Raw genomic sequence first — 57,671 nt, 5'->3', positions numbered from 1 at the left:
GGCGCAGAGAGAAGTCGGTCTATCTGTCGGAGAACCTCCAACCGCAAAAGGTTATACACCATCGGTCTTCAGCCTTATGCCGAAGTTGCTGGAAAGAGCGGGGAACATAGAAGAAAGCGGAAGCATAACAAGCCTTTATACGGTTTTGGTGGAAGGCGACGATTTTAATGAACCGATCGCCGATGCGGCCAGGTCAATTCTGGATGGTCACATAACTCTTACCCGCAGCCTGGCTGCAAGTAATCACTATCCCGCAATAGATGTCCTGGAGAGCATCAGCAGGTTGATGATAGATATTGTAAATGATAAACATCGAAAGATGGCAAACGATGTTTTAAATATTGTATCAACCTACAGGAAGGCTGAAGATTTGATTAATATAGGCGCTTACGTGGAAGGAAGCAATCCGGAAATAGACAATGCAATAAGAATGATAGGCAAGGTAAATTCATTTTTAAGACAGGATATTAACGAAAAGATCAGTTTTAAAGAGAGCGAAGAACAACTTTTTGCTCTTTTTGACTAGAGAAGGGATCCCTGAACCCTGAACCTCTGAACGGTTACTATATGTTTAATTTCAGATTACAGCCGGTATTAAAACACAGAAAACTGGTAGAAGAACAGCTGATGCTTGAATTTGCAGATAGAAAAAGGAACCTCTATTCTGAGAAAGAAACATTGAAAAAGCTGAGAAGAGAGAGGGCGGATTTGATCTCCCGGTTGAAAAAGATGGGCGAGACAAAGCTGAGCGCGGCTGATGCTTCAATTTATCTTTCTTATATCAGTCACATTAAGGATGAGGAAAATCACAGGGAAGAGATTGTCTGTCAGATTGGAAAGGAGCTGGAAGAGAAAAGAATAAAGCTTGTTGATGCTTCAAGAAAGAGAAGAATCCTGGAAATTATTAAAGAAAAAAAACTGGGAGAATACAGGTTGTCTTTGATCGTCAGGGAACAGAAAGAGCTGGATGAGTCCTGGCTTTTAAAATTCGGCAGGAGCGTGAAAATTGAAGAAGTTGATAATTGCCTGTAACCTTTTGATATTGTTTATTGTTCTGCTAAAGATTGCAGCTGTCGTAGGAATAATAAAAAATTCAGAAACCGCAAACTCTCTTCTGACTGTAAACAAGGCAGCAGCGGATTCGCCGGTTAAGGCTGGTTTTGAACCTATGGCGAGGGACATAAACGAGGACAGCCTGTCAGGAGAAAGGAAGCTTCTATCTTCATTGTTAGAGAAGCAAAAGGCGCTTGATGACCGGGAAAACTTTTTACAGTCTGAAGAAAGAAGATTAAATTTGTTAAAAGATGAAATACTTTCCAAAATCAACAGCTTGCAGGAGTTAGAGAAGAGATTGACAGGGCTTCTTGAAATGGTTGAGGAAAGAAATAATATTAAATACAAGAATATAGCAAAGGTTTATGAATCTACTCCTCCTGCCCGGGCCGGTTCCATGTTGGAAAAACTGGATATCAAGACAGCCGCGGCTATAATTATGAACATGAAAAGCAAAAGCGCCGGAGCGATATTAGGGTATGTAAGTCCAGCCAGATCTGTAGAGATAACCAGAGCCATAACCATGCAGGCGAAACCGGCCGAGTAGTTAAGCAGGAAAGTATTTGAGAGTCGGCATTTTTTTCAAGTCAACGGGCAATATTTGCCCCGCCCCAAGTTTCCATCCCAAGCTATTTTCATAACACACCGATATTATACATAATCCTCAAGGCCCAAGGTGTGGCATGCCTTTTGCTCTTATACTTTTGTAAGGCATTGATTAATGCCATTAACTTAAGAAAACCCGGAGACGCACACTGCGAGGTTTTTACCACGAAGAGCATGAAGTGAGCGAAGATAAAGAAAAAAATCCTTAGTGTCCTTCGTGGTGATCAATAATAAAACAGTCTAACTTATAGAACTTATTGCAAGTTTAGCATTAAAGGGAATTGGTGATTCAATAATGACAGAATTAAATTTGGTGAATTTACAACAGGACGTCGGTCTTCCTGGTTCATCTGAAAAATTGCAGAAAGGGAAGGCCGGTAAGGAACCGGAGCAGATGATGCCGTTTGCCTGTGTAATGGGGAACGCATGCCGTACAACGACACAAAAGACGGAGAAAGCTCCACTTAATGTCCGCCCTGACAAAGGGAAGATTGGGGGGCGTTCCGATAAAGGTAATGCGACCAGGCGATGCAATACCTTTAATATAGATTCGGATAATAATATCATGGGCGCTGGGAAGGATAAGACCGAAAAAACGAATCGATCGCTACTGGTTAAAGGCAAGGGCATTGCGGAAAGTTCACACGGTGCCATTCTGAAGGGCGAAGCAACGATGGATATCAATCCCTTTATGAATGCGTCAAAAGGCAAGAGGACAAAAATAAACAGATCATTTTCCGGTAAGATTGATTTGCTGTCGAAGAGAGATGTCCAAAAGCAGACCCGGGGGAAAGTTAAAAATCTGCAGGTGAGCAGTGGCCCTAAGAAGAGCGAGGCCGGAATAAACCATGCCTTGACCGGAGATGCCAGGGGCTCGCTGAAATCTGGATTGAATAAGCAAAGCATTGAATCAGGGCTGCCGAAGTCAGGGATAATCGGAGTAGTTGCCGGAAAGGATGCGGCTTTTAAGAAAAGCATGGGAGCAAGAGTTGCTGATCCTGTTGGAGAAAATTTCAGGACAGTAAAGGGCGCGGTTGCTGTTTCTAAAGGTGTTGACTTTAAGGAGAGCGGAGGCGGAATAAACAACGCCCTGGTCAGCGGTCAGAGGACAAAGAATAAAGAACAGAGGGCAAAAATGGAGAATGCCCCCGGACTTTTGAAATCCGGTTTGAAGAATGCGGCTGTTGTGGAAGGAAAGAGCGTTGCAGAGCCTGACAAAACAGAAAAAAAATCTTTTACACTTGTAAAGAGCGGCCACAGAAATGACATCGGGAATTCACTGAAACATTTGGGCCTTAATGTTGAAGAGGCTGCTGCCGAGCATAAAAAAACAGGAGTTAAGGAATTCCCCGATCATAAAACAGAGATTCTTCACAAAGGAATTCCAATACCGGAGCGTTCATCCGGCAGTGGTTTTTCCGCCAATGGATATCATAATGCGACTTTTCATGCATCCGGCAGATCGTCGTCCGTTAATGAGAGCGTGAACAGTCGCGCCATAGAACCACGGGCTTTGATCAATCAGATTGCATCCAGCGTAAAAAGGCCTGGAAGGGTGAGACTTACGCTCAATCCACCCCGTCTGGGCACACTGAATGTGGATGTGCTTGTCAGGGATAATAAAGTGCATGTTATGCTTCAGCCGGAAAATAATGATGTTAGGCAGATATTGCAGTCAAATATGGAAAGTCTCAAAAGCTCTCTTCGTAATCACGGATTGATCGTTGATACCATAAATGTGTCTGTTCAGGAAAAATCGGATGGCGCTAATTATGGCGCTGATTATAGATCAGGGCAAAACGAAACATTATTTAGAGAAGGCGGAAAACGGGAAGGGAACCAGGAAGACCAGGGAGGTGGGCAAGATTTTGTGAATCATGACCCAACATTGCTTGAGGAAGAAAACCCGCGCTTCCGGAGTGGCGAGCGTATCAGTTTGTTTGCGTAAATGTAACCGTTCAGCCACAAAGGAACAACAGATGAATATGATTGACAAATTATACTATAACATTAGTGTCTTTGAGGCTGAATTATTGCAAAAAAAGTTAAGGAGGGTATGAAATGACAGGCATAGACGGTATAATCGGCAGCAGCGGAAGTTTGCAGATTCTTGAAAAGAGTACGAGCACGATGGGAAAGGATGATTTTCTGAAAATGATGATAGCCCAGCTTCAACATCAGGATCCTCTCAATCCGCTTGATGGCACGGATTTTACAGCGCAGCTTGCTCAGTTTTCCAGCCTTGAACAGTTGAGCAATATGAATACTCAGCTGGAAACCCTGGGTCTTTATCAGTCCTCGTTAAATAATTCCCAATCGGTAAGTTTTATAGGCAAGGAAATAACCGCGAGAGGCGATGCTGTTAAAGTAGATGGAGCCTCTGCCGACCTTGCTTATAATTTGTCGGAACCGGCTGAAGTTTCAATCAGAATTTATAATGAAAACGGCACACTTGTGGATACTCTCGAATTAGGAGCTCAACAAGAGGGGGAAAATTCAGTTGCCTGGGATTGCAGCGGTGTTGCGCCCGGCAATTATACATTCGAAGTGTCCGCAAATGATTCCAGCGGAGATGCTGTGACCTCTTATACAAGGATAAAAGGGAGGGTAACCGGTATTTCTTTTGAGGAAGGGTCTCCCGTTCTCTTTGTTAACGGGCAGGATATTTCTTTTGGGGATGTAATTTCTGTGAATGAACCAGAGGCTTAACAAAAGGTAACCATTCACGGTTTGTATTTATCGGTTCAGGGTTGAAAAAAACAGAAGGTAGAGGAGAATTATGGGGACCTCTTTTGAAGATTTAGAAGTTCGGGCAAAATCTTGCAGGTTATCGGTACGTCTTTATAAATTATTAAGAGATTGCCGTGATTATGCAATGAAAGATCAAATGTTGCGCTCATCTATATCTATTCCATCAAGTATCGCGGAAGGAAGCGAAAGAAAGAGTATTCCGGATTTCCAGCGGTTTATAAATATTGCACAAAAATCGGCTGTGGATCTGAGAGCGCAGATTTATATTTCACGAGAGCTTAATATATTTTCTGATTTAGATGCAAAGGAATTAATTCAAGACTTGAAATCAATATCCAAAACTCTTCAATCCTTGCATGGTTCATTGAAAAAACCGTTAACCGACAACCGTGAACGGTTACAACAAAAAGGGAGGTAAGAAAAATGGGAAGTTCATTATTTGCCGGTATTTCAGGCCTGGCATCAAGCAGCAAGCAGTTGGACGTTATCGGTAACAACATAGCCAATGTCAACACAACCGGGTTCAAGGCCGGGAAAATACATTTCGGCGATATTTTAAGTCAAAGCGTATCAGGTGGATCTGGAGGCGGTATGCAGGTTGGACGTGGCGTGGACGTAACTGGTATAACTACACAATTTTCTTCGGGATCATTCGAGACAACGTCAAATGCCACTGATCTTGCTGTTGACGGCGACGGTTTTTTCATAGTCCAGGATGCCGAAGGGGGAGAGTACTACACCAGGGCCGGCGCATTTCATCTCGATAATCAGGGTTATCTTGTTGACGTCAATGGTTATAAGGTGCAGGGTTATAACCTTACCGGAGCCGATCCTTATACGCCATTGGACATTTCTCTTGCCAACGTACAGTCCACCCCGGCCGCCACAACTTCAATCGGTGTCGGCGCAAATCTCAATGCTGAGGCGGTTGACGGGGAAACCTTTAACGCATCCCAGACGGCTTACGATTCTCTCGGCGGTATCCACGCACTCAAAGTGACTTTTCAAAAAACAGAAGAAGATGGATGCTGGGGTTTCAATGCCTATCTCGACAACGTTGTCGCTACAGGGCAGAACTATTCGGGCGTTAAATTTGATACAGATGGTGTTCTTGAGTATGTGTACAGCTCGACCGGCACTGATACTATTACCGATAATACGAGTAGCGGTGTTGTGACTGCGGATGTAACGGAAAATATTCCAGCCGCAATAACCGCTGACGGGTCAATTACACTGACAAGAGGTGCGGTTGCCGGCACATGGACAGCGGCAAATGTCTTGGGTTACGCTAACGTTGCGGTCGTTGCTTCCAGTGATGCTCAAATAACAGTTGATCTTGATGACACTGTTGGTTCTACTGATCTTACCGTGGCCCTTCCCAGTGGTACCTGGTATGAAGGCGACGTAATTACAGTAACACTCACTCTCGCAACCACTTCTGCTGCGGCTGCGGTAACCACTCACGCCACCATGAACGGCGCTGTGACAGATACGATAAATAATGAGGGCCAGTTGTATCAGGACGGCACTCTTGTATTGACGAGGGGAGCAACCGCCGGCACCTGGGCGGTAAGCGACAAGGACGGCTATACGAATGTAGCGGTACTCGCGTCTTCGGATACCTCGATTACGCTTGATTTTGATGGCGCCGGAGTCGCCGACGTCACACTTGCCCTGACAGGTACGTGGGCCGCGGGTAACACGATTGAGTATGCAATCGTCCAGACAGAGGTAGCCCCTGTCGACATCAGTCTGACGATGCCCATCATTCCAGGCGCGACCATTGGAACCGCAGGTGTGGTAGCATGGGATCTGGTCGGTACGACAGCGGAGGCCTTAACCGGATATGCGAGCACATCCGTGGTAAGGGCACTGGTTCATGACGGATATTCCTCCGGTTCATTGAAGAGCATTTCCGTGATAGCGGATGGCACAATCAGCGGTTTTTTTACCAATGGTCAGACATCCGATATCGCCCAGGTCGTTTTGGCAGACTTTCCCAATACATCAGGTCTGAAACGGATGGGGAAGAATCTTTTCGGCACAACCGTGGATTCGGGAACTGCCGTAGTCAATAAGGCCGGATCAGCGGGTATGGGAGATATCAGCCCGAACTCGCTTGAGATGTCAAATACCGATATCGCGACGGAATTCATCAATATGATTACAGCGCAAAGGGCATATCAGGCCAGCGCAAAGATCGTTACCGTAACCGACCAGATGATGGCCGAGCTGATGAACATCAAGAGATAAAAATTAATTAGATTCGAAGGGTTCACGGTTCAAGGTTAGAGAACCGTGAACCTGACAACCTGGGCGGTTATATGTCAAATTTCTGACGACCCGTCAAAAACCCTTTCTGTTCAGGGATCAGGGATCAGGGGCTATTACGTCTTTCACCCTCGACCTGAGACCTTTGCAAAACACCAATATTGTCATTGCGAGCGAAGCGAAGCAATCTTATAACATATTGATAATCCACGAGATTACTTCGTCGTGTCGCTCCTTGCAATGACTAAAACAGCAGTTATGCAAAGGTCTCGACCTTTGACCACACGGTTTACGGTTTACACTATTTCCTTTAATCAACTGTTAACTGTAAACCGATAACCGTAAACTGTTAACCCCGACCCCCGACCCCCGACCCCCGACCCCCGACCCCCGATCCCTAATCCCTGATCCCTGATCCCTGATCCCTGATCCTCTTGGCACACTCTTTGCTTTTCCAAAGTCCCATATGGATATATCAACTATTTTAGGAATTATAGTAGGGTTTGGCCTTGTGGGCGGCGCCGTAATGATGGGTGGCGGAGCGTCTTGGTTTGTAAATCTTCCTTCCATAATGATTGTTGCAGGCGGGACTTTCGGCGCCGTACTTATCAACTATCCCATCGCAGATATACTTGGGGTGGCAAAGGTGGCAAAGCGTGTATTTTTCCGGCAGAAACTGAAAACAGAGAAAATGATAGAAATGCTGCTGGATATGTCAAAGATTGCCAGACGCGACGGGATACTGGGCCTTGAGGACAAAATGGCAGATATTAAAGATCCCTTCTTTGCCAAAGGGGTAACGTTGATGATAGATGGCGTTGAACCGGTTACCCTTTCCAGAATTCTTAATACGGAACTTGAATACATTTCCGAGAGGCACAGCCTGGGAGCGGAGATGTTTACAACCATGGGGAATTTTGCGCCTGCCATGGGAATGGTGGGAACCCTGATAGGATTGATAAAGATGCTGGTGCAGATGGATGATCCCTCCTCCATAGGACCGGCCATGGCTGTTGCCCTTGTAACCACCTTTTATGGCGTAATCCTGGCAAATCTGGTTTTCCTGCCTGCCGCCGGCAAACTGAAGAGGCGAAGCAACAGTGAACTTATGCAAAAGCAGCTGATGATAAGCGGCATCCTCTCTATCCAGGCGGGAGACAATCCAAGGGTTCTGGAAGATAAGCTCCATTCGTTCATAGCGCCTGGGCAGAGAAAATCTGTGTTTTAGGTGGCAGTTTGGCCAGTAAGACACAAAGGGACAAAGGCACAAAGGGTGGATATGATTGACAAATTATATTATAAACTTAGTGTCTTAGTGGCGAAATTATTAATATTTTAGATATGGAAGAGGAACCAGGAAAGAGCAATAAGAAAAAAGAGACTCAGGCTGCGGGCTGGGAGATGATATACTGTTCTCTTGTGCTGATTATAGTGGCTCTTTTTGCCATGCTTGTGTCGTATTCAAGTGTCAGGCATGATAAAATAAAAAACTTTCTAAAACAAGATGTGTCGTCCCCGGAAAACGCTGAGTCCTATAAAGGCAGTGACACCCTGAATCTCTCGCCGGATATTTTGGGAGATCAAAATGAATTTGCCATGCCGGCCATGAAATCCCTGGAAGTATATTTTCGACAGACAGGCCTGGATAAATCGATCAGCATAGAAAAAACCAGGAAAGGGTTCAGGATTATTTTTGGAAGCAATGTATTGTTTTCATCAGGAGCTGCTGAAATAAATAAAGAGGCTTATTCCTATTTTGATGAGATAATAAAGATAGTGAGAAACAACCCTTTTACCGTAAGGGTGGAAGGCCATACTGATAGCGTTCCGATAAACACCCCCGAGTTCCCGTCGAACTGGGAACTGTCAACAACCCGTGCTGTTAATATCCTGCGGTATCTTCTTGAGAAAGGAGAATTTTCAGAGGATAGACTGTCCGCAGTCGGGTTCAGTCAATATCATCCTGTTGAATCAAATGATACATCTGAAGGCAGACAGAAAAACCGGAGGGTTGAATTTTATTTTGAAAAGCAGATCTAAAAAACCGGAAGATAAAGGAGGGGCGTGGCTTTTAACCTTTAATGATATGGTGACACTGCTGCTTACATTTCTGGTTTTAGTGCTTTCGCTTTCAGAAATGGATAAATCTAAACTGGCAGCCTTATCTGGTTCCATGAATGCTGTATTTGATACGCCGAAACTAAAAAAAGAGGATGTGAAGGTTTTTACCCCATTTGTTATTCCTATAAGAAATAAGGCCATGATGTTTGAGAAAAAAAAGAGAGAATTGGCCGAGCGTGTAAACAAAGCAGCCGGAATGACCGCAGGAACGACCGGAGAGGGAGCTTCTGCTGTTCCTGAAGGCATGGCTATGGCAAAGGTGATAAAAGAGGGGGTTCGCGTTACCCTGGTTGAAAAGCTGTTATTTGAGGCAGGTACGGCCGAAATTGAAGAAAAAAATCGGCCTGCCCTTAAATCACTTTGTTCTATTTTTCAAAAAACCGACAGCCTGATAAGGGTAGAGGGACATACGGATGATATTCCGATAAACACTCCTGGGTTTCCGTCGAACTGGGAACTGTCAACCGCCCGGGCCGTGAATGTTATCAAATATTTCATTTCCCAGGGCGGCATTCTCCCGGAAAGACTCTCTGCAGCAGGCTATGGTGATTCAAAACCTCTTTTACCGAATGTGAGCGATCACAACAGGGATATCAACAGGAGGGTGGAGGTTATTTTAGCATTAAAGGAAGAGTAACAGGTCAGCCACAATTTTAGCGTCTTTGTGGCTGAACTACTGCAAAAAAGGTTGAGGAGGGTGTGCTAATGGTTGAAGAAGAAAAGGAAGAAGCGGAGCTCGAAGAAAAAGAACCAAAAAAAGGCAAGAAATCGATTATTAAATGGATTGTAGTGTTTTTGGGGGTAGTGATTTTAGCGGCAGCAGGTTTTGCCGGGTGGACATACTATAAGACCCATCTTTCCGGTTCAGAAAAAGCAAGTGTCGGACAGACCGTTCAGGAACCGGGTGTTTGGTCAATGGGCAGTCTGGTCATAAATTTAATGGATGATAACGGTGAAAGGTACTTAAAGGCTGTGATCCAGATCGAGGTGTCTAATCAGGATGCTGTGTTGGAGCTGGACCTGTTAAAACCAAAAATTACAGACAGCATTCTTGGTCTCCTTTCATCAAAAAGCTATAAGGAGATCGCAGGCTTTGAGGGGAAACAGCGTCTTAAAGACGAGATCGCCATGCGTCTGAATAGTCATCTTACTAAAGGTCAGGTCAGAAGGGTCTATTTTACCGAATTTCTTATACAATAGATGGATTAAGAAGGATTAAGGAGTAAGGAGACAACTTAGATGTCCCAGATACTGTCACAGGAAGAGGTGGATGCCCTTTTAAAGGGGGTATCAGAAGGTGAGGTTGAGACAAAGCAGCAAGAAGAAGACCATGATCCGTCAAAAGTCCATCCATATGATTTAACCGGCCAGGAAAGAATTGTAAAAGGAAGGATGCCGGCCCTGGAGACGACAGCTGAAAGATTTGCCAGAATGTTCAGAACAACCCTGTCGTCGGTGTTGAAAAAGATTGTCACTGTTAACACTTTATCGGTGCATATGGCCAAGTATGAAGAATTTATGAAAACAATTCCAGTGCCTGCGAGTCTTAATCTCTTTAAAATGAATCCATTAAAAGGGGTTTCACTTTTTATTATTGAATCGCGAGTTATATTTGCTCTGGTTGATATTATCTTCGGTGGATCCGGACGGGAAACGGTTAAAATTGAGGGAAGGGAGTTTACAATCATAGAAAACAATCTGATAAAGAAGATTGTATTAAACGCACTGTCTGATTTTAAAGAGGTGTGGAAAACAATTATACAACTTGATGTCGTCTATCAGAGAGCGGAAACAAATCCACAGTTTGTACAGCTTGTAGCGGCTACTGACGTTGTGCTTGTTATGCAATTTGAAGTTGACCTGGGTTTTTCTTCGGGCAAAATTAATTTTTGCATACCTTATTTAATGATAGAGCCGATCAGTAAAAAATTACAGGCAGGTTATCAGGAAGAAACATTTGTGGCTGATAAAGAATGGACGAACAGCTTTGAGAAGGGTCTTAGACGCGTAAATGTAAACCTCACTGTTGAGCTGGGCAGAACGGAGCTGAGCGGAAGAGAAGTTGTAAGCCTGAAAAAGGGGGATGTTATATCTCTGGATCAATATTGCAGCGATAGTCTGGATGTTTATGTGGAAAATATCCTTAAGTTTAAGGGACAGCCAGGGCTTTATAAAGGTAACCGTGCGATAGAGGTGACAAAACTTATGATTGGGGAAGAGGTGTATTGATATGGAACAGAATGAGTCGGCGGAAGAAGTAAAAGAAACAAAAAACGATAAAGAAATCGGCGGGGACGATGTTCAGGAGGAGATGAAGGCATCTGTCAAGCCGGTTGAAGAAAAGCCGGTTGAAGAAAAGCCAGTTGAAGAAAAGCCAGTTGAAGAAAAGCCGGTTGAAGAAAAGCCGGTTAAGAAAAAACCGGTTGAGAAAAAAGAGGTTAGTAACGTCAGGTTCGAGGAAATAAAACAGGGTAAAACAAAAAAATCAGAGCTGGATCTGGATTTTATTCTGGATATACCCCTCACAGTGACTGTTGAGCTGGGCAGAGGAAGGATGTTGATAAGTGAGCTTCTTCAGTTAGGCCAGAGTTCGGTTATAGAGTTGACGAAATTTGCAGGAGAGCCGATGGATGTTTTTATCAACAATCGATTGGTTGCCATGGGTGAAGTGGTTGTGGTTAATGAGAAGTTCGGGGTTAGATTGACGGACATCGTTTCCCCTGCCGAGAGACTTAATACCTTGAAGTAATTATTTGAGGAGCGCCATGAATTCACTGGAATTGTTTCCCTCTCTTTTGAAAATAATATCTGCCCTTGCCGTTACGGTGGGGATTATGATTGTTGCCGCGTATCTGTTTAAAAAAATCATGAAAAAGGGAGAAGGGGGGATCAATGGCAGAGAATTGATAAAGATTTTATCTGCTAAATACCTGGGGACCAAGAGCAGTATAATGCTTATTGATGTGCTGGGCAACATTATGGTGATCGGCGTTTCGAGCAGCAAGATATCCCTGTTGACGGAGATTGTGGATTCTGAATCGCTTGAACAACTGAAAGATATTCAAGAGCAGAAAGGCAAAAGCGCCTCTTTTTCTGATTATTTGAAGAGATTGTTGAAGTGACGGATAAACCACATAACCGTAAACAGTTACTTAACGACTCAACGAGGTCATAAATTGACACTTTTTACGAGACCATCAAGATTTGATACCCGGAAATATCTTATATGCATCCTGGTAATTTTGGGACTTGTTTTTTTTGCAGGCTCTTCGTTGGGACAATCATTTTCCGTTCCCTCGATAAGTTTGAATGTCGGGGACGGTGGTGATGAACCAGGCAGGGTAGCGGTAGTTATTCAACTGCTGCTTCTTCTTACAATACTTTCTCTTGCCCCGGCAATACTTGTAATGTTGACTTCGTTCACTCGAATTGTTGTCGTCCTTTCCCTTCTAAGACATGCTCTTGGCACGCAGCAGATGCCTGCAAACCAGATTATCATTGGATTAGCTCTTTTCCTGACCTTTTTTATCATGACACCGGTCTGGAATGATATAAATTCGCGGGCGCTGCAGCCGTATATTAATGAAGAGATATCGGCAGAAAGGGCCTTTGACCTGGCAACGCAGCCCATAAAGGAATTTATGTTAAAACAGGCCAGAGAAAAAGATATTGCCCTTTTTGTCAAGATTTCAAGAGAGGAAAGGCCTAAAAACCCCGATGAGATCAAACTTCCCGTATTAATGCCGGCCTTTGTAATCAGTGAATTAAAGACGGCTTTTCAAATCGGGTTTATGATCTATCTTCCTTTTTTGATACTGGACATGGTCATTGCCAGCGTGCTTTTATCAATGGGAATGATGATGCTTCCACCTGTAATGATAAGCCTGCCGTTCAAACTACTCCTTTTTGTGCTGGTTGACGGGTGGAATTTAGTAATCGGTTCACTGGTTCAAAGTTTTGTTTAGGAGAGGTGCGCATGACTGTTGATATGATTATTGGGCTGGCCGCCGAAGCCATAAAGGTTACCTTGCTGCTTGCAGCCCCCATGCTTACAGTGGGCCTTGCTGTAGGCCTTATTGTCAGCATCTTTCAGGCAGTAACTCAGATTCAGGAAATGACATTGACATTTGTTCCTAAAATAGTTGCCGTTATGGTGGGCCTCATTATTGCGCTCCCATGGATGATCAACCTTATGGTTACTTATACACAGAAACTCTTTCAATCCATACCGATGTATATAAAGTGAGGGATTAAGGGATTAGGAGGTGAGAGGGTGAGAGGGTGAGAGGGTGAGAGGGTAGGAGGGTAGGAAGAGCAGAAAGGAAGAGGGTGAGAAGTTTTGTTTTTGAGCTCTTTACTAATTTTTTCATCTTCTTACCTTCTGCTTTTGAATCATGAATATGCCGCAAATAACCGCAGAACAGGTTGAGACGTTTATTTTTATACTTCTCAGGGTGACTTCGATTATAGCAACCATGCCTATTTTAGGGAACACGACTGTCCCTGTCAGGGTAAAAGGCGGGCTGTCTCTGATGATAGTATTTCTCCTCTTCCCCTTTGTTAAACTCCATATCTTGTCTCCTGATATTCTATCGTTGGCATTGGGAATGGCCGGGGAAGTTATGATTGGCGTTACTATAGGGTTGGTGGGCAGACTGGTCTTTGCCGGAGTGCAGCTTGCAGGACAGCTTGCAGGCTTTCAAATGGGTTTTGCCATTGTAAATGTGTTTGATCCAATAACCAGCGCGCAGGTTTCAATTATAGCTGAACTTCAATATCTGCTTGCCATGCTGGTATTTCTTGCTGTTGATGGTCACCATCTCTTTTTATACGCTATTGCTGAAAGTTACAGAATTGTTCCTGTCCTGGGTTTTCATTTTTCAGGAAAATTAATGCAGGCAATGGTTGAGTTTTCAAAAGATATTTTTATCGTTGCGATTAAGACAGGAGCTCCGGTTATCGCCATGCTTTTGATGATAAGTATCGGTTTTGGATTGATTGCCAGGACCGTTCCCCAGATTAATATACTTATCGTTGGATTTCCTTTGAAAATAGCTGTGGGGCTTATATGTATCGGACTTGCTCTTCCCGTTTTTGCAAGAATGGTGGGCAGTATTTTCCTGGATTTTGGAGACAAGCTGAACCTGCTTTTCCATTTAATGTGAGGATTTTTTGACACAAGCGTCAGGGAATGGTCGGGGGTCAGGGATCGGGGGAGCGCGGGAACGAGTTACCCGTGAAACCTGATCCCCGACCCCTGACAACTAAAAATTATGGCTGAACAGAATAAAGATCAGGAAAGGACAGAGCGGGCTACTCCCAAGAAACGGGAAAAGGCGAGAAAGCAGGGCCAGGTTGCAAAAAGCCGGGAGGTTGCATCTGTGGCGGTTCTGCTGGCGTGTCTGGTCTTCTTCTGGTTTGGTTCTTCCGCTTTAGTCGAAAAAATGATGGCTTTTACAAGGTGGTCGCTCGCCCAGGCAGGTGAATTCCATGTTAATTGCGATAATATTCAGCATCTTTCAACCAACCTTGTGTATAAGATTTTTGCCATGCTTTTCCCTCTTCTTACGACTGCATTTTCCATGGCGTTGCTTGCCAATTACATGCAGGTGGGTTTTGTGCTTTCCGCAGAATCGGTGCAGCCGAAACTGTCAAAGATTGATCCGATTAAGGGATTCCAGAAACTGTTTTCAATCAGGTCCCTTGTGGAACTGGCAAAAAGTATATTTAAGATTTCAATAGTCGGTTTTGTTGCTTATGTGACTATCAAGGGGGAAATAGAGAATTTTATTCCGTTGCCGGACCAGAGCGTGTGGGGAATATTGATTTACATCGGCTGGGTTGCCTTCAAGATTATTCTCAGAGTTTGCCTTGTGCTTATAATTCTTGCTGTTTTAGATTATATTTATCAGAAGTGGGAATATGAAAAAAATCTTAAAATGTCAAAACAGGAGGTAAAAGATGAATTCAGGCAGGCAGAAGGAGATCCCCTCGTAAAGGCAAAAATAAAGCGTCTTCAGAGAGATGCGGCCAGAAAAAGAATGATGGCAAGCGTTCCTGAAGCGGATGTGGTTATAACCAATCCCACCCATCTTGCCGTGGCGCTTAGCTATGATCAGACAAGCACGTCTGCGCCGAAGGTGGTTGCTAAAGGGGCTGGTTTCATAGCTGAGAATATAAAAGATATTGCCAGGAAAAACAATGTGCCCATTGTTGATAACAAGCCTCTGGCACGAGTATTGTATAAGAAGGTGGAGGTGGATGAGATGATACCGGCAAATTTGTACAGGGCGGTTGCTGAAGTACTGGCATTTGTTTACAGCATGAAGAGTCGTTGAGGTTAGAGGTCGGAGGGTGAGAAGGTGAGAAGATTAGATATCAGAGAACCAACAACCAGTAACCCTGAACCTTGAACCCTAAACCCTGAACCTTGAACCGTAAATGTGGATTAAAAATGGCTGATTCTTACGTTAAAACCGATAATTTTGCCGATATGTTTAAAGGTGGTACTACCGCGATGGCCATAGGGATAGCAGGTATCCTTCTGATCATGATGATACCCGTACATCCCTTTATTCTTGATATTCTCCTCTCCTTCAGCATCACTTTTTCTCTAACCATACTGCTGGTTTCCGTTTATACACTGAAACCTATTGATTTTTCAGTTTTTCCATCCATTCTTTTAATCGCTACTTTGCTTCGTTTGTCCCTTAATGTGGCTTCCACGCGTCTTATACTTCTCCACGGCAATGAGGGCACAGGGGCTGCAGGGCAGGTCATCAAGGCATTCGGCGCCTTTGTTGTCGGCGGTAATTATGTGGTTGGGTTTATAGTATTTCTGGTGCTTGTCCTGATTAATTTTATTGTTATAACCAAGGGCGCTACAAGGATAGCCGAAGTGGCGGCAAGATTTACCCTGGATGCGATGCCCGGAAAACAGATGAGCATCGACGCGGATCTTAATGCAGGGCTGATTACAGATTCAGAGGCGAGAAGCAGGCGGCGTGAAATTGGGCTGGAATCAAATTTTTATGGCGCAATGGATGGGGCCGGCAAGTTCGTCAGGGGAGATGCAATCGCGGGAATTCTTATCACCATGATAAATATTTTTGGTGGTTTGGTTGTCGGCGTACTGCAGCGGGGCATGTCTATAGCGGATGCTGCTCGCATCTATACGCTTCTTACAGTGGGTGATGGGCTGGTAACGCAGATTCCGGCGCTGATTGTATCGACTGCCGCCGGCATGCTTGTCTCCAGGTCTACAGCCTCATCTGATTTGGGCAGTGAGGTAGGAGGACAGCTCTTTGCCAAGCCAAAGGTGATTGCCACGGCTTCTGCTATCATATTGATATTTGGTCTGATTCCAGGCATGCCCAAGATATCTTTTCTGGCCATTTCTCTTGTTTTTGGAGTTATTGCATATAGAACCTTTAAATCGTCAAAGAAAATCAAGGAAACGAAGGAAAAGCAGCCGGCTAAAGCGGTGGAGGAATCCATAGAAGCTCTTTTGCCCCTTGATGCCCTTGAACTTGAGATGGGATACAGTTTGATACCTCTTGTTGACGCGGGACAGGGCGGTGAATTGCTTGAGAGAATCAAGGCGTTGAGAAGGCAGATGGCCATTGAAATGGGCTTTGTCATGCCTCCCGTGCATATAAGAGACAATCTGCAGATAAAGCCCGATGAATATGTTTTTAAACTGAAAGGGGTTGAAGCAGCCAGAGGAGAAATACATATAGGTAAGTACCTGGCAATAACTGCAGGAAATGAAGGTGTAAAAATAACGGGAATTAAGGCAAGGGAACCTGCTTTCGGCCTGCCTGCCGTCTGGATAGATGAAAAAGAAAAAGAATCGGTTCAAGCAAAGGGTTTTGTTGTTGTCGATCCGGCCTCTGTTATTACGACCCATTTGACTGAAATTGTAAAAACACATGCAGATGAACTGTTAGGCAGACAGGAAGTTCAGTCTTTGCTGGATAGTCTGGCAGTGAGCCATCCCAGAGTCGTAGAGGAGCTTATTCCGAAAATCGTTCCGCTCGGCATGCTTCAGAAAGTATTGCAAAGGCTCCTGAAGGAGAGGATTTCTATCCGCGACTTTCTTACAATACTGGAAACACTGGCGGATTATGCGCCTTTGACAAAAAATGTCGACACGTTAACAGGATATGCACGGCAGGCCCTGGCCAGGAGGATAACAGAAGAATATAAGGACGCGGATGGGAATATAACCGTTATTATGGTTTCTCCCGATATTGAGGACAGAATTAATAAGTCTGTTCAGCATACGGAATATGAATCATTTGTTGCGGCTGATCCGACCCTGATACAAGAGCTTGCATTCAATCTCAAGAAGTTTATCAAAAACTTTAGCGACAAAGGCCTGCCGCCGATTATTCTCTGCTCGCCAAATGTCAGGGGATATTTAAGCAAGATACTGGAAAATTTTTTCCCCAATATCGTTGTTCTTTCCCACAACGAAATTATTCGTGATGTAAATATCAAATCTCTGGGTATGCTGGCGGCAAAAGATGCAGATTAAAAGATACGATGCGCTGAGTATAAATGAGGCTATGAAGAAGATAAAGGCGGATATGGGCCAGGACGCCATAGTGCTTTCCAGCAGAAGATTGAAGGGCAGACTCGAGGTGATTGCCGCCAGGGATAATAATTCTGAAGTTTCGAAAGAAAGTGAAGCTGAAAAATGCGAAAAAGAGGGACCGGATACGTTCTCAATAATCAGATCGGATGTTAATGAGTTAAAGTCCTTTATTATGGATTTCAAAAAACAGGGGGGCGTTTATGCCGAGTTGACTGAGATAAAGGAGACAATGGGTCTTCTGTTCGATGTTCTTGGCATTCAAAACAATGGAAGAGTTTCGTCTTCTCTGTCAAAAGTTTATTATTACCTGATTTCGACAGGCGTATCAAAACAATGCGCCTGCGCATTAATAGAAGAGTTAAATAACGATGGCTCGACGGAAGCTCCGGAAAACCATCATTATACTCTGGCTGCTGTTGAGAATATTATGAAACGATCTATTGCTTCTTCTTATAAGAATACGAGGAATACGGGGAAAAAGAGGATTTCCGCCTTTGTCGGTCCTGCGGGTGATGGAAAAACAACAACCCTGGCAAAGCTGGCGGCACGCTCTTTATTTAAAGAAAAACTAAGCGTGGGCATCATAACCACGGATACATATCGGATAGGCGCGGTGGAACAACTGAAAAAATATGCGGATATCATGGGTGTCCCCATGGAGGTTGCTTCTGAAAAGAATGGCTTAGAGAGAGTTTTGAATAAGTTTGCCGACAAAGATACCATACTTATAGATACACCGGGGAAGAGTCGTGGTGATGAAAGTTATTTATTGAAATTAAAGGAATATCTGACGATGGGTCTCCCTCTGGAAACGAATCTTGTTTTAAGCATGACATCAAGCCAGGAGAGCATGATGGATGCCGCGGCACGATTTGATATTATAGATTATAACAACATTATATTTACAAAACTGGATGATTCAAAAAAATTTGGTTCAATCTACAATGTTATTGATCATGTCGGCAAACCGGTGTTCTACACCGCAAATGGCCAGAACGTTCCCCATGATTTAAATAAAATGGATCCTGCAAAGCTTGCAAGGCTGATAGTGGGTCATGGATCAGGGAGGTAGTTTTAGTGGATCAGGCTGGAGTGTTGAGAGAAATGAAGAGAAAGGGGAGTTCCCCGATAATTGAACAAAAAAGATATAATCGCAATACTCGCGTTATCTCTATTACCAGCGGCAAAGGGGGCGTTGGGAAAACAAATATAACCGTGAACCTTGCATATATTTTTTCGAAGATGGGGAAAAGAATCTTGCTGCTCGATGCTGATACAGGGTTGGCCAACATAGATGTGATCCTTGGAATTACCCCGAAATATAATTTATACCACGTCCTTAACGGCGAAAAAACCCTGTCTGAGGCTGTTATCGAAGGCCCCGGAGGCATCAAGATTCTGCCGGCGTCTTCAGGAATTCCCGGGATGGCTGAGCTGTCAAAAGGGCAAAAGTTCACCCTTCTGGAGGAGATGGATGGACTGGCTGAAGACTTCGATTTTATGCTTATTGATACAGCTGCCGGAATTGCCGACAATGTCATGTATTTTAATATGGCAGCCAGGGAAATTATTGTAGTTGTTTCACCTGAACCCACTTCATTGACGGATGCTTACGCCTTAATCAAAATACTTTATCAAACCTATAAAGCAAAGTGCTTTAAGCTGATTGTCAACATGGTTAGGGATTCAAATGAAGCCACAGAGGTTTATACGAGGTTGAGCAATGCAGCGAATCATTTCCTTGATCTTCCAATCGAGTATCTGGGATATATACCTTATGATCAAAATGTTTCAAAAGCGGTGAGGAGACAAAGACTGCTGACAGAGATTTTTTCTGATTCAAAGGCGAGTAAAAGCATGTATAAAATTATCGAGAAGTTGTGCTTGAAACCGCCGGAAGATTATGAAAACGGGACTATTAAATTTTTTGGAAGGTCATAACTAAAAAGGTTGTTTAGGCTGTAGGCTGTTAGGTTGAAGTATCGCCAAGCATACGCTTGAGATAGAGCCTTTCTACTAAAAGCCTACAGCCTTCAGCCTATCTACCTGAGGATCTTTTCTTGACAAAAATGACTGATAAAAAAAAGCGTGAAAAACTGATAATTAAATATGTGCCTCTTGTTAAGAACATTGTCGGGAGGATTGCCATGAGACTCCCCGATCATGTGAGTAAAGACGATTTAATCAGCGCCGGCATAATTGGATTGATGTCGGCGCTGGAAAAATTTGACGAAACAAAGAATGTGCGGTTTGAAACATACGCACAGTTCAGGATTAGGGGGGCTGTATTAGATGAGTTAAGATCAAGAGATGATGTGCCAAGATCGGTTAGAAGCAAAGAAACAATGCTTGAAGATGCGCTTGAGGTGTTGCGGAAAAAGTTCGGATGTCATCCATCTGATGAAGAGATTTCGCATTATCTCGGCATATCACTTGAAAATTATTATAAACTTCTTGATGAAGCAAGAGGTGTCTGTATTCTGAGCAAGGATGATTTGCCGCCGAGCTACTGTGAAAAATACGGCAGGCATGATGTTTTGGAAAAAATTGATCAAAACAATCCTTTTTCCATTCTTGCCGACATGGAACTTAAAAACATATTGAAGAATGCGATAGATTCACTTCCCGAAAAAGAGAAACTGGTGTTGTCCCTCTATTATTATGAGGAGTTAACATTAAAGGAAATAGGTCTGACCTTGGAATTAACGGAATCAAGAGTCTGTCAGATCCACTCCCAGGCAATACTGAGACTAAAGGGCGTCTTGAACCGCAATAGAGAGCACATTCCCCGTAGTCCCGCTTCAGCGACGGGGTTAGCGATTCCGTCACCGAAATTATGAAACAGAATACTTAATCAAATGGTTATTACCGGATATTACAAAAAGGCGCTGATGGTCGTATGCCTGTGCATTGTGTTGTTTGCAGGCGGCGGTTCTGCCAATGGTCAGGGGGCGGAAGGGCAGAAGATCATAGGGTTAGATGGTCAGGGGCCGATAGACTCTGTGAAGAAAAGTTTGCCGGTGACTGCTTTCATGGAAGAAAGGTTCGAATATTTTAATGACTTTATTATTTATTTTAAAGATAATCAGAGGAAAGACAGGATTCTGGTTTGTGATGTGGTTGTTGAGCTGAATCAAGGGATGAAACTGCCGCAAGAGAGGATCGAGTTGAGAAAGATCATATATAACACATTAAAAGAGCTTTCCGATTTGTACGAAATCAGGAGAAGCTTAAAAGAAAAAATTAAAATTGCCTTGAATAGTTTTATGAGTGATGAAATAATAAAAAATGTGTACTTTACCAAGTTTATTTTATTGTAACCACAAAGCTGAAAGCTCAAAGTTGATAAACTCATAAAAAGTTATTTTTGCACCTCTTAGCCCACAGAGAACATGTTGATATGTTAAATAGTTATCTCATGGAGCTTATTCCCGGCATTCTTCACGACTTTTCCAACTCCTTAAATGGGATTTTGGGTCGTTCTGAGCTTTTGCAGAGGAGGGCAGAGCGTCTTAAACTTATTGTAAATAATAACGACAACATAGATGCTGAGATCCTGGAAGGCTGCAAAAAGATAATTTGTGATGCTGGTTTGATTGCAAAGGAAGCGGACAGATTTTTCAGCCTGTTTAATGATGTGGCAGGAAAATTTCAGAGGCTGGCCGACACTGTCTCCCAAAAAATCAATTTATCCGAGCTTGTAGAGGCTGAAATGAAATTCCTTCAGTTTTACCCGGATGTTAAGTATAATATTAAAAAGAAACTGGTATTGGACAGGGAAATTCCGGAAATATCAGGAGTAAAAGCCGATTATTCCATTTTTCTGTCCTCAATAATCAGACATTCGGTAAATGCCATGAAAGACAGCGAATTAAAGGAGCTGATTGTCTCTACAGGCCATGATGATTCACATGTATATGTCAAAATCGAGGATACCGGAGCTCCCATTCCCGAAATCCAAATAAAAGAACTAATCGAAAACTGGAGTTCAGACTGCTATCCCCTTAATGGCCCGGATAAAGATAAAAGATTATTACACACCCTATTTCTCCTGAGGAAGTATGATACTCTTTTTCATATTACATATGAGTCGGGCTTTAATGTTATTTTGATAAGGATACCTTATCGGGATTAGGATTAGGGGATTAAGGGATTGAGGGATTAAAATCACGCTGCAGGCGGATCAATTTCTAAATCTCTAAATTCGCAATCAGGTGTCTTTGTGGCTGACCTGTTAAGGTTAAAGATTATGATGGATTGTGACGATAAAACAGTTGGAGGATAACCAACAACCTTTACTTTTTGTAACCGTTTACGATGGTTAGGATTAAGGATTAAGGGGTAAGGATTAGTGCATTGGAAAGATTTGAAGCTTTGGCGAAAAGCCCATAAATTGGTTGTCAGGGTTTATCTGGTGTCAGCAAGGTTTCCAAAGGCATAATCGTGCGGAACAACTAATCCTCTAATCCTCTAATCCTCTAATCCTTAATCCTCTAATCCTTAATTCAGTTCCCAGTGAACTGTTACTACTCTTTAAGGGGGTGCGAAAGCCATGGTCAGATCGCTTGATGTGCAACAGGTATTATTGCAATCCAATGCAATTGAGCGTGTCCAGCAGGTTCAGCAGCATCAGGCTGATGTTCAGCAGAGACATTTTGAAGCTCAATTAGCCGAAGAGGCCAGGGAGCTGAGAGAAAAAGTTAAAGCCCCTGCAGAAGCTGAGCAGCTTGTGACCAGGGAGGAAGAGGAGCGTGGTAAGAGGGAAAAGAATCCTGGAGAAAACAGCGCAAAAAAAGAAAAAGATGGAGCTGTTGCTGACGATGAACCCGGGGGAAAGGTGGATATAAAGGTATAAGATGACCATAGAGTTTATGCTGGGGCTTCAGATCCTTGCAGACATAGCGCTGTGCCTTGCTATTGTATTTCTTATCAGGGTGGCAAACAGAGAAATAAAAAAGAGACCACAGGGAATAGGCTCAAAAAATTTTTCTGAATTCAATAAGGTGATCGAAAACTCCCGGCGTTCTACAGATCGCCTTTTTCAGGCTTTAAATGAAGTAAAGGATTTCATATATGTCCTGAATGAAAAAGAGAATCAATTGAGAACCCTTATAAAAAAATCAGATGCCATTTTTGAAGATCGAACGTCAGGAGATACGAGTTGCGGGGAAAAATATGAAGCTGTTATAAAAATGGCCGATCAAGGTCTGGCTGAAAAAGAGATAGCCGATATGTTGAATTTATCTGAAGGAGAGATATGTCTTATTTTAGACCTTCATCGAAAAAAGAATGAAAATTCTTCCCTCCATAATAGCATCCCATAAATTAAATCACCTTTTACAAATTCAAAAAAAGGCGGAACTTTTGCCTCCTCTTTCTGTCGGCGAAGTGGTGGAAGCGGAAATAGTGGAAACCCCTCGCTACGGGAAGGCGTTGATTTCGCTGAAAAACAGCATGGTTGTGGCAGATTCCGGGCTATTGCTCAAAAAAGGCGAAAAGATTGCGGTAAGGGTGATGCAACTGCATCCCGGGGTTGTCCTTCGTATTGTTGCCAATGAAATATCGCAAAATTCCAGGTTAATGGATTGTTTGAGATTTTACCGTTCAAACCCCAAAGCCCTTTTTGAATTTTTCAGAGACGGTATCGACAGGTTCAGCCCTGAAAATTTAGGAGACCTTGCAGCGCATCTTGGGAAGAAAAATGTCAAGAATATACAAGGCATATTAAAATCTCTGATATTCTCCAGGGAAAGTTTAAAAAACCCTCTCTTTTTTAGAGATTATGTCCGCAGGTTCGGTTACTCGATGGAGAATGTAAGGGATGCCTCTCAAAACCTGAAGCAACTCTTGATAAGGATGTCCGGCAGGCTTCAGCCGTTGGTGAAAACCGGAAATCTTCCTGCAGCGGAAAAACTTGCCGGATTTATCCGTTCCTCTTTGCAAACAATTGACTCCCATCGGGTAATAAATTATTTATTTCAGGAATATGATAGTAAATATATGTTTCAAGTTCCTCTGCTGTTCCCGGAGAATATGGGCCTGGCAAAGATATTTATAAAATTGGGAGATCGGGATTCAAAGGACAAAGGCCGCCGGAACGAGAAGAATGTGCTGTTTTTGCTGAACATGGATGTTTTGGGCGATGTTGTTGTCCAGGCAAAAATTAAAACAAAGAAAATAAGCTGTGTGTTGAAATGTAAGGATGAAAACATATGTAATTTTATTAGATTGTTTTTAGAGGAACTTGGAGAAAAGCTTACGGCTTTAGGCTATGATATAGATTATTTAACGTGTGTGACAGATAAGGATGATTTAAAAACAAGAGCTGAATCCAGCGAGTTTCAAAACCTGTTTGCCCTGGAAAGCGTAGATATTTTGGCATGAAATAAATTTGAAGTACCTAAAGTGAGCTAAAGTATTTAAAGCACTTATAACTTTAAAATTAGCCCGCTGGAGGCGTACATTAACTTTAGGCATTTTAGGCACTTTAGCTCACTTTAGGCACTTATAAGTCTTCAACCCATCAGGAGTAGAGACCCATATAAAAAATTGCGTCACTGTATTTACGAATCAAAGCACTTAGGTATTTTTATGAACAAAGACAAAAAAGAGACAACAATTGCCGCTGCCATAAAATATGACGGAAAAAAAGATCAGGCGCCGAGGGTTACCGCCAGGGGAAGGGGCGCCATTGCCGAAAAGATCATAGAACTCGCAAAAAAACATAGTGTGCCGATAAAGGAAGATCCTGCTCTGGCACAGATCCTGAGCCGGCTCGATATGGATGAACAGATTCCTGCCGAGCTTTACAAGGCTGTCGCGGAAATATTGGCCTTTGTTTATTCGCTCAATGAACGATACAGGGGGCAGGGGTTAGGGGATTAAAAAAGATGAACATCGAACATCTAACGTCCAACATCGAATGTTGAATGGGAAAAGATAAAGGTGACAGTTAACGGTTGTCGGTTTACGGTTCACAGTTTTTTCAATGAACTATGCAACGATTGAAGCATTTTGGATATTGATTTCAACCGTGAACCGATAACTGTAAACCGTAAACTGCTACCAATATAAAAGAGCCTGCCGAACAGGAAAAAATTTCCTGTTATAAACAAAATTGCCTGTCTCCTGATGCTGATTGCCTTGCCCAATAGAGCAGTTTTTGACATAGGTGAGCTCCACATTTGACATTCATTCCGATTTCCGTTCTCTGCTCCCTGCTCTCCGCTCCACGCTCTCCGCTCCTCCACGCTCTCCGCTCTCTGCTTTCCGCCTCCCGATCTCCGTCCATGTGGCACACAAATTGCTTTACTTCACATACAGAAGAGGAGGCAGGAAACATGATTAACGGTATCGATATACTGGCAAATGCGGCTATAATGCAGATTAGCCGGCTTGATTGTGTCGCGAACAATATTGCCAATGTTAACACCCCCGGTTTCAAGGCAGAGCGGTTCCTTTTTTTAAATCCAGGCCCCGAAGCGGAGGCGAATAAAGGCAGACCCGCGCAGACACAGGAAACAACGGCCGATTATTCCAGGGGAATTATGCAGAAAACCGGCAATGTTCTGGAACTGGCAATAGACGGGGATGGATTTTTTGCTGTTCAAACAAAAGCCGGTGTTGCTTATACAAAAGATGGAAGGTTTACGCTCAATAAGGATGGAGGGCTGGTTACACAGGCCGGAGATTATGTTCTTGGCGGAGGAGGAAAAATTGCCATTGAGGGGAACAACGTCCTGATAAGCGAAGACGGCGTAATAAGTGTGGACGGCAATGAAGTTGATACATTGAAGATCACCGGTTTTAGCGAACCATCTGCTCTTGTTAAGCTTAATCCCGGCCTCTATCTTAATCCTGATAATCTGGCGGGCGCAAAAAAGGAAGAAAATGCACGTGTTCAATCCGGATATCTTGAGCTTTCCAATGTCCAGGCTATAAGAGAAATGGTTGAAATGATCAATATACAGCGCACGTTTGAATCATACCAGAAAGCGATTCAGACTTTAGGCGAACAGGACAAATTGTCAACAAGCCGTATCGGGAGATTGTAATAAAAACAAAGGTTATTAACTTAAACCTGAAGGCGCACACTGCGATATTTTTACCACAAAGAGTACAAAGGGAACAAGGATAAAGAAAAAATTCTTCGTGGTGATTAATAATAAAAGGGAGGATTAACATGATAAGGGCTTTATGGACGGCCGCAACCGGCATGGAAGCGCAGCAGATAAGCCAGGACGTTGTTGCGAACAACCTGGCCAACATTAATACCGTAGGATTTAAAAAGGCAAGAGCCGATTTTCAGGATCTCATGTATCAGGTATATTCGAAATCAGGGGCCGAGACATCCGGCGGGAGTCAGTTGCCGGTGGGTATAGAGATCGGTATGGGTGTAAAACCGGTGGCTGTTCAAAAAATGTTTGGCCAGGGTGATTATATGCAGACGGACAATCCATTCGACTTTGCTATTGAAGGGGATGGCTTTTTCCAGATTGATGATAATGGGCGTACTGTTTACACACGGGCAGGCAATTTCAAGGTTGATAAGGATGGCTCTCTGTGTAATTCTGAAGGGCTTAAATTGATACCTGCAGTGGACGTACCCATGGAAATGGTACATTTTACCCTTGACAGCGGAGGCACATGGACGGCAAGCGATGAGCAAGGCAATTCCCTGGCGACAGGGAGAATAGAGCTTGCCAGGTTTACCAACCCCGCCGGACTTACCAGCCTGGGGAGAAATCTCTATGACAGAACAGATGCCTCCGGTGACGCTACTCTCGGAAATCCCGGAGAAGCGGGGAACGGCACCATTTCACAGCGTTTTTTAGAGATGTCAAATGTAAATGTTGTGGATGAGATGGTCAAGATGATTGTGGGCCAGAGATCATACGAGATAAATTCAAAGGCAATCCAGACAGCGGATGCGATGCTGCAGATGGCTAACGGCCTCAAGAGGTAAGGATTAGAGGATTAGAGGAGTGAGAATGTCAGGCAAAATACATAAGACAGTTTTCTTAATTGCGGGTGTTGTTTCCCTGTTTCTTTTTAACGGGCATCTGTTGTGCGCGGCTTCCGCAGCAGTGATAGGAGAGGAAACGATAAAGGCGGCTGTCAGAACATATATTGAAAAGAACATGTCCTTGCCGAAAAGCGTTGTGCGGGTGGAATTCCCAGCCGGCGTGCCTGATGATGTGAGACTGACAGGAAAAAAAATCACCTATCGGGTTCTGAGCAGAAGGAATGAGGATTTTATGGGGAATTCTTCCTTTACCGTCAGGTGTTATGAAAATGGCACATTTCTGAATGCAAAGACCGTCAAAGCAAGGATAGAGGTGCTGATGGATGTTGTGGTCAGCACAAAGTCTCTTAATAGAAATGTCAGGATTAACCATGATGATGTGAGAATAGTTAAAAGGTGGTTTGACCGCTTGCCATCAAATGTCATATCGAGCCTTGATGCTGTTGTAGGCATGAAACTTTGCACCAATGTTAAACCAAATACCGAAATGACAGGGAATATGGTGAGAAGCATGCCGATAGTAAAGAAGGGGAAGCCGGTAAGAATTGTTTTTGAGAAAGACACGATGAGAATAACTACAATTGGACTGTCGGATCAGGATGGAATGCACGGGGAATTGATAAAGGTCAGGAATGTATCATCTAAAAAGGTGATTTATGCCAGGGTTATGGGTAATTCTCTGGTGAAGGTGGAGTTTTAATCATGAAATGGAGAGCATATAATTTTATAGTCTTGATAAGTATCCTTATTTTGTTCGTGGTTGCCGGATGTTCTTCTAATATCAATGCAATAAAAAAAGATGAACCTGTTCCTGTTCCAAAGGAGAAAATACAGCTTCCGTCCACAGGATCCATCTGGCCCGGCGAAAATGCGAAAAATTCGCTCTTTGCCGATAATAAAGCAAAGCATGTCGATGATATTATTACAATAATCATAGACGAGTCTTCCTCGGGCAGCAATTCTGCCGACACAACTACCAGCAGGGACACGAGTACGACTGCTGGGTTAACGAGCCTTTTGGGATTGGAAAAAAAGATGATGGAACAGAACTCAAGGTTTGGCTCGTCAATCGGGCTGGGAGGTACCTCTTCCAATTCTCTTAAGGGCAAGGGCGCAACGACCCGTGATGGTACATTAGAGGCAAAAATAACAGCTAAGGTTGTCGAGGTGCTTTTCAATGGCAATCTGGCTATAGAGGGGAAACGGCGGTTGGCTATAAATGCCGAGGATCAGTACATTATTATTTCCGGCATTATCAGACCCGAGGATATTACCTCGGACAATGTTATATCATCACAGTATATTGCCGATGCAAAGATTGTTTATACAGGCAATGGCGTGATTAATGACAAAATGAGACCGGGCTGGCTGACGCGTATTGTGGATTGGGCATGGCCGTTCTGATCAGAAATAAGGATAGTTTCATGAAAAAAAGGAAAGTTTTCAAATATATTGCCATTTTTTTAATGGCTGGTCTGGTTATTGCGTCTCATGCTTATGCTGTACGTATCAAGGATATTTCCAGTATCGGCGGGGTCAGGGATAACCAGTTGGTAGGCTATGGCCTGGTAGTTGGTCTGGCTGGAACCGGCGATGATATTGAAAACGGATTCACAAAGGAAACTCTTGCCAATATGTTGAGCAGGCAGGGGCTTGGGATGAAAGAAGAGTCCAGAAATAACCTGACTTCAGATAATGTGGCATCAGTTATGATCAGCGCCGAGTTTCCCCCGTTCTCCAAGGTGGGGTCGAGAATAGATGTTGTGGTTTCATCCATCGGTGATGCAAACAGCCTGCGTGGAGGGACTCTCCTTATGACACCGCTTCGGGGGGCGGACGGCAATGTCTATGCAGTGGCGCAGGGCGCTGTATCTATCGGAGGTTTTGCCGCAGGCGGGGGGGGCGCGAACATTTCCAAGAATCACCCGACTGTCGGTCGGATTACAAACGGCGCCTTTGTCGAAAGGGAATTGGAGTACAATTTTGAAAACAGGAAGTCACTTTCCATAAATCTTTATCGACCTGATTTTACAACTGCGACAGGGGTGGCCACAGCCATAAATGGTGTGATAGCGGGCGTGGAGGCGAAGCTTGTTGATTCATCTACCGTTGCTGTAAATATAAAGGAATCTTTTAAAGGGAGTATGGTGAAGCTTGTCTCGATTGTTGAAAACATTAATGTTGCGGTTGACTCACCCGCGGTTGTGGTCATAGATGAGAAGACCGGCACGATTGTTATGGGAGAAAATGTAAGAATATCCACAGTTGCCGTTGCCCATGGGAATTTGTTCATCCAGATAAAAGAGGAAAAAGGGGTGTCTCAGCCGTCCCCCTTTGCCCCTGCTCCTCCTGCCGGCAGCGCTCCGGTTGATGCCGGAGACGGCACGCTGATCGCTCCGGGAGGACAGACGGTTGTAACAACTGAAACGGAAATCGGTGTTGAAGAAGAGAAGAATCGCCTGGTGGTGGTACCGGAGGGGGTTACTATTCAGGAGGTTGTAAGGGCGCTCAACGCAATAGGTGTTACGCCAGGAGATCTGATAACCATATTGCAGACAATCAAATCTGCAGGGGCGCTCCAGGCGGATTTAAAGGTAATATAGGATCAGGGATTATAGGGTAGAGGATTAAGGATTAGAGGTCAGGGATTAGGGGTCAGGGATCAGTAAATGAGGAGCCATTTGATGGAAGAAATAAGATTAAACGGGTTGCCAACAGGAGCGCTCAAAAGGCCTGACCGACAGCAACCGGAAATTAGTGAAAAGAAGCTGAAAAAAGCGTGCGCTGATTTTGAATCCATCTTCATCAATTACATGCTCAAGACCATGCGGCGCACGGTTCCGCAAGGCGGAACCAACTTTCCAGGCAAGGATATTTATTCCACAATGGTTGATCAGAAGGTAGCGGAAGACCTCGCAAAAAGAGGGGGGGGCATAGGCCTTCAGCAAATGCTTTTACGCCAGCTCAAATCAGGGATCGGGGGCCCGGAGTCAGGGAGCAGAACACCTAACACCTTTGAACCTGAATAGTTGCTAAAGTTTTATTGCAAACTTGCCGATATTTCTATAAATAGGAAGTAAAATAAAAAGGAGGTATTGCAGATGAAAATTTCTGAGACCGGAAATTCCATAATTGAGCTCATTTCACGGTATAAGATAAATGAGGAGAGTGTGAATTCCAAGCCTGATAAGCAGGCAACCGACGTGGTTCCGGAAGAGACGGTCAGTTTGTCATCCGAGGCAAGGGATATTCAGCAGGCAGAGAAGGCTATCGAAGAACTCCCGGATGTTCGCGAAGAAAAGGTTCGGGAATTGCAAGATCAGATAGAAACGGGAAAATACGATGTGGGCGGAGAAAAGATTGCCGGAAAAATGATAGGTGAATCAATTCTGGATATCGAGGCTTAAAGCAATGAATAATGAACTACATTTTCTTTATGACTCTCTTATTTCAGTGCTGAGAAACGAGTTGAATGTTTACGGTAAACTTTACAAATGTTTCCTGAATGAGAGAGAAATCCTGGCAGGATCTTCTGCGGATGAACTGTATGAAAGTAATTCCAGAAAAGAGACCTGTATTTTAAAGGCCAGGATGGTGGAAGAGGCAAGGACAAAATTGGTTGAGAGAATCATTAATGTCCTTAATCTTGACGGAAAAGCCCTCAATAAGGCCCTCAATAAGGATAGAAGCCTTTCAACGTTGCTGCTCTATGGAGATGACAGCCAGAAAAGGGATCTTGAGGAATGCCGGTCAGCGCTCAAATCTCTTTTGATGGACATTCACGGGTTGAACAAGAAGAATAAAACGTTGCTCGATTCCTCTATCTTTTATGTGCGAAAATCTATCGATTTTTTAGGCCGGCTTATCTACCCCGGCTCAACCTACATGAACACGGGAAGATTAAAAGCAAGCAATCTGAATGGAAGGATTGTAAGCAGGGAAGGATAGTCAAATGTCCGGTATCGACGCATTGAACACCGCGAAAGATAGTCTGTTGAGTCATCAGACAGCGATAAATATTACAGGGACCAATATTGCCAATGCAAACACCACTGGATATTCGAGGCAGCGGGCGGCATTCAGCGCCTTGGTTCAAAGTGTTGAGATAACAGGGATAGAAAGGATATATGATCGGTTTTTAGAGGCTCAGATAAATGAGCAGGCAAATGATCTCGGGGACAGTGAAGCTAAAAAGGACGCGCTGGACAGGATTGAAATGACATTTAACGAGACTGACGGCGGGGGTATTAATGAATTGTTGAATAAATTCTGGGGTGCCTGGGAGAATTTGTCGACAAATCCTTCCGGGCAGGCTGAAAGACAGGCGCTGGTGTCTGTTTCCCAGAGTCTGACGTCCATGTTTCGGTCATATAGCAATGAGCTGATTTCCGTGAAAGATGACGCAAATACACGGATACCGGTTCTGGTGGATAAGATCAACAGCTATGCATCTGATATTGCTGATATAAACGACAGGATTCTACAGTCTGGAACGGCGGTTGCGGAGGAGCCTGGTCTGAATAGTCTCAGAGACAAAAGGACAACCCTTTTATTAGAGATGGCCGAGGTTGCCAATTTCCATACTGTCACGGATTCAAGTGGTTCAATAAGCATCTTCCTGTCCAATGGCATGCCGCTGGTAGAAGGCGGTCAGACATGGGAACTTGATGTCGTGACCGAGAACCACCCCTCTGATCCTTCTTTTTATGACGTTGTTTTGAAAGATGACACAGATACCGTGATTAATAGTTCTATAACAAAGGGAAGCCTGGCGGCTTTCCTGGATATTCGCGACACCACGGCGGTAGGCTATATGGATAGCCTTGATGACCTGGCTAAAACCATAGTTGATCAGGTAAATGCCCAGCATATACTGGGTTATGATATTAATCAAAACCTGGGCGAAAATTTCTTTGCATTTGACACAGGAGTCGAAGAGGCCAGATATATAAAGGTTGCCGACGCTATTGTCGCGGATGTAAATAAGATAGCGGCATCATCGACGGTAAACGGCGATGGTGGAAATGCCGTAACCATGAGTCAGATAAAAGATGAACTGACTATGAACACTGGCAAATCAACGTTCAGTTCCTATTATTCTTCTTTCGTGGCGCAGATCGGTCAGGATGTTGCGTATGCAAACAGTCGTGTTGATCATCATACAAATCTTATGAACCAGTTTGCGAACAAGAGAGAAGAAATTTCCGGGGTGTCGATTGATGAGGAGATGATGAACCTTATCAAATATCAGACCGGTTATAATGCTTCGGCCAGGCTTTTCGTCACCACACAGGAACTGGCGGATACCCTGATGAGCCTGGTGCAGTAGAAGCTGAGAGCATAGAGCTAAGAGCTAGGGGAGGTCAGGGATCGGGGGTCAGGGATTAGAGGGTGAGAAGGCGTCTTTCCTTCGTCATTCCGGCGGAAGCCGGAATCCAGAATGTATAGGTTAGAGGATTAAGGGATTAGAGGATTAGGTTGAGGCAATTCTTTGTTTTATCAATTGCCTAACACCTAACACTTAACACGTCTATGAGGCAGTATTATGGTAATGCGTATATCAGAAAACATGAAATTTAATACAATGGTCAATAGTATGTTTCAGGCCCAGGAGGGTTATAATAAACTCGCTGAAAAAATTGCTTCACTAAAGGAAATTAACAGACCTTCGGATGATCCCATCGGCATGAGCAGGGTGCTGAATTTTCGAGAAACCAAGGCGTCTGTCGAACAGTACAGCAAGAACATTGATAGCCGTGGATCATGGATCACTATTACGGAATCAAAACTGTCGTTTGCGGGCGACCTTCTAATAAAGGCCAGAGAAGTGGCTGTTGCCCAGTCAACAGCAACCTCATCTGCCGAGGTGCGAAGCACCGAAGCCGAGACCGTGCAGCAGCTTATAGATGAAATGCTTTCCCTTGCCAATTCAAAGTATGAGGGCAAATATCTTTTTTCGGGCACGAAAACCGGAGAAACTCCTTTTTCATCTTCCGAAAGAACTGTTGCTGGGATAGGAACGGCTGCCGCGGCTGAAGGGAATACTTTTGACGGTAGCGTGACGTCCAGCGGCACATATACAGGCAGTGTAAACAAGACTTATGCGGTGAAGATTACCGCCTGGGATAATGTGACAGAAACCGCAACCTATGATGTGTCTGATGATGGAGGGGCAACCTGGACATCAACAGGGAAAACCTTTGTATTGCCGGATAGCGGTTCAGTAGATACCGGCGACATAGGTGACGGCATAGTCTTGACCTTTGATGATACCGGTGCGGCCGATCCTGAGCTGGCTGCGGGTGATATCTTTTATGTCCATGCCTTTGCTACAGGGTATTACAACGGCAACGGCGAGGAACTATCGGTTAATGTCGCAGAAGGGAGCTCCTTTGCTTACTCCATTTCAGGTGAAGCAGCCTTTACGGACAAGGGGAATGGGAGTGTTGATGTATTCGGGGTTCTCAATGATTTGAAGACGGCTCTGGAGAATAATGATCCGGACGGCATTGCGGCCTGCATAGACGGTCTTAAGGATTCATCTGATCAAATATCGGAAAATATTTCCAGGTGCGGCAACAGGATGATCAGATTAGAGATAGCGAAAAATACCATGGCTGATATGAATCTGAATCTGACCGAGCTGATGTCCAGCGTGGAAGATGCAGATATATCTGAAATAATCAGCAAGTTTGCCATGAAAGAGATTGCTTTGCAAGCGTCGTACAGTGTGGCCTCAAAGATAGGAAATTTAACAATACTCGATTTTCTTAGATAAATAATATGCTGATCCTGACAAGGAAGTTAGGCGAAACAATAAGAATTGGTAATGAAATCAAGGTTACTATCCTCGAGGCAAGGGGAAAGCAGCTAAGGATAGGGATAGATGCCCCCGCGGATGTAACCATTCATCGCGAGGAGGTTTATCAAATGATCAGGGAACAGAATATCCTGGCGGTAGAGACAGCGCGCGATAATTCAACAGGCAAGAGTCTGTCTAATATATGGAACAGACTGAAAAATCCAGAGGAGGAAGTTTAGTGAGAATTTCTACCACCCGTTTTGGAGACATAGGTATTGATGAATCCAGGGTTATTTGGATAAAGGGGGGAATGCTGGGGTTTGAACACCTGGGAAGATATGTACTCCTCATACAGGAGGAAAAGAATCCCTTCTGGTGGTTTCAGTCCGTTGAGGATGGTTCGGTCGCTTTTGTCGTTATCAACTCCCTTGTTGTAAAACAGGATTACGAGCCGTTAATATCTGACGATGAAGCGAGATTACTTGAAATCTCATCGCCTGAGGATGTGGTTTTATTTTCTGTCGTAACGATCCGTTCCGATCCTTTCAAGGTAACGGCAAACCTTAGAGCTCCCATCGTGGTAAATTCAAAAAAAATGCTGGCAAAACAGGTTATTCTTGTTGATCCTAATTATCCTGTTCAACATCCCATAACAGAAAATAAGGTATTTTCCGAAGAAAAGGCATGTGAAAAAGGAGAAATAATTTCTTCCGCTCTGGTAATGTGAAAAGTAACCTGCCCACTGCCGAAATAAAGGCCGTCGTTATTGTCTTGACGCAGTAAGCCATATTTAGTCTTTTTCTCTTGGCCATTTCCACCCATTAGATCCTTTGCCGCCCACTTAATTCCTAAGACATTTGCATTTTAAAAATAGATGCCCTTGATATGGCACATCTTGTGCGTATTTTTTTGTAGATGTCGTAAATAGAAGCATTTTTGACAATGGAAAATTGACAACAATCTTTTTTTAGTGTATTTATTAAATGGGTTAGTCAATGATGTTACGGATGAAACGACTCATTGACAGGGCCGGGGAGGCGGGTGAATGACTCATGATAAAATACTAATCGTCGATGATAGCGAAGCCAATCTGGCTGTCCTTGAGGCTTATCTTGTCACTCTTGGCTTTTCCCCCCAAAAAGCCGGGAGTGGATCAGAGGCATTGAAAAAGGTTGCCGGGTCTTTTCCTGATATTATCCTGCTCGACCTGATGATGCCCGGGATCGACGGATTCGAGGTAACCCGTAGGCTGAAATCCGATCCTAAGACATTCAAGATTCCGATTGTGGCAATTACCGCCTTAAATGACCGTGAGAGCAATATAAAAGCCATTAAGGCAGGTGTAGACGGTTTTTTGGCCAAACCGATTGATGTGGCCATACTAAAGGCCCATATTGACAGCCTGCTCAAGATGAGACGTTTACAAGGTGAGCTTGATGATTCGCTAAACTGCCTCGATAGTATGAGAGAGTATCACCGCAGGCTTACGCCGGGACGAAGCAGAACCAGAGAAATAACCGGCAGGAACAGCCTGATAAAAGAAGTTCGGGCCAGGATCGACATGTTTAAAAACCTGGAGCTGCCTGTACTGATTTCAGGAGAAAGCGGAACAGGTAAGCATTTGGCAGCAGAAGCAATGCACTGGGAAGGTAAGCGTGCATCAGAACCCTTTGTCCATATCAATTGCGCTGGTTTGCAGGAAAGCCTTCTGGAAAGCGAACTCTTTGGTTATGCAAAAGGGGCCTTTACCGGTGCTGACAGGCATAAAAAAGGCCTTGTTGAGGTCGCTGAAAGAGGCACTTTATTTGTGGATGAGATTGGCGATATGGCCGGCGCTGTGCAGGCCAAGGTCCTGACCGTGCTTGATTCCGGTCTATTCAGACGACTTGGAGAAACAACGGAAAGAAAGGCAAACGTCAGGATTATCGCAGCAACCAACCGCCATATTGAAAGAGAGATAAAAAAAGGCCGCTTCCGGTTGGACCTTTTTTACAGGCTAAATGTTTTCGAGATTAATATGCCGCCGCTCAGAAAGCGCAAAGAAGATATTCCAGAGCTTGTCGACTATTTTTTGTCTCACTCTTCTTTAACAAAGACCACGGAAAAGACTTTTTCCGCCCAGGCCATGGAAGCGTTTCAAAAATATGACTGGCCGGGCAATGTCAGAGAGCTGCGCAATGTGATTGAAAGGGCAATTCTGTTTTCCGGGCAGGATAATGAAATTACTCTTAGATACCTTCCTCCTGAATTAACCCGCCAAAATGGATCAGAGCGATTTTCAGCAGATCAACCTCACATATCCGACTTTCAGCTTTCCGATAACATGACACTGAAAAAGTTAGAGGCAGCTTATATTAAAAAGGTGCTCAAGAAAGAAAAAGGTAATCGAACCCGTTCTGCCAAGATACTGGGAATTTCAAGATCCACCATAAAAAAAAAGATAGCCGATTTGGGATTGGTTGAGTAGTTGAATGAATGGCCGTTTTTCAGCCGCCTTGGCTCAAAATAAGCCTGTTGGCCTTTATTCTTTGCAATAACAAATAGATATGAGCTGTATCAGGTTGATCGTCGGCCACCTGAACCATTTTTCCCTTCCTTTTTTGCTTCGGAATTCATTTTCTATTATAAATATTGATGACTTCGTAGAAGGTCGGTTCGCACCGCTGAGAACACAGAGGAAAACTTTGCAATTTTAAATAGTTATCTCTGCGCGCTCTGTGCCATCCGTGGTAAATTTTTCTTTTTTACGAGTCCATCAAAATTTGATCACCTCTAAAAGCACTATCCTGCCATATATTGTGTGCCGCATAATTCCTTTATGCCAGATGTTGCAATATTTAGCTGGTCGCCACAAATCCTCTCTTAAAAAAAATTAATTTTTCTCTCCACCTGGCCCTTTATTTGCTTTATCTATCGCTTTGACGAGACAATTAAGCTGAATTGAAGATTTATTCCTTTGATTTTCAATATTCAATCCAATGACCAATGATAAGTGACAAATGACAAGTATGAATAATCAACCTAAAATTCTAATCGTTGAGGATGATCCGGTTTCCGGTATGATTTTGGAAGGATATCTACAATCCGATAATTATTGCATATATCACGTTGACAACTGCGAAAAAGCGTTAAAATTGGTCAGAGATATCAAGCCGGATCTGGTTATTATAGATGTTATGATGCCGGGGATTTCAGGATTTGAGGTTTGCAAGACCTTAAAGAATGACACAGGTACCCAAGGTGTACCCGTGCTTTTTACTACAGTTCTTTCTGATCCTGATTTTCATAAAAAGGGGATTGAGTCCGGGGGAGAGGGATTTATAGTCAAGCCTTTTAATCAGAGTTTAATCCGGGCCTGCGTAAAGACATTTTTCAAGACAAAGAAAACTTTAGATTATTCCAGAGAGAAATTAGCTCTCAATAAAGACTTTGCGAGCATGATTATCCACGATTTAAGCAATTTGAGTATGGTTGTTTCAGGCTATCTCGAGATGGCTGTTATGGCATTTGATAAATCTGCAAGCGCGAAGAACTATGTGGAAAAAGCCTTATTTGTTCATAGAAGCGCAAGCGAACTGCTTAAAAAAGCTCAAGACATAACATGCCTTTAAGTCAACCGTGAATAACACAGATTTTACTTTTATCAACCTTGTTGACCTGACAAAGAAGGCTTTGTCACTATTTGAGACAGAAGTAGAGTCAAAAAATCTAAGATTTGAGTTGCAAGAATCTGGGTTGAGCCCCTTCTGCCCTTAGAGGGAAACGGTGTGGCGGTTCATTTCACGTTGCCAGGATGTTGTTGGGTGGGGGGGAGTCGTTGAGTAAATTATGTACAATATGCAACAGAAGAATAGAGCCGCAAACCAGGCGTTTTACTCTCCCACCATGTCAAATCAGGAGTTTAAGCGTTTCAGCGAGTTTATTTACGCCCAATGCGGCATCAAGATGTCGCCTGCCAAGAAGGCCATGCTCACAGCCAGGCTTCTCAAGCGATTGCGTGATCTTGGATTGACCTCTTACAGCGAGTACTATGACTATGTTAGCAGCCCCCATGGTCGCTCTAAAGAACTTGCCAGGATGATAGACGTAGTCACTACAAACAAGACTGAATTTTTTCGTGAGGCGGAGCATTTTGACTTTCTGACAAAGAATGTTTTGCCGTTGCTTGCCGGGTCAAAACAGACAGGAAATATGAGGAGGCTGAACATCTGGAGCGCCGGGTGTTCCAGCGGGGAAGAGGCTTACACCCTGGCCATGGTCCTGGCAGAGTTCTTTTTGACTACTCGGCCACTTGACAAGTTTGCCATACTTGCTACGGACATATCCACCCAGATGCTTGCCACGGCAAAAAAAGCGATCTATCTAAAAAAAACGGTTGAACAGGTTCCTGCCATGTGGCGAGAGAAATACCTGATGCGCGGTAAAAACTCTCAAAAGGAGCTCTGCCGCGTTGTTCCGGAATTGCGTAATTGTATTACCTTCCGCCATCTCAACTTTATGGACAAAGATTTTGGTATCAGGCCGAGCATGGACATAATATTCTGCCGCAATGTAGTCATATATTTTGACCAGCAGACTCAGAGAAAATTATTCGAAAAGTTTTACGACCAGCTCGTTCCAGGCGGATATCTCTTTATCGGTCATTCAGAATCATTGCACGGTATTAACGAAAGATTCCAGAACGTTGATAGAGCCATGTACAGGAAACCGGAGTGAAAATGTCGGGTTTGTCCTTGAGTTTTTGAAAATTGAAGGGATCAAGCTCATTAGCCGGAATCTCGGAGGTTATGATTCCCGAAGGATCTATTTTCACACAGACAAGGTGATCTGTTTCTGATTGGGGAGGGAGCGGAGAGCGGAGAGCATAGGGCATAGAGCATAGAGCGGAGAGTTAACCCTGTAATAAGAAGTTGAAAGCAACCGGAAACGAGTCAAGCTGAATGAACAAGATTAAAGTTTTTTTTGTTTTTTGCCGATTAATACAATTGTTACATTGGATGAAATTGTTGCATATTGCATAATTTTTGCTTGCAAAAGGTGGTTAAATGACGGAATCACTATATTCTACTTCAGAAGTAGCCATGTTGTTTAAAGTCAATCGGGTGACGATTTATCGGTGGATAAAAGAGGGGGAAATTAAGGCTTATAAGATAGGCAAATGCCATAAGATTTCTGCTTCCGAGGTAATGAGATTATTGAGAAAATTCGGCTTTTCAGAATCAGCGATCCATGATCTTTGTGGTGACGCAGATGACAGGTAGGGGGATTTAGGGATTGAGGAATTAAGCGAAAAAGGAGGATGGGTAGTGACGACAAAAACAAAAAAAACATATCAAGTATCAAGAATTTTATGCAACTATGTCCTGGTTTTATTCTGGCTGTTATCTTATGCCCCTTTCGGCAGGCTCGGATGTGAAGCAGCGGATAACACCTATGTTGGTTCGGATGCATGTGTGGAATGTCATGAAACAGAGTACAAAAATTTTAAAACATTTGCGCACAAAAGAAATTCATTCAAGTCTATCAAAACCATGAAAAATAGATTAACCGATGAAGAGTTTAAAGGATGCTTTAAATGTCATACCACAGGATATGGTGAACCAGGCGGGTTTAAATCAGAAACTGAAACACCTGATCTTAAAAACGCAGGATGTGAAGTTTGTCATGGTCCTGGAGGCATCCATGCGGAAACAGGCGCTCCCGAGGATATCAACGGGAAATTGACTCTGAAGGCGTGTGAAACATGCCATAATGCGGAACGTGTGGGAGCCTTTCGTTTTAAACCCTTAATCTATGGGGGAGCACACTAATGGAAAATAAAAAGACAAATAAAACGACAAAAAGTATGCCTTTAATGATCGGCGGGCTTGCGATTCTCTTTGCACTTATTCTTGGTTCTATAATTTATATTAATCTCTCAGACCAGCGGAAACATATTAAAGCAGAGGTCTTTCATGCAACAAACATACTTGCGGATACATTCTATAACGGCATGATCTATCCCATGGCTACAGGCGACTCCGAAGCTATCGGGCGCCAGATGGAAGGGCTTGAAGACCTTATGGGAGAAGGGGAAGAGGTTTTAATCTTCGGTTTTGACAAGCATATAACTTATGCCTCTGAAAAAATGAGGATCGGTAACAGTGTATCCGAACTGACCGATTCATCCGATCTGGAAAACGCTATCAATCAATTAATACAAAACGGCAAATCCGATAAAACAGAATATGAAGAAATCATAGGAGGAAAGCCTTATCTGACCACGATTCGCCCCATTCTAAACGAAAATCGCTGCTTTCACTGCCATGGTTCAAGTCAGGCCGTACTTGGGGGCATGATGGTAAGAGAGGGTCTCGAAGAGATGTATAAAGACCTTGGAAAGCTGCGGAATAAGAATATAGTTATAGGCCTTTCCGGAAGTTTAATCGTTATCCTAACCCTTTTTATATTGATCTCGAGAGTGGTTATCCGCCCCATTAAAAGAGTCGCAAACGCACTAAATGAAGTGATCGGCCAGGTAGCCTCATCATCCGGCCAGATTTCATCATCCAGCCAGTCTCTTGCCGAAGGAGCATCTGAGCAGGCAGCCTCAATCGAAGAGACATCATCATCCCTTGAAGAGATGTCATCCATGACCAAGCAGAATGCAGATAATGCAGAACAAGCAAACAGGCTGATGAACGAGACATCACGCGCAGTTGATCTGGCAAACAACTCAATGACCGAACTGACGGGATCAATGGAGGAGATTTCAAAATCAAGCGAAGAAACAAATAAGGTCGTCAAGACAATCGATGAGATAGCTTTTCTGACCAATCTGTTAGCCTTAAATGCAGCGGTAGAAGCAGCCCGCGCAGGTGAAGCCGGAGCAGGCTTTGCGGTGGTTGCGGAAGAGGTCAGAAATCTGGCGAGGCGTTCCGCTGATGCAGCCAAAAACACCGCTGGTTTAATAGATGATACCATCAAAAAGGTCAAACATGGTTCGGAAGTTGTAAAAAAGAGCAACGAGGCATTCTCGGAGGTGGCTGGCAGCGCAAAGAAAGCAGGAGAACTGGTGGGCGAGATAGCAGCGGCATCCAAGGAACAGGAGCAGGGGATCGATCAGATCAACAAGGCCGTGGCTGAGATGGATAAGGTAACCCAGCAGAATGCAGCCAATGCCGAAGAGAACGCGTCTGCATCCGAGGAGATGAGTTCTCAGGCGGAAAGCATGAAGGGTGTTGTCAGGGATTTAATATCTCTTGTTGGTGGAAGTGGGAAAGGAACAAGTAGTATGGACCATGGAGTAAGCAGTGAAGAGATAGCTTCAGGTAAAAAGATTGCTGTCGGAGTTCGAAAGGTCCTTGCAGCTCCTGTAAAAAAGACGAGGGGTAAAGAGGCAGGTGCTTATAGCGCAAAAGAAGTCAGGCCTTATGATGTTATTCCTATGGAAGAAGGGGATTTTAAGGATTTTTAAGGAGGATAAATTATGGGGACTGAATCGATGAAAATGACAAGAGACACAATATCTTCGATGAGCAGAGAGGGTAAGTATCTCACCTTTGAGCTTGATAGCGAAGAATACGGCCTGGAAATTCTTAAGGTAAAAGAGATTATCGGCATTATGAATATTACCCCTGTCCCACAGACGCCATCGTATGTAAAGGGGGTTATAAATCTCAGGGGGAAGGTTATTCCGGTAATCGATCTTCGCCTGAAATTCAAAATAGAACCGCTCGAATATAACGAGCGCACCTGTATAATTGTGGTTAATATTGCAGGTGAGTCGGGTAACGAAATCATGGTCGGCATTGTGGTGGATTCTGTTTCCGAGGTCTTGAATATCAATGCTGATGAGATAGAGGATACTCCGACATTCGGCACAAAACTGAATACCGAGTATATCCTGGGCATGGCCAAGATCAAGGGGGGGATAAAGATTATGCTTGATATTGATCGGGTGCTGACTGCTGAAGAAATTGCTGTTTTGGATGAAGCTGTTTAGTGCGGTGCTTGTTGGGAAAATGGCAGATTGCTATGGCAAAGGCAGAGAACTGTTCCGGCGCTGACGCGGGTCTTAAAAATTTAACGAGCCGGTTTCGGACATCCTTTTTCAGTGAGTCAAGAAGAGATTATTTCCATGGAAGAAGGGGATTTTAAAGATTTTTAACAGATGAGTTACGAATTAAAGGATACTGATTTTGAAAGGATAAGCCGCCTTGTTTATGAACAGAGCGGCATTAATTTGCATGCGGGTAAGAAGGAGCTGGTAAAGGCGAGATTGGGCAAACGTCTGAGGGAAGGAAAATTCGGGTCTTTCAGGGATTATTATCGTTATGTGACAACCGAAAAGGGGATTAATGAGCTGGTTGCCATGATCGATTCCATTTCCACCAACCTGACGAGCTTTTTCAGGGAAGAGAGCCATTTTAATAAACTTTACGAGATTGTGCCTGAAATGATAGAAGCGACTTATAATGAACGCCGTATGCCGAAATTGAGGATATGGAGCGCGGGTTGTTCGACCGGAGAGGAACCCTATTCGCTTGCTATTACGGCGAGAGAGATTATCGGCGGAAGAAATTGTGATCTCCGGATATTGGGTACCGATATTTCCACAAGGACGCTCAGAACAGCTATGGCTGGTATATACGCGAAGGAAAAGATAAAAAATATTCCTCCCTTGCTGTTAAGAAAATATTTTCAGATTGGTCAGGGTAGCTGGGATGGGTGCTATCGTGTGAAGAAGGAGCTTAGAGATATTATAAAATTCACGAGATTCAATCTTATGGACATCCCCTCTTTTAATGATCCCTTTGACATCATATTTTGTAGAAACGTTATGATATATTTTGATAAAGAAACACAAAAGAGTCTGGTTGACAGGTTTTATGGTTATTTAAAGGAAGGGGGTTATTTCTTTGCCGGTCATTCCGAAAGCCTGACGGGTTTAAGGCACGGATTTAAGTATATTGAGCCGAGTGTTTATCAGAAATGAGGTTCAAGGTTCAAGGGCTCAGGGTTAAATAATGGTCAATTCTGAACAGTGTGGTAACTTTATGAGTCGGATTGTAGTCGGGGTTTCAGACATAAGGGTAAGCGGAGACGTTGAGGATATATTGATTACCTACGCCCTTGGTTCATGCATCGGTATTGCTGTTTATGATCCCGTGGTAAAGGTGGGGGGACTTTTGCATTTTATGCTTCCTGATTCATCAATTGATTTAAACAAAGCCGTAAAGACACCGGCAATGTTTGCCGATACCGGCATACCTCTTTTGTTTAAATCATGTTACAGGTTGGGAGCTGAAAAAAGGCATATGATCGTAAAGGTTGCCGGCGGTTCCAATGTCATGGATAATGCAAACTACTTCCGGATCGGCCAGAAAAACATAATCGCTTTGAGAAAGATATTCTGGAGAAACAATGTCCTGATAGATGGCGAGGACATCGGCGGATATTACAACCGGACAGTTCTTCTGGATATTTCTACCGGCAAAGTTGTTGTTAAGGACTCCGGCAGGATTTTGCGGGAGCTGTAAAAGGGGGCATCATGTCTTTCAATGTGCTGATTGTGGATGATTCAAGCTCAATGCGCGCTGTTATAAAAAAGATCATCTTGATTTCAGGTTTCAAGATGAATCAGTGTTTTGAGGCTGGAAATGGTAAAGAAGCGCTGGCAGTGCTGGCAGACAATTGGGTGGATGTTATTATGTCGGATATAAATATGCCGGCAATGAATGGTTTTGAATTGTTGGTGAGGCTGCAGAAAGACAATCTTCTCAGGGATATCCCCGTCATAGTCGTAACCACGGAAAGCAGTGAGAAACGCAAGCAGGATGCTTTCAATCTGGGAGTAAAGGGTTTTATAAAAAAGCCTTTCCTGCCTGAAGAGGTTAAAAAAATTCTTTATGATGTCATAGGGGTGAGTGATGAAGGAGAGTATGAAGAAGATAGAGGAGATGACAAGGCTTTCGATTTTTGAGGTCTTTAAAAAGATGTTTTTTGTCTTTCTCGAGCCTCTGGATGATGAAGGCAATGGATATGATGTGGAGGCTGCCATAAGGTTTGAAGGCCCGGTGAGTGGGGAGATCAGGATATTCCTTTCCACGGATCTTGTGAAAACCATGGTTCAGAACATGCTGGGTTTGCAGGAAGATGAAATTACCATGCAGAGTATGGAGGATTGCTCAAAAGAAGCGGTTAATATGATCTGCGGAAATTTTCTCGGCAGATTTGACAGCACAAAGGTGTTTAATCTATCAGTGCCAACATTCAGCAAAGAAATCCGGAGTCTTGAATTAGGTAAAAATGCCTTTAGAACGGATTTTGACTCGGATGGTGGAAGGGTTGGCATGATGGCGACTCTGTCAAATCAATAAGACGAAATATTTCATGAAACAAAAAGATATTCAGCTATATAAATATTAACAGATAAAAAAAATATTAACGCCCAGATATTCGGCGGGGCAATTCGCAATTAAGCGAAGCAAATCCCGTGAGAGGAAAGCCTAACGTTGAAAAAAATAAGAGTACTTATAGTTGATGATTCCGCTATTGTGAGGAAGATATTTTCCGAAGAGCTTTCAAAATTTCCAGATATTGAAGTGGTGGGAACAGCCCCTGACCCATTTGTTGCCAGGGATAAGATTGTAAGGCTCAAGCCGGATGTGATAACCTTGGATATTGAAATGCCCAGGATGGACGGCCTTACCTTTCTCAAGAAACTGATGAGACATTATCCGATGCCGGTAATCATAGTCAGCTCCCTGACACCAAAGGGAGGGCGCTTGACGTTGGAGGCAATGGATATCGGCGCTGTTGAGGTTATTGGAAAACCAGGTGGTTCCTATACTGTTGGGGATATGAGCGCTCAACTGGCAGAGAAAATCAGGGCGGCATCAAATGTAAGGATGGTAAAGAAAGATTCGAGTGAAGAATCCGCGTCCGCAAGCTCTAAAATGATAAAAGCCCTTGCAAAGACTTCCGACAAGATCATTGCCATCGGCGCTTCTACGGGCGGGACCGAGGCATTAAAAACTATTCTGACCGGAATGCCTCCGAATTCACCCGGGATACTTATAGTTCAGCACATGCCGGCCAAGTTTACAACGGCTTTTGCGGAAAGGCTGAACGGCCTCTGTCGTATTAGGGTAAAAGAGGCCGAAAGCGATGATTTTGTAAGTTCGGGGACAGCATTGATTGCGCCTGGTAATTATCACATGATTTTGAGGAGGAGCGGCGCCAGGTATTATGTTGAGGTCAAGGATGGTCCAATGGTTCATCATCAGCGTCCCTCGGTTGATATTTTGTTTAAGTCAACTGCTCAATATGCAGGACCGAATTCGATCGGAGTTATACTTACAGGTATGGGGTCAGATGGTGCAGAAGGGCTTCTGGAGATGAAGCGTTCCGGCGCTAAAACGATCGCCCAGGATGAGAAATCGTGTGTTGTCTTTGGAATGCCTAAAGAGGCTATAAAATTAGGGGCTGTGGATATGGTAGTATCTTTGAATCAAATGACTGAAAAAATAATAGACATGGTGTAACTTATGGAAGACTATAATCCTTTGATAAGTTTGATTGACAATATGGCTTCCGACTTTTTATTTATTGACGGCAAAAAGATAGATGTGCCTGCAGCCGGGAAGTTTTTTAGCAAGTTGAATGCGTTGATAAAAGAAGCGGACAGCCGGAAGATATTTCAGTTAAAGAATGTTGCCGCCGGATTGAACTCGCTTTTAGAAAAAATTGTTCTTAATGAGATTGATGATGAAGAAGCAGGTTTTAATGCCTTTGAGAAAGGGATTATCCTGATGCAGAAAATCGGCGAGAGTTTCAAAAACACAGGCGGCTATGAGGGGGATATTGAAACTTTTGCGGAGTCGATTTCCGCGCTTACGGGAGAGCAGAGAGCAGAGAGCAACAAGCAACCAACAACCAGTGTTGTTGAGGTGCAGGATGAATCATTGTTAAGGGATTTTATTATTGAAGGCCTCGAATATATTGATGAGATCGAGGTGAACATATTGAATCTGGAACAGGACCCCGAGAACAAAGATTATATCAATAATATTTTCAGGCCGTTTCATTCTATAAAAGGGGTGGCAAGTTTTTTGAACCTGGATCAGATCCGCGAACTTGCCCACAGCCTGGAAACCCTTCTGGACAGGGCAAGGAACGGTGAATTGTCTGTGACTTCCGGGGTTATAGATGTAATCCTTGACGGAGCTGATGGACTGAAGGCAATGATAGTTAAGTTGAGAGACGATTTTGGAGGCAAGCCCGAGGAGCCTTTAAAGATTGATCTGCCTGCCCTGATGGCGCGAATAGAAAGCGTTAAAGTGGAAAATCCTGAGATTCAGGAAAGAAAAAAAGTGGGGGAGATACTGGTCGAAGAAGGCGTTATAACAAAGGAAGTACTGGAACAGGGGCTGAAGATTGCAAAGCAAACAGTTCCGCCAAAAAAGATAGGAGAAATCCTGATTGCCGAATGCAAGGCTACTCCTAAGCAAGTGTCCGGAGCCCTGAGGAATCAGGCGAATCCGGACATGGATACTGCCGCAACAAGGGTGAATATCAAGAAGCTGGATGATCTTATTGATATGGTTGGTGAGCTGGTTATTACACAGTCTATGATCAGGCAGAGCCCGATTATTCAAGCAAATGGCGACAGGAAACTGACTAAAAACATTGCCCAGCTGACCAGTATTACGTCGGAACTCCAGAGAACATCCACCAGATTGAGGATGGTGCCGATCAAGCAATCTTTTCAGAGGATGTCCCGTCTGATAAGAGATCTGTCTAAAAGCTCCGGTAAATTAATTGACATTGTTACTGAAGGTGAGGACACTGAGATAGACAGGAATATGGTGAATGAAATATATAGTCCCCTTGTCCATATGATAAGAAATGCCGTGGATCACGGCATAGAGCTTCCGGAAGAGCGGGTAAAACTGGGGAAAACTGAGAAAGGTATGATACAGCTTCGCGCATACCACGGAGGCGGCAATGTTGTCATTGAAATATCAGATAACGGCAAAGGGCTTGACAGAGACAGTATCCTGAAAAAAGCTGTTGAAAACGGGATTATTGACGATTCACACGGTCTCTCGGATCAGGATGTTTATAAGCTGATTTTTCTTCCGGGTTTTTCAACGGCCGCGAAGGTGACGGATATTTCCGGTCGGGGAGTAGGGATGGATGTTGTGAAACAGGCCGTTGAAAAATTGCGGGGGAAGATAGAAATTTATAATGTGTATGGCAAGGGCGTCACTGTTACAGCCAGATTTCCCCTTACCATGGCCATTATTAACGGCATGGTTGTGCGTATAGGAGATGAAAAGTATATTATTCCCATTACTGCGATCAGGAAATTATTACGCCCTGCACGAGAAGCATACAATAAGGTGGTGGGTAAGGGTGAAATGATAAATGTAATGGGCAATCTTCTGCCGCTGGTAAGGTTGTATAAGCTTTTTGGCATAGAACCTGAACATAAAAACCCCTGGGAGGCTGTAACAGTGGTGGTAGAGGGTGAAAACAGGTCCAAGTGCTTGCTGGTAGATGAAATTATTGGTGGAGAGGAAGTGGTGATCAAGAGTCTTGGCGAAGGGTTGAAAAGCGCCAGGGGGGTTTCCGGCGGCGCTATCATGGGGGACGGCAATGTAGGGTTGATACTGGATACTGAAAGTTTGTTTGAATTGAGTGAGAGTTTAGGCTGAAGGTGTTTAGGCTGAGGTGATCTCACAGACTTCAGCTTACAGCCCAAATAACCTTAATAAAGGGAGCGCGGTCATGGAGATTGACAAGAATATGGAAATACTGGTGGTTGACGATTTTGCCACTATGAGAAAGGTTATTAAAAATCTTTTAAAACAGGCCGGGTATAAAAACATTACCGAGGCCGAAGATGGTGTGGCGGCTTTGACGGTATTAAAATCGCAAAAGATAAATTTTATCATTTCCGACTGGAATATGCCGAACATGAACGGTCTTGAGCTTCTTAAAGCTGTCAGGGCGGATAATGAATTGAGTGGTTTGCCATTCCTGATGGTTACGGCTGAAGGGCTTAAAGAAAACATTGTGCAGGCGGTTAAGGCAGGTGTCAGTAATTACATTATAAAGCCTTTTACTGCTGAAGTTCTGAGCGAAAAGATTGAGAAAACCGTAAAGAGTTTGTAGGAGGAAAGCATGGACGTTAGATTTATAAATGCCTTTTTAGAGGGAACGATTAACGTGCTGAAGACAATGGCTTTTATTGAACCAAAGCCGGGTAAGCCCTATCTCAAAAAGGATGGTTTGGCCAAAGGTGATGTTAGCGGGATAATCGGTCTCACAGGAATGGCAACCGGCTCAATGGCCCTTAGCTTTTCCGAGAAATCTATATTAAAGATTGTATCAAATATGTTAGGGGAAGATATTAAGGAAATCAATGGCGATATTACGGATGCCGTGGGTGAGATTACAAATATGGTTTCAGGTGTTGCCAGAAAAAATCTGGAATCACTTGGCTTAAATATTTTAGGGGCAATTCCTACCGTGGTTTCCGGCAAAAGTCACTCTGTCTCGCATGTGATGGGTGGACCGAGTATTATTATTCCGTTTGAGACTGAGGATGGGCCTTTTGTTGTAGATATTTGTATGAGCATGGTGAAAAAAAAGTGAAAAAACTAAGAGGCAATGACCGGTTAAGTCCCTTATTAAACTGTGTTAGATGTGGTTGTTTAGAAGGTAGGGCAAACAGTAGAGCAAAATCGGTTGATTGATATGGTAAAGAAAGTAAGAGATGTCCTGAGTTTTAATTAATCTTATACCTCTTTAATTTTTCCACAAATGTCGTTCTGTTCAGGTTCAATAACTTTGCGGCCCTGTTTTTTATCCCATTCGATTTTTGCAGAGCCTTTTGGAGCAAATCTTTTTCAAATTGACCAATTATTTCGTTTAGGCCAAGGCCTTCATCCGGAATCTCGATATTCTTTATATTTTTTTCAGTTTGCCCTGAATTCAGCCTTATCTTATCAGGCAAATCCTTTACCTCTATCTTGCCGTATTCCTTTATGACAACAAGCATTTCAATCAGGTTTTGCAATTCTCTTACATTGCCCGGCCAGTGATATTTCGTAAGGTAATTCACGGCTTCGGGCGTTAATCCATCTATATTTTTTTCTTTTAATCTATTAAATGTACTCAGGAAATGGTTGGTCAGGACAGGTATGTCCGCCTTCCTTTCTCTGAGAGGCGGAAGATTAATGGGTATTACATTGATGCGGTAAAAAAGATCCTCCCTGAATCTTTTTTCCGCCACGGCCTTTTCTAAATCCTGGTTTGTTGCGGTAATAATCCTTATGTCCACATCTATGGTTTTTATGCCTCCAATCCGTTCGAACCGCCTTTCCTGTATTACCCTAAGCACCTTTACCTGCAATGAAGGGCTCATGTCGCCTATCTCATCGAGAAAGATAGTCCCCCCCTGGGCCAATTCAAACCGTCCTGTTCTGCTCCGTATGGCTCCGGTAAACGCGCCTTTTTCATGGCCAAACAGTTCACTTTCGAGAAGCTCTTCTGGAATTGCCCCGCAGTTTACCGCAACAAGAGGATAGTCTCTCCTGTCGCTATTGAAATGCAGCGCACGGCATACCAGCTCCTTGCCTGTTCCGCTTTCGCCGTATATGGCAACGGTGCTGTCTGATGAGGCCACCTTTTTAATTTTTTCAAGAACCTTCCTCATGCTATCGCTGTAAGCTGTTAATTTGCCGAAATCATATTTTTCCTCTAAATGCTTCCTGAGCGCGATGTTTTCCTCTTTGAGCCTTGCATGGGAGAGCGCCCTCGTAACAGCCATCTCGACAATATCTTTTTTTAAAGGTTTTGTTATATAATCAAACGCCCCCATCTTCATGGCATTAATAGCGCTTGTTACTGTGGCATGACCGGTGATTATGATAACGGCATTTTCAGGATGCATCTCTTTTATGAATTTAAGCAGATGCAGACCATCCACGTGAGGCATTTTCAGATCTGTTATTACCAGATCGTACTTGTCATAAGGAAAGACATCTATTGCCTCCTTCCCGTCACAGACAGCCTTAACCTCATACCCGTTTTCAGATAACAGTTCCGTCAGATTTTTTCTGCTAAGATCATCATCTTCCGCAATTAATATCTTAACCTTTTTCATAGTAACTCATTTGCCTGACTCCCTTTCAAAGGTCTCAACTTGTCGGCGCAAAGCGAAACTCCCGTTTACGGCTCTGCAGGGAGTTTCAATAAGATCAATCAGAAATGGCGGAAGTGCATGGGAATCGAACCCACCTAAGACGGTTTTAGCGCCTCACGCCGGATTTGAAGTCCGGGAGCCCCACCAGTGAGCTGCGCACTTCCGTATTTGTCGAAACTGTTAAAGAAACCTTTGAAAAATACGATTTTTCAAAGGTTTTAGAATTTTGTTATCATATTAGTATAATTTTTTTTGTCAATAATTTTTCACCTGTAGAATCAGGCTTTTTAACCACAGGGCACGCAAAGACCTCGGAAAAGACCATTCTTTTTTATGGAAAATCTCTGTGAACTCTGTGAACTCTGTGGTAAGAGATTATAGATTCGGTTGTCTAAGATCTGCCTTGCGGGAGCAAAACGAAACCCAAGGCAAGCTTAAGGATGTGAAAAATTATAAAAATAAAATTTCAAAATCTTCGTGTGCTTTGTGGTAAAAAAGTGGTTTATTAAAAAAAGGAGAATTCCATTACATGATAGCCTATTTTGACTGTTTTTCCGGTATAAGCGGCGACATGACACTGGGCGCCTTTATTGATCTTGGAGTGCCTGTAAAATGGCTGGAAGAATCTCTTTGCGCTATTCCATTAACAGGTTTTAACATAGCTGTTTCATCTGTTGTCAGGCATGGAATAACAGCTAAGAGCGTTCATGTTTATTCAGAGGATAATGCAGAGTCAAGGGATTATACTGAGATAAGGTCTTTAATTGAAAAAAGTTCTTTATCGGTCATGATTAAAGAAAATAGTCTTAAAATTTTTGAAAGGCTTGCAAATGCTGAATCAAAAATACATGGATGTCCGGCGGAAAAGGTTCATTTTCATGAAGTCGGCGGAATTGATGCCATAGCAGATATTGTCGGAGCGGCTCTTTGCATTGAGTATTTAGGCATTAAGAGGATAACCGCCTCAGGCCTGGCTCTTGGAACAGGCTTTGTATCCTGTGGGCACGGCACATTGCCTTTGCCGTCTCCTGCCACGCTTGAAATTCTAAAAGGGATTCCGGTATTTGGCTCAGGTATTGCCCATGAACTTGTAACTCCTACAGGAGCTGCAATTATAGCCACACTTGCCGAATCTTACGGGCCGCTGCCTGATATGGTGATTGAAAAAACAGGCTACGGTGCCGGTAAGCAAGACATTGAATCAAAGCCGAATCTTTTGCGGATCATTGCCGGAACACCACAAAATCATCAAACCGATTGTCAAAAAGATACGGTAGTTATGATAGAAACCTGTATTGATGATATGAATCCTGAAATCTTCGGGTTTGTCATGGATCGTTTGTTTGAAGACGGAGCTCTCGATGTTTACTGGATTCCGGTTTTTATGAAGAAAAACAGGCCGGGGACAATGATGCAGGTCTTGTGCCGGGAGAGCCGTAAGGATATAATAATAAAGCGTATTTTATCTGAAACCACATCATCTGGCGTAAGATACTATAATGTTGAAAGGGCAATACTTGCTCGTAAAGAGATAATCGTTAAAACCGGATACGGGATGATTAAGGCTAAACAAATTACAGGTCCTGAAGGCGGCATGCGGATCATTCCCGAGTATGAGGTTTGCAAAAAGATTGCTCTTGAAAAAAATATTCCGATAAGAGTTGTGTACGATACAATAGCAAAAGAGGGATCACAACAATCCCTTGACAAAAAACATGCCTAGGCTATAGAAAATAGCCATGAATTTTCGAGAAAAATCGGTCATGTTTTTTGCGACCGGCTGTTTTATCGGGAACATTCCTTTTGCTCCCGGTACTTTTGGGACCATCCTGGGGATTCCGCTTTGTTTTCTTCTATCCGGAACCAATTTTTTAATTGCTGTCCTTCTGACAGTGATATTTATTGTTTTTGCCATATTCATAGCTCATCATGCTGAAAAAATATTAAAAAAAAATGATCCCGGGTGTATTGTTATTGATGAAATCGCAGGATTTATGGTAGCATTATTTGGTTTGCCTTTTAATGCCGTCTATGTGTCGGCCGGATTTGTGATATTCAGATTTTTTGATATCCTGAAACCTTTTCCGATACGTTTGATTGAAAGAAAATTATCAGGAGGGACAGCAATTGTTATGGATGATGTGGCGGCAGGTATTTGTAGTAATTTGGCATTAAGAATTGTTTTACATTTGTGGCTGAACTGATACAAAAAAAGAAAGGCGACAGAATATATTGAAATCAAAAAATTCTTCTGAAATAGAAACTTCTGCAACAAAAAAGAGCGCTCTCAAGGAGAACATTGAAGCAATAATTATTGCAATATTAATAGCCTTATTTATACGCACTTTTGTTGTTCAGGCCTTTAAAATTCCATCAGGCTCAATGAAGCAGACGCTTTTGATAGGCGATCATATACTGGTAAATAAGTTTATTTACGGGGTTAAAATTCCATTTTCAGACATTACGGTTATCCCGATTAAAAACCCAAAGCGTGGGGACATCGTAGTCTTTAAGTTCCCGGAGGATCCTAAAAAGGATTTTATAAAAAGGGTCGTCGGTGTTTCCGGAGACGTGGTTGAGATACATAATAAACAGGTATATATTAATAATATGCTTCTTAATCATGATCATGGCATTTACACGGACCCGCACATAATTCCCGGAGCTTTTCAACAAAGGGACAATTTCGGACCTGTTACTGTGCCTCCTGCTTCTCTTTTTGTGATGGGAGACAACAGGGATAACAGCTATGACAGCAGGTTTTGGGGTTTTGTTGATTTAAAAGCTGTAAAAGGAAAAGCATTTATTGTTTACTGGTCATGGGATAATGGAAGTTTTCGGGTCAGGTGGAACAGACTCGGGCATCTGTTAAAATGAAACATAACAGTGAACCCTGAACCCTAACAGGTGGATTATGAAGTTTGCAAAAAAAGATATTCTGGATATGGAATCGCTTTCAGTTGATGAAATTACCTTGATTCTTAATACTGCTAAACAAATGAAGGAAATTTCAAAAAGACCTGTCAAAAAGGTTCCGACTTTGCGAGGCAAGACAATAGTGCTTTTTTTCTATGAACCCAGCACCCGCACCCGCACATCTTTTGATATTGCGGCAAAGCGGCTTAGCGCCGACAGTATTTCAATATCCGGAAGCACCAGCAGCATAGTAAAGGGAGAAACCCTTGCAGATACAGCGCGGAACCTTGAAGCTATGAACCCTGATGTGATCGTTATACGTCATTCCATGGCAGGTGCTTCACATATGCTGGCAAAAATTGTCCGGACACCCATCATAAATGCAGGCGACGGAATGCATGCACATCCAACCCAGTCGCTGCTCGATCTTATGACTGTCAGAGAAAATAAGGGAAGGATCTCAGGCCTGCGCATTGCGATAATCGGGGATATATCCCACAGCAGGGTGGCGAGATCGAATATAATCGGGTTTGCAAAAATGGGCGCCGACGTCGTGCTTGCCGGCCCTCCGACCATGATCCCCAAAGGGGTCGAAACCCTTGGAGCTTCCGTTACATATAATGTGAATGATGCTGTTTGTAATGCTGATATCATAATGATGCTCAGGATACAAAAGGAGCGGCAAAAAGGCTTCTTGTTTTCGACTGAACGTGAGTATGCAAGGGTGTATGGGTTGACAATGGAAAGAATGAAAGGCGCTAAAAAGGATGTGCTGATCATGCATCCCGGGCCGGTTAATCGGGGCGTTGAAATAGCGCCGGAGGTCGCGGATGGACCATACTCGGTAATTATTGATCAGGTAACAAACGGCGTTGCGGTTCGTATGGCGCTTTTATATCTGACTGCAGGAGGTGCGCGCAATGTTGATGCTGATTAAGGGTGGAAGAGTAATTGATCCCGGCAATTTAGACGGCATCATGGATATTCTGATTGAAGATGGGAAAATAGTCGAACTCAAAACTCAAAACTCAAAACTCAAAACTCAAAACTCAAAACTCAAAGTCATTGATGCTTCAGGCAAAATAGTGACGCCTGGGCTGATTGATATGCATGTACATTTTCGTGAGCCAGGGCATGAATATAAAGAAACCATAGAAACAGGCTGCATGGCTGCGGCCTTTGGCGGGTTTACGGCGGTCTGTACAATGCCGAACACAAACCCTGTAAACGACAACACTCAGGTTACGGAATATATATTAAAAAAGGCTGGTCTTGCGGACACGGTTCGTGTTTACCCTGTTGCTGCGATAAGCCCCGGGCTTCAAGGGAAAGGCCTTTGCGAATATGGGGATTTGAAGGATGCGGGAGCTATCGCTGTTTCTGATGACGGCAACCCTGTAACGGACAGCCGGCTGATGCGCAGGGCCATGGAGTATGCAAAAGGATTCGGTCTTCTTGTAATATCCCACTGCGAAGTTCTTGATCTCGCTGTAAACGGGGTTATGAATGAAGGGGCGGTTGCGACACGAATGGGGCTCAGCGGAATACCAAATGCCGTTGAAAGCATTATGGTCATGCGGGATATAGCGCTTTGTGAATTAACAGAGGCTCCTCTTCATATTGCCCATGTGAGCACAATTGAATCTGTGCGTGCGATAAGGAATGCAAAAAACAGGGGTGTTTGTGTAACTGCGGAAACAGCGCCGCACTATTTTACCCTGACAGAGGATGCTGCCGAAGATTATAACACAAACGCAAAGATGAATCCTCCCCTGCGTTCGGACAGGGACAGGGAAGCGGTGCTTGAAGGACTGTCCGATGGAACCATTGACGTTATAGCCACAGATCATGCTCCCCATTCCTCAATTGAAAAAGGTGTTGAATTCGATATTGCGGCAAACGGAATAATAGGGCTCGAGACATCGCTTTCCCTGGGCTTGAAGCTGGTTGAAAAGGGCGTAATAACAATTGTTGATCTTATTGCAAAGATGTCGACAAATCCTGCCCGTATTTTAGGACTTGATCATGGCATAAAAAAAGGCAAGCCTGCCGATATAACCATCATAGACCCCGACATAACCTATAAGGTGGATGCCGGCGGCTTTCAATCGCTGAGTCGCAATACCCCCTTTGACGGTTGGAATATGAAAGGAAAAGCGGTTCTTACCATGGTAGGCGGGAAGGTCGTGTTTGGAAGATAATCCTCTGAAAAGAAGACTTGGGTGGTTGATATTTTTCAGGGTTGTAATTGCAACCTTCATGCTCGGCATTGCAACCTTTATACGGATTAAAGCAGCAGGATCATCTTCGCAGACAGCGTTTGTGCCGGTATATTTAATTGTAGCATTAACGTATCTTTTCTCTTTTGCCTGCCTTTTTATTCCAAGGATAATAAAAAACATCAGGGTAAACATATACCTGCAAAGCATTTTAGACCTTTCGCTGATAACAGGGCTTGTATATGTAACAGGCGGAACCGAGAGCATCTATTCCATCTTTTATCCCCTGGTCATTATCTATTCAACCCTCTTTCTGGCAGGCAGAGGAGGGTTGATATCAGCTTCTGTCAGCAGTATATTTTACGGTCTGCTGCTTGATCTCGAGTATTACGGTTTTATTCAACCGGTATATCAATGGGGTTATGATTACGACTTTGATGCCGGTTATGTGTTTTCGAGAATTTTTGTCCACATTATATCTTTTTATATTATCGCGTTGCTGACAAGTTTTGCCGTTAAACAGGAAAAAAAGACCAGAGAACTTCTAACGGAAAAGCAAAGCGCTTTTGATCAGCTTGACCTGCTGCATAAAAGTATAATCGAGTCTGTAAATACAGGTATTTTAACAGTCGATCTCCATGGAAATATAAAATCCTTTAACACCGAAGCTGAAAGGATCACCGATTTTTTGTGTTCCGAAATTATAAACAAAAAAATCGATGATGTCTTTCCTGTTCTTTCAAAAATATTGAATAACAAAGGTCAATGGAAGAACGGTCGCAGATTTGAAGTTGCGGATTCAGGAAAGATACTGGGTTGTTCTGTTTCCCCACTTGTTGACGGCAACAGAGAAAAAATAGGTGACATTCTGATCTTTCAGGATTTGACGGTTATTAAAGCAATGGAAGCTCAGATTGAAAAAAACAAAAGACTTGTATTTGTTGGTGAAATGGCCGCCAGCCTTGCCCATGAAATAAGAAACCCTCTTGCATCAATCAGCGGGCCGATTCAGATGTTGAGCAAAGGTTTAAAGCTGGACCAAACAGACAGAAGGCTTATGCAGATAGTTTTAAGAGGAAAGGATCGGCTTGAAGGCTTTGTTAAAGACTTCCTTCTTCTGGCGCGACCCAAGCAGTCTGAGCGAAAAGATATTGACGTTAAAACTATTATAGATGATGTCCTTGAATCTATTCACTTTAGCCCCGAATGGGACGAACATATCGAAGTAATTAAAAATTTATGCGATCAGGCCAATATATATGCAAACAAGGCGGAGATAAGACAGGTAATCTGGAACCTGATTTTAAATGCTGTTCAGGCGATGCCTGAGAAAGGCATACTGAAAATAGAAACCAGGCAGGTTCTTAATGACGGGGAAAAATATCTTGAGATACTTATAAGCGATAATGGCTTTGGGATCGAAGCAAAAAATCAAGACAAAGTATTTGAACCTTTTTACACAACAAAGGAAAACGGCACAGGCCTTGGAATGGCAATTGCAAACAGGATTGTGGAAAGCCACATGGGCAAGATCACAATCAAAAGCAAACCAGGAAAAGGCACGGATTGTATAGTTTTGCTGCCGCAAGAGGAGACCTTAGATGGCGAAGATTCTTGTTGTTGATGATGATCAGGGCATGAGAGAATTTTTAGAGATATTGCTTGCCAGAGAAGGATACAAGGTTACCTCTGTTTCAGGAGGCAAAGAGGCGCTTGGCCTCTGCAAAAAACATAAATTTGACCTGGCAATTACTGATTTGAAGATGCCTAAAGTCGATGGAATCGATGTTTTGAAAACTATCAAGGAGATTTCACCGGAAACAATGGTCATATTAATAACAGCTTTTGCTTCAGGGGAAACAGCCGTTGCCGCAATGAAGGAGGGCGCATACGACTATCTTGAGAAGAATTTTGATGTTGAGGACCTCAAGGCTGTGATAAAGGAAGCGCTCAGCAAAAAGGGTATTAAAGAGGAAGACGCGGTTTTTATGAAGGATGTGGAGGACGGTCTTTCCTTTGGAAATATGATTGGGAAAAGCAAGGGGATGCTAAAGGTCTATTCACTTGTTAAAAAAGTGGCGGATACTGCCGCCAACATTCTTATTACCGGCGAAAGCGGCACAGGCAAAGAGCTGGTAGCCATGGCCATTCATGAAAACAGTTCCAGAAAAGATGAATCATTTGTTGTTATAAACTGCGGGGGCATACCGGAAAACCTCCTTGAAAGCGAACTGTTCGGTTATATGAAGGGATCATTCAGTGGAGCTACTGCTGATAAGGTCGGTCTTTTTGAGGTTGCCCACAAGGGAACGATTTTTCTTGACGAGATTGGCGAACTGCCGCCGTTTCTTCAGGTAAAACTTCTTCGGGTGGTTCAGGAAAAAACCTTCAGAAGGATAGGCGGGACAGAAGATATCAAGGTGGATGTAAGGATTATATCCGCAACAAATCAGAATCTGGAGCAACAGGTTAAAAATGGTGGTTTTAGGGAAGATTTATATTACAGGCTTAATGTAATCCCCTTAAAAATCCCGCCGTTAAGGGAAAGGAATGAAGACATTCCTCTGCTGGCGAGCTATTTTATAGAAAAGTATTCAAAAGAATTTAAAAAGGAGATTAAAAAGATCTCTCCTTATGCGCTTCAGCTTCTTATGCAGCATCCTTTTCCCGGAAATGTAAGGGAGCTGGAAAATATTATTGAAAGAAGTGTGGCGCTTGAGGCTACTAATATAATCCTGCCGGAAAACCTTGTTATGCCCGAAGACAGCGGACAGGGTCAGGATAATGCTTTAAATATCGATATCCCTGAGGAAGGCATTGATCTTAATGAGGAGCTGGTAAAGGTCGAGAGGCTTTTGATAAAGAAAGCTCTTCAAAAGGCAAATAGTTCAAAAACAAAGGCCGCTAAACTTCTTAATATAAGTTTTGATTCACTGCGCTACCGGCTTGAAAAACTGGATGGTTAGGCGGTGAAAACAACATGCCTTTGGTGAAAATCGCTGGTTTTATTGTCAGGGTCGTAAAGATACAAGTCCTGCTTATTTAAAAAATATTGCGCATAACCCCTTGTGATTAAAAACTCTGCAACCCGCTATTAACAAAAAAATGCG

Annotated in this window: 63 protein-coding genes and 1 tRNA gene (1 of these 64 running past the window's edge); 62 read left to right on the top strand and 2 right to left on the bottom strand. The window is 43.4% G+C overall.

Translation table 11 applies throughout. The features are described 5' to 3' along the window. The 55 genes from fliI to VMW78_02110 all read left to right on the top strand — a co-directional run. On the top strand, window positions 1–526 hold the final stretch of the coding sequence (fliI, locus tag VMW78_02380) for a flagellar protein export ATPase FliI (GenBank protein ID HUV49856.1). The gene continues 782 nt to the left of window position 1, outside the view; 526 of the gene's 1,308 nt are visible here — the last part of the coding sequence; the start codon falls outside the window, past its left edge; its stop codon occupies window positions 524–526. Window positions 527–567: 41 nt separating this feature from the next. Further along, window positions 568–1,032, top strand: coding sequence for a flagellar export protein FliJ (gene fliJ / locus VMW78_02375; GenBank protein ID HUV49855.1), 465 nt, complete (start codon window positions 568–570; stop codon window positions 1,030–1,032). After that, on the top strand, window positions 1,007–1,600 hold the full coding sequence (locus VMW78_02370) for a hypothetical protein (protein HUV49854.1): 594 nt from the start codon (window positions 1,007–1,009) through the stop codon (window positions 1,598–1,600). Before fliJ ends, VMW78_02370 begins: the two co-directional genes overlap by 26 nt. A gap of 354 nt (window positions 1,601–1,954) precedes the next feature. Continuing rightward, window positions 1,955–3,607 (top strand): flagellar hook-length control protein FliK, encoded by a 1,653-nt coding sequence (locus tag VMW78_02365; GenBank protein ID HUV49853.1) that lies wholly within the window; start codon window positions 1,955–1,957, stop codon window positions 3,605–3,607. Window positions 3,608–3,720: 113 nt separating this feature from the next. Continuing rightward, window positions 3,721–4,368, top strand: a complete 648-nt coding sequence (locus VMW78_02360; GenBank protein HUV49852.1) for a flagellar hook capping FlgD N-terminal domain-containing protein — start codon at window positions 3,721–3,723, stop codon at window positions 4,366–4,368. A 70-nt stretch (window positions 4,369–4,438) separates the two neighbouring features. Continuing rightward, a complete protein-coding gene (locus tag VMW78_02355; protein HUV49851.1) occupies window positions 4,439–4,828 on the top strand; it encodes a four helix bundle protein in 390 nt (129 codons plus the stop codon). A 5-nt stretch (window positions 4,829–4,833) separates the two neighbouring features. After that, on the top strand, window positions 4,834–6,663 hold the full coding sequence (locus VMW78_02350; protein ID HUV49850.1) for a flagellar hook-basal body complex protein: 1,830 nt from the start codon (window positions 4,834–4,836) through the stop codon (window positions 6,661–6,663). A 484-nt stretch (window positions 6,664–7,147) separates the two neighbouring features. After that, entirely contained in the window at window positions 7,148–7,909 is a 762-nt protein-coding gene (locus VMW78_02345; protein HUV49849.1) for a MotA/TolQ/ExbB proton channel family protein, read from the top strand. Between the two features lie 113 nt (window positions 7,910–8,022). After that, on the top strand, window positions 8,023–8,721 hold the full coding sequence (locus VMW78_02340) for an OmpA family protein (protein ID HUV49848.1): 699 nt from the start codon (window positions 8,023–8,025) through the stop codon (window positions 8,719–8,721). Beyond that, the gene (locus VMW78_02335) at window positions 8,705–9,439 is read left to right on the top strand and encodes an OmpA family protein (GenBank protein ID HUV49847.1); all 735 of its coding nucleotides are present in this window, start codon (window positions 8,705–8,707) and stop codon (window positions 9,437–9,439) included. Before VMW78_02340 ends, VMW78_02335 begins: the two co-directional genes overlap by 17 nt. 68 nt (window positions 9,440–9,507) lie before the next feature. Continuing rightward, entirely contained in the window at window positions 9,508–10,002 is a 495-nt protein-coding gene (locus VMW78_02330; GenBank protein ID HUV49846.1) for a flagellar basal body-associated FliL family protein, read from the top strand. A 39-nt stretch (window positions 10,003–10,041) separates the two neighbouring features. Beyond that, the gene (gene fliM, locus VMW78_02325) at window positions 10,042–11,031 is read left to right on the top strand and encodes a flagellar motor switch protein FliM (GenBank protein HUV49845.1); all 990 of its coding nucleotides are present in this window, start codon (window positions 10,042–10,044) and stop codon (window positions 11,029–11,031) included. Between the two features lies 1 nt (window position 11,032). After that, the gene (fliN, locus tag VMW78_02320) at window positions 11,033–11,551 is read left to right on the top strand and encodes a flagellar motor switch protein FliN (protein HUV49844.1); all 519 of its coding nucleotides are present in this window, start codon (window positions 11,033–11,035) and stop codon (window positions 11,549–11,551) included. Between the two features lie 16 nt (window positions 11,552–11,567). Beyond that, entirely contained in the window at window positions 11,568–11,924 is a 357-nt protein-coding gene (locus VMW78_02315; protein ID HUV49843.1) for a flagellar biosynthetic protein FliO, read from the top strand. A 108-nt stretch (window positions 11,925–12,032) separates the two neighbouring features. After that, complete coding sequence (gene fliP / locus VMW78_02310; GenBank protein ID HUV49842.1) at window positions 12,033–12,767, top strand: flagellar type III secretion system pore protein FliP; 735 nt, start codon at window positions 12,033–12,035, stop codon at window positions 12,765–12,767. A gap of 11 nt (window positions 12,768–12,778) precedes the next feature. Further along, complete coding sequence (fliQ, locus tag VMW78_02305) at window positions 12,779–13,048, top strand: flagellar biosynthesis protein FliQ (GenBank protein ID HUV49841.1); 270 nt, start codon at window positions 12,779–12,781, stop codon at window positions 13,046–13,048. Window positions 13,049–13,202: 154 nt separating this feature from the next. Continuing rightward, window positions 13,203–13,967: a flagellar biosynthetic protein FliR gene (gene fliR / locus VMW78_02300; protein HUV49840.1), complete on the top strand. Its 765-nt coding sequence runs from the start codon at window positions 13,203–13,205 to the stop codon at window positions 13,965–13,967. Window positions 13,968–14,075: 108 nt separating this feature from the next. Continuing rightward, entirely contained in the window at window positions 14,076–15,140 is a 1,065-nt protein-coding gene (flhB, locus tag VMW78_02295; GenBank protein HUV49839.1) for a flagellar biosynthesis protein FlhB, read from the top strand. Between the two features lie 116 nt (window positions 15,141–15,256). Further along, window positions 15,257–17,341: a flagellar biosynthesis protein FlhA gene (flhA, locus tag VMW78_02290; protein HUV49838.1), complete on the top strand. Its 2,085-nt coding sequence runs from the start codon at window positions 15,257–15,259 to the stop codon at window positions 17,339–17,341. After that, complete coding sequence (gene flhF, locus VMW78_02285) at window positions 17,331–18,473, top strand: flagellar biosynthesis protein FlhF (GenBank protein HUV49837.1); 1,143 nt, start codon at window positions 17,331–17,333, stop codon at window positions 18,471–18,473. The genes flhA and flhF overlap by 11 nt, the downstream gene beginning before the upstream one ends. A gap of 5 nt (window positions 18,474–18,478) precedes the next feature. Then, complete coding sequence (locus VMW78_02280; GenBank protein ID HUV49836.1) at window positions 18,479–19,342, top strand: MinD/ParA family protein; 864 nt, start codon at window positions 18,479–18,481, stop codon at window positions 19,340–19,342. A gap of 128 nt (window positions 19,343–19,470) precedes the next feature. Next, window positions 19,471–20,241, top strand: coding sequence for a FliA/WhiG family RNA polymerase sigma factor (locus VMW78_02275; GenBank protein ID HUV49835.1), 771 nt, complete (start codon window positions 19,471–19,473; stop codon window positions 20,239–20,241). Window positions 20,242–20,259: 18 nt separating this feature from the next. After that, on the top strand, window positions 20,260–20,721 hold the full coding sequence (locus tag VMW78_02270; GenBank protein ID HUV49834.1) for a flagellar basal body-associated FliL family protein: 462 nt from the start codon (window positions 20,260–20,262) through the stop codon (window positions 20,719–20,721). Between the two features lie 80 nt (window positions 20,722–20,801). Beyond that, window positions 20,802–21,536, top strand: a complete 735-nt coding sequence (locus tag VMW78_02265; GenBank protein ID HUV49833.1) for a hypothetical protein — start codon at window positions 20,802–20,804, stop codon at window positions 21,534–21,536. 417 nt (window positions 21,537–21,953) lie between these two features. After that, entirely contained in the window at window positions 21,954–22,256 is a 303-nt protein-coding gene (locus VMW78_02260; GenBank protein HUV49832.1) for a hypothetical protein, read from the top strand. Window position 22,257: 1 nt separating this feature from the next. Then, window positions 22,258–22,725: a hypothetical protein gene (locus tag VMW78_02255; protein ID HUV49831.1), complete on the top strand. Its 468-nt coding sequence runs from the start codon at window positions 22,258–22,260 to the stop codon at window positions 22,723–22,725. A 40-nt stretch (window positions 22,726–22,765) separates the two neighbouring features. After that, the gene (locus VMW78_02250; GenBank protein HUV49830.1) at window positions 22,766–23,785 is read left to right on the top strand and encodes a hypothetical protein; all 1,020 of its coding nucleotides are present in this window, start codon (window positions 22,766–22,768) and stop codon (window positions 23,783–23,785) included. 207 nt (window positions 23,786–23,992) lie between these two features. After that, complete coding sequence (locus VMW78_02245) at window positions 23,993–24,286, top strand: EscU/YscU/HrcU family type III secretion system export apparatus switch protein (GenBank protein ID HUV49829.1); 294 nt, start codon at window positions 23,993–23,995, stop codon at window positions 24,284–24,286. A 455-nt stretch (window positions 24,287–24,741) separates the two neighbouring features. Next, window positions 24,742–25,455 carry a flagellar basal-body rod protein FlgF gene (gene flgF / locus VMW78_02240; GenBank protein ID HUV49828.1) on the top strand — a complete coding sequence of 238 codons (714 nt, stop codon included), beginning with the start codon at window positions 24,742–24,744 and terminating at the stop codon, window positions 25,453–25,455. Window positions 25,456–25,583: 128 nt separating this feature from the next. Then, window positions 25,584–26,366 carry a flagellar basal-body rod protein FlgG gene (flgG, locus tag VMW78_02235; GenBank protein ID HUV49827.1) on the top strand — a complete coding sequence of 261 codons (783 nt, stop codon included), beginning with the start codon at window positions 25,584–25,586 and terminating at the stop codon, window positions 26,364–26,366. 25 nt (window positions 26,367–26,391) lie between these two features. Next, complete coding sequence (gene flgA / locus VMW78_02230; protein ID HUV49826.1) at window positions 26,392–27,126, top strand: flagellar basal body P-ring formation chaperone FlgA; 735 nt, start codon at window positions 26,392–26,394, stop codon at window positions 27,124–27,126. 2 nt (window positions 27,127–27,128) lie between these two features. Continuing rightward, window positions 27,129–27,830, top strand: a complete 702-nt coding sequence (locus VMW78_02225; protein ID HUV49825.1) for a flagellar basal body L-ring protein FlgH — start codon at window positions 27,129–27,131, stop codon at window positions 27,828–27,830. 62 nt (window positions 27,831–27,892) lie between these two features. Then, window positions 27,893–29,029 carry a flagellar basal body P-ring protein FlgI gene (locus VMW78_02220; GenBank protein ID HUV49824.1) on the top strand — a complete coding sequence of 379 codons (1,137 nt, stop codon included), beginning with the start codon at window positions 27,893–27,895 and terminating at the stop codon, window positions 29,027–29,029. Window positions 29,030–29,110: 81 nt separating this feature from the next. After that, window positions 29,111–29,455: a rod-binding protein gene (locus tag VMW78_02215; GenBank protein ID HUV49823.1), complete on the top strand. Its 345-nt coding sequence runs from the start codon at window positions 29,111–29,113 to the stop codon at window positions 29,453–29,455. Between the two features lie 72 nt (window positions 29,456–29,527). Further along, complete coding sequence (gene flgM, locus VMW78_02210; GenBank protein ID HUV49822.1) at window positions 29,528–29,833, top strand: flagellar biosynthesis anti-sigma factor FlgM; 306 nt, start codon at window positions 29,528–29,530, stop codon at window positions 29,831–29,833. 4 nt (window positions 29,834–29,837) lie between these two features. Continuing rightward, entirely contained in the window at window positions 29,838–30,374 is a 537-nt protein-coding gene (locus tag VMW78_02205; GenBank protein HUV49821.1) for a flagellar protein FlgN, read from the top strand. Between the two features lie 4 nt (window positions 30,375–30,378). Then, a complete protein-coding gene (gene flgK / locus VMW78_02200; protein HUV49820.1) occupies window positions 30,379–31,755 on the top strand; it encodes a flagellar hook-associated protein FlgK in 1,377 nt (458 codons plus the stop codon). A 222-nt stretch (window positions 31,756–31,977) separates the two neighbouring features. Next, window positions 31,978–33,204, top strand: a complete 1,227-nt coding sequence (flgL, locus tag VMW78_02195; protein ID HUV49819.1) for a flagellar hook-associated protein FlgL — start codon at window positions 31,978–31,980, stop codon at window positions 33,202–33,204. A 5-nt stretch (window positions 33,205–33,209) separates the two neighbouring features. Next, window positions 33,210–33,467 (top strand): carbon storage regulator CsrA, encoded by a 258-nt coding sequence (gene csrA / locus VMW78_02190; protein ID HUV49818.1) that lies wholly within the window; start codon window positions 33,210–33,212, stop codon window positions 33,465–33,467. Next, complete coding sequence (gene fliW, locus VMW78_02185; protein ID HUV49817.1) at window positions 33,431–33,955, top strand: flagellar assembly protein FliW; 525 nt, start codon at window positions 33,431–33,433, stop codon at window positions 33,953–33,955. The genes csrA and fliW overlap by 37 nt, the downstream gene beginning before the upstream one ends. Window positions 33,956–34,273: 318 nt before the next feature. Continuing rightward, a complete protein-coding gene (locus tag VMW78_02180; GenBank protein ID HUV49816.1) occupies window positions 34,274–35,695 on the top strand; it encodes a sigma-54 dependent transcriptional regulator in 1,422 nt (473 codons plus the stop codon). A 541-nt stretch (window positions 35,696–36,236) separates the two neighbouring features. Further along, on the top strand, window positions 36,237–36,839 hold the full coding sequence (locus VMW78_02175) for a response regulator (GenBank protein HUV49815.1): 603 nt from the start codon (window positions 36,237–36,239) through the stop codon (window positions 36,837–36,839). Window positions 36,840–37,065: 226 nt separating this feature from the next. Further along, a complete protein-coding gene (locus tag VMW78_02170) occupies window positions 37,066–37,944 on the top strand; it encodes a protein-glutamate O-methyltransferase (protein HUV49814.1) in 879 nt (292 codons plus the stop codon). Between the two features lie 329 nt (window positions 37,945–38,273). Further along, window positions 38,274–38,489, top strand: a complete 216-nt coding sequence (locus tag VMW78_02165) for a helix-turn-helix domain-containing protein (GenBank protein HUV49813.1) — start codon at window positions 38,274–38,276, stop codon at window positions 38,487–38,489. 45 nt (window positions 38,490–38,534) lie between these two features. Beyond that, the gene (locus VMW78_02160; GenBank protein ID HUV49812.1) at window positions 38,535–39,038 is read left to right on the top strand and encodes a cytochrome c family protein; all 504 of its coding nucleotides are present in this window, start codon (window positions 38,535–38,537) and stop codon (window positions 39,036–39,038) included. Further along, window positions 39,038–40,684: a methyl-accepting chemotaxis protein gene (locus VMW78_02155; GenBank protein ID HUV49811.1), complete on the top strand. Its 1,647-nt coding sequence runs from the start codon at window positions 39,038–39,040 to the stop codon at window positions 40,682–40,684. The genes VMW78_02160 and VMW78_02155 overlap by 1 nt, the downstream gene beginning before the upstream one ends. A gap of 12 nt (window positions 40,685–40,696) precedes the next feature. Further along, window positions 40,697–41,212: a chemotaxis protein CheW gene (locus VMW78_02150; GenBank protein HUV49810.1), complete on the top strand. Its 516-nt coding sequence runs from the start codon at window positions 40,697–40,699 to the stop codon at window positions 41,210–41,212. Window positions 41,213–41,380: 168 nt separating this feature from the next. Then, window positions 41,381–42,205 (top strand): protein-glutamate O-methyltransferase, encoded by an 825-nt coding sequence (locus tag VMW78_02145; protein HUV49809.1) that lies wholly within the window; start codon window positions 41,381–41,383, stop codon window positions 42,203–42,205. 61 nt (window positions 42,206–42,266) lie between these two features. Beyond that, the gene (locus VMW78_02140) at window positions 42,267–42,749 is read left to right on the top strand and encodes a chemotaxis protein CheD (protein HUV49808.1); all 483 of its coding nucleotides are present in this window, start codon (window positions 42,267–42,269) and stop codon (window positions 42,747–42,749) included. Between the two features lie 11 nt (window positions 42,750–42,760). Beyond that, the gene (locus tag VMW78_02135) at window positions 42,761–43,192 is read left to right on the top strand and encodes a response regulator (GenBank protein HUV49807.1); all 432 of its coding nucleotides are present in this window, start codon (window positions 42,761–42,763) and stop codon (window positions 43,190–43,192) included. Continuing rightward, a complete protein-coding gene (locus VMW78_02130; GenBank protein HUV49806.1) occupies window positions 43,152–43,589 on the top strand; it encodes a chemotaxis protein CheX in 438 nt (145 codons plus the stop codon). Before VMW78_02135 ends, VMW78_02130 begins: the two co-directional genes overlap by 41 nt. Window positions 43,590–43,724: 135 nt before the next feature. After that, window positions 43,725–44,756, top strand: a complete 1,032-nt coding sequence (locus tag VMW78_02125; protein ID HUV49805.1) for a chemotaxis response regulator protein-glutamate methylesterase — start codon at window positions 43,725–43,727, stop codon at window positions 44,754–44,756. Between the two features lie 3 nt (window positions 44,757–44,759). Next, window positions 44,760–46,931, top strand: a complete 2,172-nt coding sequence (locus VMW78_02120) for a chemotaxis protein CheA (GenBank protein ID HUV49804.1) — start codon at window positions 44,760–44,762, stop codon at window positions 46,929–46,931. A gap of 73 nt (window positions 46,932–47,004) precedes the next feature. Next, window positions 47,005–47,391, top strand: coding sequence for a chemotaxis response regulator CheY (locus VMW78_02115; protein HUV49803.1), 387 nt, complete (start codon window positions 47,005–47,007; stop codon window positions 47,389–47,391). Between the two features lie 9 nt (window positions 47,392–47,400). Beyond that, entirely contained in the window at window positions 47,401–47,874 is a 474-nt protein-coding gene (locus VMW78_02110; GenBank protein HUV49802.1) for a chemotaxis protein CheX, read from the top strand. Window positions 47,875–48,007: 133 nt separating this feature from the next. On the opposite strand, the gene VMW78_02105 is transcribed toward VMW78_02110, so the two are convergent. After that, on the bottom strand, window positions 48,008–49,387 hold the full coding sequence (locus VMW78_02105; GenBank protein ID HUV49801.1) for a sigma-54 dependent transcriptional regulator: 1,380 nt from the start codon (window positions 49,385–49,387) through the stop codon (window positions 48,008–48,010). A gap of 105 nt (window positions 49,388–49,492) precedes the next feature. After that, window positions 49,493–49,590 (bottom strand) — tRNA-Sec (locus VMW78_02100). 365 nt (window positions 49,591–49,955) lie between these two features. On the opposite strand from VMW78_02100, the gene larC reads away from it, so the two are divergent. From larC to VMW78_02065, 7 genes are read left to right on the top strand one after another with little or no spacing between them, the layout of a single operon-like run. After that, a complete protein-coding gene (gene larC, locus VMW78_02095; protein ID HUV49800.1) occupies window positions 49,956–51,149 on the top strand; it encodes a nickel pincer cofactor biosynthesis protein LarC in 1,194 nt (397 codons plus the stop codon). 16 nt (window positions 51,150–51,165) lie between these two features. After that, window positions 51,166–51,630, top strand: a complete 465-nt coding sequence (locus VMW78_02090; GenBank protein HUV49799.1) for a phosphatidylglycerophosphatase A — start codon at window positions 51,166–51,168, stop codon at window positions 51,628–51,630. 28 nt (window positions 51,631–51,658) lie between these two features. Beyond that, on the top strand, window positions 51,659–52,303 hold the full coding sequence (gene lepB / locus VMW78_02085; protein ID HUV49798.1) for a signal peptidase I: 645 nt from the start codon (window positions 51,659–51,661) through the stop codon (window positions 52,301–52,303). Window positions 52,304–52,340: 37 nt separating this feature from the next. Continuing rightward, window positions 52,341–53,279 (top strand): aspartate carbamoyltransferase catalytic subunit, encoded by a 939-nt coding sequence (locus VMW78_02080; protein ID HUV49797.1) that lies wholly within the window; start codon window positions 52,341–52,343, stop codon window positions 53,277–53,279. Next, the gene (locus tag VMW78_02075; GenBank protein ID HUV49796.1) at window positions 53,263–54,543 is read left to right on the top strand and encodes a dihydroorotase; all 1,281 of its coding nucleotides are present in this window, start codon (window positions 53,263–53,265) and stop codon (window positions 54,541–54,543) included. The genes VMW78_02080 and VMW78_02075 overlap by 17 nt, the downstream gene beginning before the upstream one ends. Further along, a complete protein-coding gene (locus VMW78_02070) occupies window positions 54,533–56,185 on the top strand; it encodes an ATP-binding protein (GenBank protein HUV49795.1) in 1,653 nt (550 codons plus the stop codon). Before VMW78_02075 ends, VMW78_02070 begins: the two co-directional genes overlap by 11 nt. Continuing rightward, window positions 56,163–57,527 carry a sigma-54 dependent transcriptional regulator gene (locus VMW78_02065; GenBank protein ID HUV49794.1) on the top strand — a complete coding sequence of 455 codons (1,365 nt, stop codon included), beginning with the start codon at window positions 56,163–56,165 and terminating at the stop codon, window positions 57,525–57,527. Before VMW78_02070 ends, VMW78_02065 begins: the two co-directional genes overlap by 23 nt. Window positions 57,528–57,671: the final 144 nt, after the last annotated feature.

This window comes from Anaerolineae bacterium (assembly GCA_035529315.1).
GTDB lineage: Bacteria > Desulfobacterota > Desulfobacteria > Desulfobacterales > ETH-SRB1 > Desulfaltia.
This window is presented reverse-complemented; position numbering and strand designations above follow the sequence as displayed.

Coding starts and splice junctions, on each gene's coding strand:
- VMW78_02215 (HUV49823.1), top strand. CDS start 29,111: ATGGAAGAAATAAGATTAAACGGGTTGCCAACAGGAGCGCTCAAAAGG.
- fliM (HUV49845.1), top strand. CDS start 10,042: ATGTCCCAGATACTGTCACAGGAAGAGGTGGATGCCCTTTTAAAGGGG.
- VMW78_02340 (HUV49848.1), top strand. CDS start 8,023: ATGGAAGAGGAACCAGGAAAGAGCAATAAGAAAAAAGAGACTCAGGCT.
- VMW78_02170 (HUV49814.1), top strand. CDS start 37,066: ATGCAACAGAAGAATAGAGCCGCAAACCAGGCGTTTTACTCTCCCACC.
- VMW78_02315 (HUV49843.1), top strand. CDS start 11,568: ATGAATTCACTGGAATTGTTTCCCTCTCTTTTGAAAATAATATCTGCC.
- VMW78_02255 (HUV49831.1), top strand. CDS start 22,258: ATGACCATAGAGTTTATGCTGGGGCTTCAGATCCTTGCAGACATAGCG.
- VMW78_02105 (HUV49801.1), bottom strand. CDS start 49,387: ATGAAAAAGGTTAAGATATTAATTGCGGAAGATGATGATCTTAGCAGA.
- VMW78_02090 (HUV49799.1), top strand. CDS start 51,166: ATGAATTTTCGAGAAAAATCGGTCATGTTTTTTGCGACCGGCTGTTTT.
- VMW78_02355 (HUV49851.1), top strand. CDS start 4,439: ATGGGGACCTCTTTTGAAGATTTAGAAGTTCGGGCAAAATCTTGCAGG.
- flhA (HUV49838.1), top strand. CDS start 15,257: ATGGCTGATTCTTACGTTAAAACCGATAATTTTGCCGATATGTTTAAA.
- VMW78_02245 (HUV49829.1), top strand. CDS start 23,993: ATGAACAAAGACAAAAAAGAGACAACAATTGCCGCTGCCATAAAATAT.
- VMW78_02145 (HUV49809.1), top strand. CDS start 41,381: ATGAGTTACGAATTAAAGGATACTGATTTTGAAAGGATAAGCCGCCTT.
- VMW78_02080 (HUV49797.1), top strand. CDS start 52,341: ATGAAGTTTGCAAAAAAAGATATTCTGGATATGGAATCGCTTTCAGTT.
- VMW78_02365 (HUV49853.1), top strand. CDS start 1,955: ATGACAGAATTAAATTTGGTGAATTTACAACAGGACGTCGGTCTTCCT.
- VMW78_02260 (HUV49832.1), top strand. CDS start 21,954: ATGGTCAGATCGCTTGATGTGCAACAGGTATTATTGCAATCCAATGCA.
- flgL (HUV49819.1), top strand. CDS start 31,978: ATGCGTATATCAGAAAACATGAAATTTAATACAATGGTCAATAGTATG.
- VMW78_02180 (HUV49816.1), top strand. CDS start 34,274: ATGACTCATGATAAAATACTAATCGTCGATGATAGCGAAGCCAATCTG.
- VMW78_02165 (HUV49813.1), top strand. CDS start 38,274: ATGACGGAATCACTATATTCTACTTCAGAAGTAGCCATGTTGTTTAAA.
- VMW78_02065 (HUV49794.1), top strand. CDS start 56,163: ATGGCGAAGATTCTTGTTGTTGATGATGATCAGGGCATGAGAGAATTT.
- flhF (HUV49837.1), top strand. CDS start 17,331: ATGCAGATTAAAAGATACGATGCGCTGAGTATAAATGAGGCTATGAAG.
- flgM (HUV49822.1), top strand. CDS start 29,528: ATGAAAATTTCTGAGACCGGAAATTCCATAATTGAGCTCATTTCACGG.
- VMW78_02275 (HUV49835.1), top strand. CDS start 19,471: ATGACTGATAAAAAAAAGCGTGAAAAACTGATAATTAAATATGTGCCT.
- VMW78_02265 (HUV49833.1), top strand. CDS start 20,802: ATGTTAAATAGTTATCTCATGGAGCTTATTCCCGGCATTCTTCACGAC.
- flgF (HUV49828.1), top strand. CDS start 24,742: ATGATTAACGGTATCGATATACTGGCAAATGCGGCTATAATGCAGATT.
- VMW78_02120 (HUV49804.1), top strand. CDS start 44,760: ATGGAAGACTATAATCCTTTGATAAGTTTGATTGACAATATGGCTTCC.
- VMW78_02330 (HUV49846.1), top strand. CDS start 9,508: ATGGTTGAAGAAGAAAAGGAAGAAGCGGAGCTCGAAGAAAAAGAACCA.
- VMW78_02130 (HUV49806.1), top strand. CDS start 43,152: ATGAAGAAGATAGAGGAGATGACAAGGCTTTCGATTTTTGAGGTCTTT.
- fliN (HUV49844.1), top strand. CDS start 11,033: ATGGAACAGAATGAGTCGGCGGAAGAAGTAAAAGAAACAAAAAACGAT.
- larC (HUV49800.1), top strand. CDS start 49,956: ATGATAGCCTATTTTGACTGTTTTTCCGGTATAAGCGGCGACATGACA.
- VMW78_02175 (HUV49815.1), top strand. CDS start 36,237: ATGAATAATCAACCTAAAATTCTAATCGTTGAGGATGATCCGGTTTCC.
- fliR (HUV49840.1), top strand. CDS start 13,203: ATGCCGCAAATAACCGCAGAACAGGTTGAGACGTTTATTTTTATACTT.
- flgK (HUV49820.1), top strand. CDS start 30,379: ATGTCCGGTATCGACGCATTGAACACCGCGAAAGATAGTCTGTTGAGT.
- VMW78_02110 (HUV49802.1), top strand. CDS start 47,401: ATGGACGTTAGATTTATAAATGCCTTTTTAGAGGGAACGATTAACGTG.
- VMW78_02075 (HUV49796.1), top strand. CDS start 53,263: ATGTTGATGCTGATTAAGGGTGGAAGAGTAATTGATCCCGGCAATTTA.
- VMW78_02225 (HUV49825.1), top strand. CDS start 27,129: ATGAAATGGAGAGCATATAATTTTATAGTCTTGATAAGTATCCTTATT.
- VMW78_02150 (HUV49810.1), top strand. CDS start 40,697: ATGGGGACTGAATCGATGAAAATGACAAGAGACACAATATCTTCGATG.
- VMW78_02155 (HUV49811.1), top strand. CDS start 39,038: ATGGAAAATAAAAAGACAAATAAAACGACAAAAAGTATGCCTTTAATG.
- flgG (HUV49827.1), top strand. CDS start 25,584: ATGATAAGGGCTTTATGGACGGCCGCAACCGGCATGGAAGCGCAGCAG.
- VMW78_02205 (HUV49821.1), top strand. CDS start 29,838: ATGAATAATGAACTACATTTTCTTTATGACTCTCTTATTTCAGTGCTG.
- VMW78_02115 (HUV49803.1), top strand. CDS start 47,005: ATGGAGATTGACAAGAATATGGAAATACTGGTGGTTGACGATTTTGCC.
- VMW78_02345 (HUV49849.1), top strand. CDS start 7,148: ATGGATATATCAACTATTTTAGGAATTATAGTAGGGTTTGGCCTTGTG.
- csrA (HUV49818.1), top strand. CDS start 33,210: ATGCTGATCCTGACAAGGAAGTTAGGCGAAACAATAAGAATTGGTAAT.
- fliW (HUV49817.1), top strand. CDS start 33,431: ATGGAACAGACTGAAAAATCCAGAGGAGGAAGTTTAGTGAGAATTTCT.
- VMW78_02360 (HUV49852.1), top strand. CDS start 3,721: ATGACAGGCATAGACGGTATAATCGGCAGCAGCGGAAGTTTGCAGATT.
- VMW78_02350 (HUV49850.1), top strand. CDS start 4,834: ATGGGAAGTTCATTATTTGCCGGTATTTCAGGCCTGGCATCAAGCAGC.
- flgA (HUV49826.1), top strand. CDS start 26,392: ATGTCAGGCAAAATACATAAGACAGTTTTCTTAATTGCGGGTGTTGTT.
- fliQ (HUV49841.1), top strand. CDS start 12,779: ATGACTGTTGATATGATTATTGGGCTGGCCGCCGAAGCCATAAAGGTT.
- VMW78_02140 (HUV49808.1), top strand. CDS start 42,267: ATGAGTCGGATTGTAGTCGGGGTTTCAGACATAAGGGTAAGCGGAGAC.
- flhB (HUV49839.1), top strand. CDS start 14,076: ATGGCTGAACAGAATAAAGATCAGGAAAGGACAGAGCGGGCTACTCCC.
- fliJ (HUV49855.1), top strand. CDS start 568: ATGTTTAATTTCAGATTACAGCCGGTATTAAAACACAGAAAACTGGTA.
- VMW78_02220 (HUV49824.1), top strand. CDS start 27,893: ATGGCTGGTCTGGTTATTGCGTCTCATGCTTATGCTGTACGTATCAAG.
- VMW78_02135 (HUV49807.1), top strand. CDS start 42,761: ATGTCTTTCAATGTGCTGATTGTGGATGATTCAAGCTCAATGCGCGCT.
- VMW78_02270 (HUV49834.1), top strand. CDS start 20,260: ATGGTTATTACCGGATATTACAAAAAGGCGCTGATGGTCGTATGCCTG.